This window comes from Maribacter sp. PR66 (genome assembly GCF_028464205.1).
GTDB lineage: Bacteria > Bacteroidota > Bacteroidia > Flavobacteriales > Flavobacteriaceae > Maribacter > Maribacter flavus.
The window spans coordinates 1-57,671 of sequence record NZ_JAQPCH010000011.1; the positions used below are offsets into that span (position 1 = coordinate 1).

Annotated in this window: 57 protein-coding genes (1 of these 57 running past the window's edge); 24 read left to right on the plus strand and 33 right to left on the minus strand. The window is 41.8% G+C overall.

The genetic code is table 11. The features are described 5' to 3' along the window. Positions 1 to 2,860 (minus strand): beta strand repeat-containing protein (locus PP181_RS15840; protein ID WP_272637809.1); only part of this gene is annotated, 2,860 nt, incomplete at its 3' end. Between the two features lie 390 nt (positions 2,861 to 3,250). On the opposite strand from PP181_RS15840, the gene PP181_RS15845 reads away from it, so the two are divergent. The 6 genes from PP181_RS15845 to PP181_RS15870 all read left to right on the plus strand — a co-directional run bounded on the left by PP181_RS15845 (position 3,251) and on the right by PP181_RS15870 (position 8,774). Next, positions 3,251 to 3,994 carry a carboxypeptidase-like regulatory domain-containing protein gene (locus tag PP181_RS15845; RefSeq protein WP_154920683.1) on the plus strand — a complete coding sequence of 248 codons (744 nt, stop codon included), beginning with the start codon at positions 3,251 to 3,253 and terminating at the stop codon, positions 3,992 to 3,994. Next, the gene (locus PP181_RS15850; protein ID WP_272637810.1) at positions 3,984 to 4,757 is read left to right on the plus strand and encodes a hypothetical protein; all 774 of its coding nucleotides are present in this window, start codon (positions 3,984 to 3,986) and stop codon (positions 4,755 to 4,757) included. The genes PP181_RS15845 and PP181_RS15850 overlap by 11 nt, the downstream gene beginning before the upstream one ends. 140 nt (positions 4,758 to 4,897) lie before the next feature. Beyond that, positions 4,898 to 5,404, plus strand: a complete 507-nt coding sequence (locus PP181_RS15855) for a DUF6702 family protein (protein ID WP_154920685.1) — start codon at positions 4,898 to 4,900, stop codon at positions 5,402 to 5,404. Between the two features lie 60 nt (positions 5,405 to 5,464). Continuing rightward, positions 5,465 to 7,774 carry a M1 family metallopeptidase gene (locus PP181_RS15860; RefSeq protein ID WP_272637811.1) on the plus strand — a complete coding sequence of 770 codons (2,310 nt, stop codon included), beginning with the start codon at positions 5,465 to 5,467 and terminating at the stop codon, positions 7,772 to 7,774. An 80-nt stretch (positions 7,775 to 7,854) separates the two neighbouring features. Continuing rightward, a complete protein-coding gene (locus PP181_RS15865) occupies positions 7,855 to 8,193 on the plus strand; it encodes a Sec-independent protein translocase subunit TatA/TatB (protein ID WP_154920687.1) in 339 nt (112 codons plus the stop codon). 8 nt (positions 8,194 to 8,201) lie between these two features. Next, a complete protein-coding gene (locus tag PP181_RS15870) occupies positions 8,202 to 8,774 on the plus strand; it encodes a phosphatase PAP2 family protein (RefSeq protein ID WP_154920688.1) in 573 nt (190 codons plus the stop codon). Here PP181_RS15870 and PP181_RS15875 read toward each other — a convergent pair. Beyond that, positions 8,740 to 9,381 carry an O-methyltransferase gene (locus tag PP181_RS15875; RefSeq protein WP_272637812.1) on the minus strand — a complete coding sequence of 214 codons (642 nt, stop codon included), beginning with the start codon at positions 9,379 to 9,381 and terminating at the stop codon, positions 8,740 to 8,742. The two genes, PP181_RS15870 and PP181_RS15875, sit on opposite strands and share 35 nt — an antisense overlap. Positions 9,382 to 9,442: 61 nt before the next feature. Here PP181_RS15875 and PP181_RS15880 point away from each other — a divergent pair, with 61 nt between their 5' ends. The 3 genes from PP181_RS15880 to PP181_RS15890 all read left to right on the plus strand — a co-directional run bounded on the left by PP181_RS15880 (position 9,443) and on the right by PP181_RS15890 (position 12,521). Continuing rightward, entirely contained in the window at positions 9,443 to 9,919 is a 477-nt protein-coding gene (locus tag PP181_RS15880; protein ID WP_272637813.1) for a GNAT family N-acetyltransferase, read from the plus strand. 173 nt (positions 9,920 to 10,092) lie between these two features. After that, entirely contained in the window at positions 10,093 to 11,367 is a 1,275-nt protein-coding gene (gene kynU, locus PP181_RS15885) for a kynureninase (RefSeq protein WP_272637814.1), read from the plus strand. Between the two features lie 5 nt (positions 11,368 to 11,372). Beyond that, entirely contained in the window at positions 11,373 to 12,521 is a 1,149-nt protein-coding gene (locus PP181_RS15890) for an MFS transporter (RefSeq protein WP_272637815.1), read from the plus strand. Between the two features lie 26 nt (positions 12,522 to 12,547). On the opposite strand, the gene PP181_RS15895 is transcribed toward PP181_RS15890, so the two are convergent. Continuing rightward, complete coding sequence (locus tag PP181_RS15895) at positions 12,548 to 13,714, minus strand: hypothetical protein (RefSeq protein WP_272637816.1); 1,167 nt, start codon at positions 13,712 to 13,714, stop codon at positions 12,548 to 12,550. Positions 13,715 to 13,742: 28 nt separating this feature from the next. Next, positions 13,743 to 14,417: a hypothetical protein gene (locus PP181_RS15900; protein ID WP_272637817.1), complete on the minus strand. Its 675-nt coding sequence runs from the start codon at positions 14,415 to 14,417 to the stop codon at positions 13,743 to 13,745. 58 nt (positions 14,418 to 14,475) lie between these two features. On the opposite strand from PP181_RS15900, the gene PP181_RS15905 reads away from it, so the two are divergent. From PP181_RS15905 to PP181_RS15920, 4 genes are all read left to right on the plus strand, one after another. Next, positions 14,476 to 15,126, plus strand: coding sequence for an RNA polymerase sigma factor (locus tag PP181_RS15905; RefSeq protein WP_240042771.1), 651 nt, complete (start codon positions 14,476 to 14,478; stop codon positions 15,124 to 15,126). Next, positions 15,126 to 15,314: a hypothetical protein gene (locus PP181_RS15910; protein ID WP_138259486.1), complete on the plus strand. Its 189-nt coding sequence runs from the start codon at positions 15,126 to 15,128 to the stop codon at positions 15,312 to 15,314. Before PP181_RS15905 ends, PP181_RS15910 begins: the two co-directional genes overlap by 1 nt. A gap of 7 nt (positions 15,315 to 15,321) precedes the next feature. Then, positions 15,322 to 16,149, plus strand: a complete 828-nt coding sequence (locus PP181_RS15915) for a mechanosensitive ion channel family protein (protein WP_154920695.1) — start codon at positions 15,322 to 15,324, stop codon at positions 16,147 to 16,149. Positions 16,150 to 16,223: 74 nt separating this feature from the next. Continuing rightward, positions 16,224 to 16,772, plus strand: coding sequence for a ClpP family protease (locus PP181_RS15920; RefSeq protein ID WP_272637818.1), 549 nt, complete (start codon positions 16,224 to 16,226; stop codon positions 16,770 to 16,772). A gap of 89 nt (positions 16,773 to 16,861) precedes the next feature. On the opposite strand, the gene PP181_RS15925 is transcribed toward PP181_RS15920, so the two are convergent. From PP181_RS15925 to PP181_RS15950, 6 genes are all read right to left on the minus strand, one after another. Further along, complete coding sequence (locus PP181_RS15925; protein WP_272637819.1) at positions 16,862 to 17,767, minus strand: PorP/SprF family type IX secretion system membrane protein; 906 nt, start codon at positions 17,765 to 17,767, stop codon at positions 16,862 to 16,864. Positions 17,768 to 17,938: 171 nt separating this feature from the next. Next, positions 17,939 to 20,599 carry a gliding motility-associated C-terminal domain-containing protein gene (locus PP181_RS15930; RefSeq protein ID WP_272637821.1) on the minus strand — a complete coding sequence of 887 codons (2,661 nt, stop codon included), beginning with the start codon at positions 20,597 to 20,599 and terminating at the stop codon, positions 17,939 to 17,941. A 453-nt stretch (positions 20,600 to 21,052) separates the two neighbouring features. Beyond that, positions 21,053 to 22,624 (minus strand): cryptochrome/photolyase family protein, encoded by a 1,572-nt coding sequence (locus PP181_RS15935; RefSeq protein WP_272637822.1) that lies wholly within the window; start codon positions 22,622 to 22,624, stop codon positions 21,053 to 21,055. 116 nt (positions 22,625 to 22,740) lie between these two features. Further along, positions 22,741 to 24,042 (minus strand): DASH family cryptochrome, encoded by a 1,302-nt coding sequence (locus PP181_RS15940; protein ID WP_272637823.1) that lies wholly within the window; start codon positions 24,040 to 24,042, stop codon positions 22,741 to 22,743. Continuing rightward, positions 24,039 to 24,185, minus strand: coding sequence for a DUF2256 domain-containing protein (locus PP181_RS15945; RefSeq protein ID WP_154920701.1), 147 nt, complete (start codon positions 24,183 to 24,185; stop codon positions 24,039 to 24,041). The genes PP181_RS15940 and PP181_RS15945 overlap by 4 nt, the downstream gene beginning before the upstream one ends. Then, entirely contained in the window at positions 24,186 to 24,815 is a 630-nt protein-coding gene (locus PP181_RS15950; protein ID WP_154920702.1) for a flavin reductase family protein, read from the minus strand. A 129-nt stretch (positions 24,816 to 24,944) separates the two neighbouring features. Between PP181_RS15950 and PP181_RS15955 the strand changes: the two genes are divergently transcribed. Further along, positions 24,945 to 26,300: an FAD-dependent oxidoreductase gene (locus tag PP181_RS15955; protein ID WP_272637824.1), complete on the plus strand. Its 1,356-nt coding sequence runs from the start codon at positions 24,945 to 24,947 to the stop codon at positions 26,298 to 26,300. On the opposite strand, the gene PP181_RS15960 is transcribed toward PP181_RS15955, so the two are convergent. From PP181_RS15960 to PP181_RS15970, 3 genes are all read right to left on the minus strand, one after another. After that, complete coding sequence (locus PP181_RS15960; protein ID WP_154920704.1) at positions 26,294 to 26,701, minus strand: DUF4174 domain-containing protein; 408 nt, start codon at positions 26,699 to 26,701, stop codon at positions 26,294 to 26,296. The genes PP181_RS15955 and PP181_RS15960 overlap by 7 nt on opposite strands. 68 nt (positions 26,702 to 26,769) lie before the next feature. Then, positions 26,770 to 27,549, minus strand: coding sequence for a zinc ribbon domain-containing protein (locus tag PP181_RS15965; RefSeq protein WP_138259497.1), 780 nt, complete (start codon positions 27,547 to 27,549; stop codon positions 26,770 to 26,772). A gap of 2 nt (positions 27,550 to 27,551) precedes the next feature. Then, the gene (locus PP181_RS15970) at positions 27,552 to 28,646 is read right to left on the minus strand and encodes a Nif3-like dinuclear metal center hexameric protein (protein WP_272637825.1); all 1,095 of its coding nucleotides are present in this window, start codon (positions 28,644 to 28,646) and stop codon (positions 27,552 to 27,554) included. Positions 28,647 to 28,697: 51 nt separating this feature from the next. Between PP181_RS15970 and lpxK the strand changes: the two genes are divergently transcribed. Beyond that, positions 28,698 to 29,705, plus strand: a complete 1,008-nt coding sequence (gene lpxK, locus PP181_RS15975) for a tetraacyldisaccharide 4'-kinase (RefSeq protein ID WP_272637826.1) — start codon at positions 28,698 to 28,700, stop codon at positions 29,703 to 29,705. Here lpxK and PP181_RS15980 read toward each other — a convergent pair. The 9 genes from PP181_RS15980 to PP181_RS16020 all read right to left on the minus strand — a co-directional run bounded on the left by PP181_RS15980 (position 29,686) and on the right by PP181_RS16020 (position 38,997). Beyond that, positions 29,686 to 31,905 (minus strand): hybrid sensor histidine kinase/response regulator, encoded by a 2,220-nt coding sequence (locus PP181_RS15980; RefSeq protein WP_272637827.1) that lies wholly within the window; start codon positions 31,903 to 31,905, stop codon positions 29,686 to 29,688. The two genes, lpxK and PP181_RS15980, sit on opposite strands and share 20 nt — an antisense overlap. Further along, complete coding sequence (gap, locus tag PP181_RS15985; protein WP_272637828.1) at positions 31,902 to 32,912, minus strand: type I glyceraldehyde-3-phosphate dehydrogenase; 1,011 nt, start codon at positions 32,910 to 32,912, stop codon at positions 31,902 to 31,904. Before gap ends, PP181_RS15980 begins: the two co-directional genes overlap by 4 nt. Before the next feature lie 57 nt (positions 32,913 to 32,969). Further along, positions 32,970 to 33,845, minus strand: coding sequence for a lipoyl synthase (gene lipA, locus PP181_RS15990; protein ID WP_272637829.1), 876 nt, complete (start codon positions 33,843 to 33,845; stop codon positions 32,970 to 32,972). A 398-nt stretch (positions 33,846 to 34,243) separates the two neighbouring features. Further along, positions 34,244 to 34,795 carry an RNA polymerase sigma factor gene (locus PP181_RS15995; protein ID WP_394347776.1) on the minus strand — a complete coding sequence of 184 codons (552 nt, stop codon included), beginning with the start codon at positions 34,793 to 34,795 and terminating at the stop codon, positions 34,244 to 34,246. Between the two features lie 26 nt (positions 34,796 to 34,821). Beyond that, on the minus strand, positions 34,822 to 35,025 hold the full coding sequence (locus tag PP181_RS16000; RefSeq protein WP_138259503.1) for a membrane or secreted protein: 204 nt from the start codon (positions 35,023 to 35,025) through the stop codon (positions 34,822 to 34,824). A 147-nt stretch (positions 35,026 to 35,172) separates the two neighbouring features. Continuing rightward, a complete protein-coding gene (locus PP181_RS16005) occupies positions 35,173 to 35,931 on the minus strand; it encodes an anti-sigma factor (RefSeq protein WP_272637830.1) in 759 nt (252 codons plus the stop codon). A gap of 2 nt (positions 35,932 to 35,933) precedes the next feature. Beyond that, positions 35,934 to 36,494, minus strand: a complete 561-nt coding sequence (locus tag PP181_RS16010) for an RNA polymerase sigma factor (protein ID WP_138259505.1) — start codon at positions 36,492 to 36,494, stop codon at positions 35,934 to 35,936. 204 nt (positions 36,495 to 36,698) lie between these two features. Next, the gene (gene murB, locus PP181_RS16015; protein WP_272637832.1) at positions 36,699 to 37,715 is read right to left on the minus strand and encodes a UDP-N-acetylmuramate dehydrogenase; all 1,017 of its coding nucleotides are present in this window, start codon (positions 37,713 to 37,715) and stop codon (positions 36,699 to 36,701) included. Positions 37,716 to 37,806: 91 nt separating this feature from the next. Next, complete coding sequence (locus PP181_RS16020; RefSeq protein ID WP_154920710.1) at positions 37,807 to 38,997, minus strand: pyridoxal phosphate-dependent aminotransferase; 1,191 nt, start codon at positions 38,995 to 38,997, stop codon at positions 37,807 to 37,809. A gap of 309 nt (positions 38,998 to 39,306) precedes the next feature. Between PP181_RS16020 and PP181_RS16025 the strand changes: the two genes are divergently transcribed. Beyond that, a complete protein-coding gene (locus PP181_RS16025) occupies positions 39,307 to 40,599 on the plus strand; it encodes an aspartyl protease family protein (RefSeq protein ID WP_272637833.1) in 1,293 nt (430 codons plus the stop codon). A 305-nt stretch (positions 40,600 to 40,904) separates the two neighbouring features. Here the strand turns inward: PP181_RS16025 and PP181_RS16030 are convergent, their stop codons facing one another. Further along, on the minus strand, positions 40,905 to 41,297 hold the full coding sequence (locus tag PP181_RS16030) for a DUF1573 domain-containing protein (RefSeq protein WP_138259508.1): 393 nt from the start codon (positions 41,295 to 41,297) through the stop codon (positions 40,905 to 40,907). 180 nt (positions 41,298 to 41,477) lie between these two features. Between PP181_RS16030 and PP181_RS16035 the strand changes: the two genes are divergently transcribed. From PP181_RS16035 to PP181_RS16045, 3 genes are all read left to right on the plus strand, one after another. Further along, positions 41,478 to 44,108, plus strand: a complete 2,631-nt coding sequence (locus PP181_RS16035) for a valine--tRNA ligase (RefSeq protein WP_272637834.1) — start codon at positions 41,478 to 41,480, stop codon at positions 44,106 to 44,108. A gap of 104 nt (positions 44,109 to 44,212) precedes the next feature. Continuing rightward, a complete protein-coding gene (locus PP181_RS16040; RefSeq protein WP_154920713.1) occupies positions 44,213 to 44,380 on the plus strand; it encodes a lmo0937 family membrane protein in 168 nt (55 codons plus the stop codon). Between the two features lie 202 nt (positions 44,381 to 44,582). Further along, on the plus strand, positions 44,583 to 45,098 hold the full coding sequence (locus tag PP181_RS16045; RefSeq protein WP_246160929.1) for a hypothetical protein: 516 nt from the start codon (positions 44,583 to 44,585) through the stop codon (positions 45,096 to 45,098). Here the strand turns inward: PP181_RS16045 and PP181_RS16050 are convergent, their stop codons facing one another. Further along, positions 45,099 to 45,587, minus strand: coding sequence for a hypothetical protein (locus PP181_RS16050; protein WP_211361186.1), 489 nt, complete (start codon positions 45,585 to 45,587; stop codon positions 45,099 to 45,101). A 20-nt stretch (positions 45,588 to 45,607) separates the two neighbouring features. Then, positions 45,608 to 46,741, minus strand: coding sequence for a hypothetical protein (locus PP181_RS16055; protein ID WP_272637835.1), 1,134 nt, complete (start codon positions 46,739 to 46,741; stop codon positions 45,608 to 45,610). Positions 46,742 to 47,136: 395 nt separating this feature from the next. On the opposite strand from PP181_RS16055, the gene PP181_RS16060 reads away from it, so the two are divergent. The 4 genes from PP181_RS16060 (at position 47,137) to PP181_RS16075 (ending at position 51,151) form a co-directional block, all read left to right on the plus strand. Continuing rightward, the gene (locus PP181_RS16060) at positions 47,137 to 48,273 is read left to right on the plus strand and encodes a sensor histidine kinase (protein WP_272637836.1); all 1,137 of its coding nucleotides are present in this window, start codon (positions 47,137 to 47,139) and stop codon (positions 48,271 to 48,273) included. Next, entirely contained in the window at positions 48,270 to 48,971 is a 702-nt protein-coding gene (locus PP181_RS16065) for a response regulator transcription factor (protein WP_240042773.1), read from the plus strand. The genes PP181_RS16060 and PP181_RS16065 overlap by 4 nt, the downstream gene beginning before the upstream one ends. 64 nt (positions 48,972 to 49,035) lie before the next feature. Beyond that, complete coding sequence (locus PP181_RS16070; RefSeq protein ID WP_272637837.1) at positions 49,036 to 50,277, plus strand: sterol desaturase family protein; 1,242 nt, start codon at positions 49,036 to 49,038, stop codon at positions 50,275 to 50,277. Positions 50,278 to 50,386: 109 nt separating this feature from the next. After that, positions 50,387 to 51,151, plus strand: a complete 765-nt coding sequence (locus PP181_RS16075) for a creatininase family protein (RefSeq protein ID WP_272637838.1) — start codon at positions 50,387 to 50,389, stop codon at positions 51,149 to 51,151. An 18-nt stretch (positions 51,152 to 51,169) separates the two neighbouring features. Here PP181_RS16075 and PP181_RS16080 read toward each other — a convergent pair whose 3' ends face one another. The 6 genes from PP181_RS16080 to rsfS form a co-directional block, all read right to left on the minus strand. Then, complete coding sequence (locus PP181_RS16080) at positions 51,170 to 51,439, minus strand: acyl-CoA-binding protein (RefSeq protein ID WP_154920718.1); 270 nt, start codon at positions 51,437 to 51,439, stop codon at positions 51,170 to 51,172. Further along, positions 51,414 to 52,097, minus strand: coding sequence for a phosphatidylserine decarboxylase family protein (locus tag PP181_RS16085; protein ID WP_272637839.1), 684 nt, complete (start codon positions 52,095 to 52,097; stop codon positions 51,414 to 51,416). The genes PP181_RS16080 and PP181_RS16085 overlap by 26 nt, the downstream gene beginning before the upstream one ends. Further along, complete coding sequence (locus PP181_RS16090; protein ID WP_272637840.1) at positions 52,087 to 52,890, minus strand: phosphatidate cytidylyltransferase; 804 nt, start codon at positions 52,888 to 52,890, stop codon at positions 52,087 to 52,089. Before PP181_RS16090 ends, PP181_RS16085 begins: the two co-directional genes overlap by 11 nt. A 93-nt stretch (positions 52,891 to 52,983) precedes the next feature. After that, on the minus strand, positions 52,984 to 53,595 hold the full coding sequence (locus tag PP181_RS16095; RefSeq protein ID WP_272637841.1) for an LUD domain-containing protein: 612 nt from the start codon (positions 53,593 to 53,595) through the stop codon (positions 52,984 to 52,986). A gap of 63 nt (positions 53,596 to 53,658) precedes the next feature. Then, positions 53,659 to 55,662 (minus strand): ATP-dependent zinc metalloprotease FtsH, encoded by a 2,004-nt coding sequence (ftsH, locus tag PP181_RS16100; protein ID WP_272637843.1) that lies wholly within the window; start codon positions 55,660 to 55,662, stop codon positions 53,659 to 53,661. A gap of 9 nt (positions 55,663 to 55,671) precedes the next feature. Further along, positions 55,672 to 56,049 (minus strand): ribosome silencing factor, encoded by a 378-nt coding sequence (gene rsfS / locus PP181_RS16105; RefSeq protein ID WP_272637844.1) that lies wholly within the window; start codon positions 56,047 to 56,049, stop codon positions 55,672 to 55,674. Positions 56,050 to 56,143: 94 nt separating this feature from the next. On the opposite strand from rsfS, the gene PP181_RS16110 reads away from it, so the two are divergent. Next, positions 56,144 to 56,875: a biotin--[acetyl-CoA-carboxylase] ligase gene (locus tag PP181_RS16110; RefSeq protein ID WP_272637845.1), complete on the plus strand. Its 732-nt coding sequence runs from the start codon at positions 56,144 to 56,146 to the stop codon at positions 56,873 to 56,875. Here PP181_RS16110 and PP181_RS16115 read toward each other — a convergent pair. Together PP181_RS16115 and pyrE are read right to left on the minus strand one after the other, a co-directional pair. Then, positions 56,872 to 57,264 carry an SRPBCC family protein gene (locus tag PP181_RS16115; protein ID WP_154920721.1) on the minus strand — a complete coding sequence of 131 codons (393 nt, stop codon included), beginning with the start codon at positions 57,262 to 57,264 and terminating at the stop codon, positions 56,872 to 56,874. The two genes, PP181_RS16110 and PP181_RS16115, sit on opposite strands and share 4 nt — an antisense overlap. A 4-nt stretch (positions 57,265 to 57,268) precedes the next feature. Then, positions 57,269 to 57,671, minus strand: partial view of an orotate phosphoribosyltransferase gene (gene pyrE, locus PP181_RS16120; RefSeq protein WP_154920722.1) — the 3' portion only. It continues 239 nt past the right edge of the window; 403 of the gene's 642 nt are visible here — the last part of the coding sequence; its start codon lies off the right edge, out of view — the gene reads right to left on this strand; the stop codon is at positions 57,269 to 57,271.

Sequence of the window (57,671 nt, forward strand, 5' to 3'; positions counted from 1 at the left end):
CGGCGGTCAGATAACCGTTGTTCGCGACAAATCCGTCCACTGCGGCCTCGTCAAGAACGTCATCCGTATCGTCGGCAAACCCTGCTGGTATTCCTGTCAAAGTTGACCAATCGGCCGCTCCAACTGCCGGAGCATCAATCCAGTCCGTTTCAGTACCTGTTGAAGATAATATTTGGCCCGGAGTTCCGGCATCACCATCTTTATCCAAAAGTAGGTTGTCCAAGGTTAGACTTTGAAATATAGTAACGTTCGTATTGCCTCCCTCTTCCTCTATTCTTAGGGCTTCCTCTCCACCAACTGAAAAGCCAATTTCATCTGCGGCTGGTCTAAACATACCCGTATTGGCATCATCTCCTGTACTAAAACTATATGCTGGTTCTGCTTCTGTTCCTCCTGTTGAAGAAAATTGATTACCTCTAATTTCACCTTCTACATCAAGTTTTCTGTCGGGGGTATTTGTCCCAACTCCAAGATAATTGTTCGCAGTGTCCCAAAACAATTGTACATTATTCTCAGTAGGCGCACCAGTTGCATCGGCAAAAAATATTGATCCGGTAATACCTGTTAAACTTCCGGGTACATCCTGCCATGCCACCCCGGTTCCGGTAGAGGTCAAAACTTGCCCATTTGTTCCAATGGCATTTGTATTATCGGCTACCAATCCACCCAGTTGTAGACGTTCGGGAACCAAAACATTCGTGGTTCCGGCTGTATTTGTAACAGTCAAAGCCCTTATATTTCCAGCCGTAAGACTTACCAAATCCGGGGTAAATTCATCAAAATGTAGTCCCGTATCCAAATCGCCATTAAGATAAAAACCTAGGGGACTAGCTGTTGCGAAACCATTGCTCAAAGTAGTTCCATCTACATGTAATGCTGCGGAGGCATTAAAAGCAGGGTTCTGTGAAATCCCAATTGTTCCTGTTCCAATAAAAGTTAGGGCATTGGCACCAAAATTGTAAATGCGATCTTCATTGTCTTGGGTAAGATCGTCAGTTGCCAAATTAGAAATTGTTAAGGTATTGTCAGCCCAGATAACATCAGTGCCATCGGTTGTAAGGATTTGTCCATCCAATCCTTCAGCTATTTTTTCTATGGTTACGCTATTATCTGCCAAGTCTTCCGTAGCAATGGACAAATCAGCGATTTCTGCTGAAGTAACGGCGTCTACTGCAATGGTTGCCAAACCGGTATTGTCCATGGAAATATCACCGTTTAATACTCTTTCTTGTGGTAAGTCCGTGACATCACCTATCAATATGGTGCCATTTGTTAATGCCGGAATACCGGTACCATCAGTTCTATCATCGGCTGTAATCCAACCTCCTATACCTGCATTGGCCGTAGCATCCCATTTAATTATTTGACCGTCTGCTGCCCCATTTTGATTGATATCTTCCAATAAAATAGTGCCATTGGTAATTTGAGCTGAACCAATAGTACCTACTGTAAATTCATTTCCTAAAGTTCCATCTCCCGTAATTGTAATTTGATCGGCTAATTCAGTAGAACCCCCACCACCTGCAAGGGCTGCGTCGATTCCGGCCAAGTGCGCCTCAACGTCTGGAGTTCCTGCAGTGTAGTTAGTTGGCGTTGCTGTTACCTCCACTCCGCTTGCATTCTGATCGTCAGTATTGTCAAGGTACGGGCTGAGGTCAATCGGAGTCGCCGCCGCGTTGTTTGTAATCGTAAGTATGTCGGTGGTAAGTTCCAGGTCCTGAATCTCGTTGGTCGAATCATTATCTGGGTCAGCATAAAATGCACCGGCATTATTTACGATTAGGTTACCTGGTTGCGTACTTACAATATTTCCTCCAACTCCCGTTATTGCACCATCCACATAAGCTTTGGTTACAGCATCTTGGTCATCCACTGGTGTACCTATGTTTTTGATTAATAAGCCACCCGCATCGTTCCCGTCCGCTAAAACTTCATTGATATTTTGAAGTTCGTTATCGGGTTCGGCATCCGCATCGTTAACGTTTAAGGTAATTTCATTGCCATTCAGAATTGCAATATTTCCAGGGGTATCGTCCGTTGAAATTGTTTGGTTGTCCGTACCGGCATTGTTAAAAAAACTCAAATCGATTTCATTACCATTTTCGATCTGCAAACGGTTGTCTGGCGTTAGTGTTAAGGTTTGATCATCTGACCCTACCAAAGCCTCCAAATTGATACTATTGCTCCCTAAGCCCGTCGCCGGCACAATGGCCAAGGTATTGGTGTCCTTATCAAAACTCAGTTCGTAAACGTCGTTCTGGTCCTGCCACAATACAGTCCCGTTGATATCGGTAGCGAGCACGTGGTTGGGAAGGCTTGACCCAATATCACGGGGCAAAATGGTTCCGTCTATGATGGCATCGGAATCCACGGATTCCGTTGCCAGTTCATCCGGGCCTACGGCCGCATCCCCCAGTTTGTTCCTTCCAATGGAGTTATCCTGTATATCCACGCCATTAATACCACCATCGGCAATTTGTTCCGTACGTATACTGTTGGTTGCCACTTCTAGGTTATAGTTGCCCTGGGTCTGGGTAATGGCAATGGTACTTCTAAGGTTTTCAATGGGGTCGTTCGTAATGGTAAAGCTTACGGCATCGCATAGGTTTACCCATTGGGCACCATTGAAATAATGGACGCATTCCGTATCCGTATTGTAGACCATACCCCCGCGCTGTGGGGCAATGGCCTCCATCTGGGCCGTGCTTAACTTGGAAATGACCAACACTCTGGAATTGCTTTCCAGTTCCAATAAGGAGCTCGGGTCTAGGGTCTGTGGATTGTCGCCAATTTTTATCTGTGCCATGGCTACGGAAGCAACCATTGACAAAACAAGGGATAGGATACTGAGACGTTTCATATAGCGCTATTTGACTTGAAAATAGTGGAAAAACAAAAATAGGATTATCTCTAGGCCAAACCTTTTTTTATAGTTAAAAAGATAGCCCGTACGGATAAAAGGTACATTAATTCGGTTAAAGCGAACTTATTTATATAGTATGCATGGGCAGAGCGGTTTGGATGTTTTCCAAGGAAACCCAGGTAAACTTTCTTGGAAAAAGCCCGTAAAATATGTTAACGAAAGATATTTGTCATAACATGGCGGACTTCGGCACATGGAATCCCTCCTACGACCCAATAAATTAACAAAAGTTTATTTGCTGGATTTTTTTTAAAATGTGCACATGTACGTAATTTATGAACACTAAACAGGACTTGTTTATCTTTGACAAGTTCATACCTATATATTATGGCCAAGAGTTTACTTGCAGCGCTTTTGTTCTTTTCCACCTTTTTCTCGTATGCCCAAGACGACGGTAGAAGAATTATTTACGGACACGTTTTGTATAAAAATGTGGACGTGCCCAACGAATATGTAATCAATTCTACCAGTGAGGAGGCGACGGAAACGGACGAGGACGGCGAGTTCGCCATTCGGGTGAAGGAAGGTGACGAGTTGGTATTTACGGCAGTAAACTACCAGTACCAGATTGTAAAGATTACGCCGGAGATTCTGGAAAAAAATAGAATCATCGTGACCGTAAACGAAAAAATTACGGAACTGGACGAGGTGGTTGTCACCCCCGAAGACGAGGAGCGCTTTTTGCAATTGCGGAACGAGGAGTTCAAAGAGGTGGAATATGAAATTGATAGGGGCACGGAAGTTGAAAATATCGCCCTTTCCCAAACGGACCGTGGCATGCAGGACGGACTTAACTTTGTAAACATCTTTAAGGCCATCTTCAAGGCCAAGGCAGATGCGCCCGATGAAGGTCCGCAGGTAGCGGTGAGCGATGTGCTACGCAGGATCTATGACAATCGTTTTTTTATGGAGGACCTGCAACTGCAACAGAGTCAGATCGAACCCTTTTTGACCTATTGTGACCAAAAATTACCCGCACGGTCCCTCTTGCGCAAGGAGAACGAATTTCAATTGATCGATTCCCTGGTGAATCTCAGTAAATCTTTCCGAGAGACCTCGAATGAGGAGTGAGTTCCTTTTAGTGTTCATTTTTCCCGTTCTCGTTTTTTCACAAACCGGGGAAACCAAAAATTTGGAAGGTAGGGTTACCAGTAGGGATGGTGATGTCGCCGCCACGCACGTGTTGAACATCAGCACACAAAAGGCCAGTATCACGGATATAAATGGGTTTTTTAGCATCCCGGTGCGTGTGAACGATACCTTGGTTTTTTCGGCCGTCCAGTTCAAGAAAAAACAAATTGTAATCACACCCGCTATTTTTGGCAGTTCCACTATAGAAGTGCCCTTGAACGAGGCCTTGGAAGAATTGGACGAGGTGGTCGTTACCCCGTATAACCTATCCGGGGATATTTCCAAGGACCTGAAAATTTTGAATACGGAGCCCGTAGTAACTGCTTCCACCTTGGGCCTGCCAAATGCTTTTGTAAAAGTTCCTACCAAGGCGGAGCGGGAATTGTACGAGGCCACCTCGGGAAGCATAGGTATACCTTTGAACCCTATTTTGAATGGAATTTCCGGAAGGACCAAAATGCTTAAAAAACGTGTAGCGCGTGATAATCTGTACAGCCGTACCGGTCGGGTTCGGGAATTTTATGCGGATTCCCTCTACCAAACGGAACTGAAGATTCCCAAGGATCGAACGGATGACTTTTTTTATTTTTGTGAAGTGGATTCCGCTTTTCAAACCATAGTGGATAGCCATGACCTGATTCGGATTTGGGAATATCTTGAGCGAAGAAGTTTGGTCTACCGAAAGAACAATGATCTGGATTAGCGCCTTTTTGGCATGTCCTTTGCTCAAATGCAATAAAAATGTGAAACCCTCATCGAGGGATTTGTTATGGTAAGTCCAATACCACTACAGAAGGAAATGTTTAAGAATAAAGCTATTGACCTAATAAAAAAGCAAGAAAAGTGAAGAACCTTAAAGAAGGACTGTTTCTTTTTATCCTACCCTTACTGGCCTTTACGGCTGCCCATAAATTTTACATTAGCGTAACCAATGTGGGGTATTCCGAAAAGGACGATGCCCTTCAGGTCATTACCCGTGTTTTTTTGGACGATATGAACGCTGTTCTAAAGGAGCGTTATGGTATCGATACACAGTTGGGCACGGCAGCTGAATCCGAGATGGACCGGGAGTATTTGGAGAAGTACCTTCGCTCCAAATTCATTGTTGAAATTGACGGCAAAAAGGTGGAGTATACCTTTCTGGGCAAGAAATACGATACGGATATGGTCATCTGTTACATAGAGGTACCCAAAATAAACCTTCCCAAAGTCACCAGCATTGCCATCACCAATGAAGTCCTTACGGATTTGTTCGACGATCAACAGAACGTGGTCCATTTCAAGATCAACGGTCAAAAGAAGAGTTTCGTCCTCATAAAATCCGATACTAAAGGAATGTTAAATTTGTAACGTATGTTAAGAAATTCTTTAAAAAACTTTAATTTCCCGCGCATTAAAATGAACACTAAAATGAGACTATTCAAGTACACTTTTGCCTCGCTTTTGTTTTTGGTAGGCGCCGTTTCCTTCGCACAGGAAACCGAGAAACAGAAAAGGGAGCCAGGCCATTACAACCAGAGCAAGTTCAAGCAACTGTATGAGGAATTTGCAACCCCAAATAACTATCGTTCGGCTTCAGGTGCTCCGGGTCCAGATTACTATCAGCAACAGGCGGATTATGTAATGGACATTACCTTGGACGATAAAAACGCCAAAATCTATGGTGAAGAGACCATCACCTATACCAACAACTCCCCAGATGACCTTGAGTACCTTTGGTTACAATTGGATCAGAACGTGCGTGCCAAGGATTCCAAGGCACCTTTGCGAAACGGCGGGGGAGTTCCCTTGGCGGAACAGCCCAGCTCTTTCGCTTCCCAATATATGGGAGAACCCTTTGACGGTGGCTTCAATATCGATTATGTGAAGGACGCGTCGGGAAAGGCCTTGCCCTATACTATCAATTTTACCATGATGCGCGTGGATATTCCAACACCTTTAAAAAGTGGTGAGCAATATACCTTTTCCGTAAAATGGAACTACAACATTCCCGATCATACCGTAAACCGTGCGCGTTCCGGCTATGAATATTTTCCTAAGGATGGCAACCGCGCCTATGTCATAGCCCAGTTCTTCCCTAGAATGGCCGTATACAGTGATGTAGAGGGATGGCAGAACCATCAGTTCTGGGGTAGTGGTGAATTCGCCCTAACTTTCGGAAATTACGAGGTGGATATTACCGTGCCCGCGGACCATATTCTGGACGGTACAGGAGTACTTCAAAATCGCAAGGAGGTCTATACCAAGGAAATGATGCAGCGATACGAGAAGGCTACCAAATCCTATGATAAGCCCGTAATCATCGTAACCCAAGAAGAGATAGAGGCCGCTGAAAAGGGATTTTCAAATAAAACAAAGACTTGGAAATTAAAGGCCGAAAACGTTCGTGACTTTGCATTTGCCACCTCCCGAAAGTTCATTTTGGACATGCAGGCGGTAAAGATTGGAAATAGGGACGTGATGGCGGTATCCATGTACCCCAAGGAAGGGAACCCATTGTGGGAGGAATACTCCACCAAGGTAGTTGCCCATACCTTAAGGTCCTATTCCGCACATACCTTTGATTATCCATATCCCAAGGCCATATCCGTTCACGCAAAGAATCAGGGAATGGAATACCCCATGATTTGTTGGAACTATGGTAGGCCCAATGAGGACGGAACGTACTCGGATAGGGTAAAATACGGAATGATGAGCGTGATTATCCATGAGGTAGGTCATAATTTCTTCCCCATGATCGTTAATTCCGATGAACGCCAGTGGGGCTGGATGGACGAAGGTCTGGATACCTTTATGCAGTACATGGCGGAGCAGGAATTTGGGGAAGCCTACCCCGAAGCCATTGCCCCCAACGATAAATATCCATCCAGAAGGGGCGACCCTGCCAAGATAGTTCCCTATATGAGCGGGGACCAAAGTACCATTTCGCCTATCATGTCCAATCCGGAAAACGTCTACCAGTTGGGTCCAAATGCCTATGCCAAACCGGCGACGGCTTTGAATATTCTAAGGGAAACCGTGATGGGAAGGGAATTGTTCGACCATGCTTTCAAGACCTACGCCCAAAGATGGATGTTCAAGCACCCAACCCCAGAGGATTTCTTTAGGACCATGGAAGATGCCTCCGCCGTGGACTTGGATTACTTTTGGAGAGGTTGGTTCTATACCACTGATTATGTGGATATTGGAGTAAAAGGTATCAAGAAGTACTATGTGACGGACAAGCCCACCAAGAAAATGCAGGAATATATGGCGGCCCGTAACATGACCGAAGCCGATCTCCCACCCTTGGTATATCTGGCCGAAGAGGATAGCGAGGATTTTGACCCCAATCTGAAAGGAAAATCACCTTCAGAAAGTTCCCAGACCCTAAAGGAGTTTATGATGGACAATATGACCGCCGAAGAAAGGGCTGCCGTAAAGGAGCCAAAATATTTCTATGAGATCACGTATGATAAGCCGGGAGGAATCCCCATGCCGCTGATCGTAGAGTATACTTATGCAGACGGGACTACGAAAAATATTACCTATCCGGCGGAAATCTGGAGAAAGAACGATGACGAGGTGAGCATAGTTGTCTCTTCTTCCACCGAACTGACAGGTATCGTGGTAGACCCAAAAATGGAAACGGCGGATATCGATACCTCTAACAATTCCTGGCCGAAAAAAGAAGAACAAAACGACTTTGATCAGTTCAAGGAAAATATCAAGGGAAAATAATCCACTATAATTTTGAAAAAAAGCCCTGTTCTTTAACAGGGCTTTTTTATTGCGCATCCAAACTTGATTATATTTGTAGTATGATTTCAACGTATTTTTTATTCATTAGTGGTGCCGAAATATTCTTCATCCTATTTATTGTGGTGATGGTTTTTGGAGCCGATAAGATTCCGGGCATTGCCAAGGGATTGGGCAAGGGTATGCGACAGCTTAGGGACGCCACGGATGATATCAAAAGGGAGATCCAACGCAGTGCGGATAAACAAGGAATAGATACCAACGTCATTACGGATATCCAAAAGGATATTAACGATGTCAAAAAAAGTATCGACACTGGCATTACCAAGGACATTAAAAAGGAGTTTGGTGAGGTCGGTAAGAAAATAGGCGACGTTTCTGGAACCGTTAAAAGAAAGTAGCCGCGTCTATGTGGGACCAATTGCTGCAATGGGACCAAGAAATACTGATATTCCTCAATAATTTAGGGTCAACCTCCTTTGATGGTTTTTGGCGGATCATCACAAAATATCCAACCTGGATACCTCTTTTTATCCTTTTTCTTTTCCTGATTTTCAAGTCAAGACCTTGGAAGGAAGCCTTGGTGCTGTTATTGATGCTGGGAATTTTGGTCTTTTTTGTGGAGACCTGTACCAACCTTACCAAAGTAGTTGTGGAACGGCTACGCCCCAATAATGATGCATACTTAAAACCATGGATCCGGGTATTGGCAAATCCCTCGAGCTATAGCTTTTTTTCGGCCCATTCCGCCATATCCTTTTCCGTAACCACCTTTGTATATGCTATCCTTAGAGTACGTTTTAGGTGGAGTTACCTTTTTTATCTTTGGCCTATTTTATTCCTTTCCAGCCGTATCTACCTGGGCGTGCATTATCCATCGGATGTTCTTGCAGGGGCTTTCTTCGGAATACTATCGGCGTTACTTTTTCACAAATTGTACTTGCTGCTTATTTCACCCTACTTAGCGTTAGGCCGTCCCTGACGGGCAATAATACCGTATCCAATTTTGGGTGATTGCTCAGTTTTGCGTTGTAGTCCAATAGAACCTTGGTGGTCTTGTCCCATTTTTTAAGGGGTTCCACAACTTTGCCGGACCAAAGTACATTATCGGATAAAATGACACTGCCGGATCTTGTTTTGGGCAACACCACTTCCAAATAGTTGTCGTATTGTTTTTTCTCGGCATCAATGAATATCAGGTCGAAGGTAATGTCCAACTTGGGAATGATCTCCAAGGCATTGCCCATATGAGGGTAAATACGTTCTCCAAAACCGCTTTTATTGAAATAAGTGCGCTGCATTTCCTCAAGTTCAGGATTAATGTCTATGGTATGTAACTCGCCGTTCTCCCGCAGACCTTCGGCCAGACATAGGGCGGAATATCCTGTATAGGTGCCTATTTCTAGAATATATTTGGGATTAATAATTTTGGAAAGCACGCTTAGCACCCTTCCCTGAAAGCGGCCCGTCAACATTCTGGGTTGTATGACCTTGAGGTGGGTCTCACGGGTCAGTTCTTGTAGGATTTCGGGTTCTTCCTGGGAGTGTTCGGTCAAGTAATCTTCCAGGACCTGCGATAAAAAATGCATGGTTTTCTTTTTACAAAAATAGCCTTTTAAGCATTATTTTTAAACCTTGTAAATCGGTAACATGGATAACGGAATTGAAATTCGCGAAGCGGTAATTGAGGATCTGCCCATACTTTTGAAATTCGAACAGGAAATCATTTTGGCGGAACGTCCCATGGATCCAACCATACGAAAGGGCAAGGTCAATTATTACGATCTTGCAGAACTGATAACTTCCGATAATGCCCAAGTGCTTGTCGCCTGTTTCGGATTACAAGTAGTTGCCAGTGGATATGCCCTTATCAAAGAGGCCCGACATTATTTGGACCATACGCATTATGGTTATTTGGGTTTTATGTACACGCTTCCCGAATTTAGGGGCAAAGGTATCAACGGAAAAATCATCGAGGGACTTAAAAGCTGGGTATTGTCCAAGGGCCTTACCGAAATTAGGTTAACCGTCTACGACGATAACGAACCGGCCTTGTCGGCCTATGAAAAAGTGGGTTTCAAAAGACACATCATAGAAATGCGATTTGTTACGGAGGCCAAAACCTGAAATCGGACCTAAACCATAGTTTTTCTTTGTTCGTATATCCCTATTTTTACTCGATAATCGAGATCAATTACTAAGGTGCTTGCGTTGAAACCTAAAAATGTTGTTTCTCTTAATGAAGTGGTTTAATGCCTTGTGGGCTTGCCCCGAGGTAGTTCATCGGATAAAATTGAAGTATGGAATTTCAAAATACCTTGGGGTTTGCCCAGGAATTGGATAAAAAGGATGTGTTGGCGAAGTACCGTAAGGAGTTCGTTTACCCAAAAGTAAATGGGGAAGAGGTTATTTATTTTACCGGCAATTCACTTGGGCTTCAGCCTAAACGGGCAAAAGCTTTTGTGGACGAAATAATGACGGATTGGGCCGAGTTGGGAGTGGAGGGCCATTTTTATGCCGATAAACCTTGGTGGGACTATCACGAACGTTTGATTCCGCCGTTGGCAAAAGTTGTAGGCGCCAAGCCCGAAGAGATCACGGTTATGAACACCTTGAGCGTAAACCTACACTTTCTCATGGTATCGTTCTACACCCCAACAAAAAACCGATTTAAAATACTCTGTGAGGAAAAGGCTTTCCCCAGCGACCAATACATGCTTCAAAGTCAGGTGCGTTTTCACGGTTTTGATACCGAGGATGCCATTGTTGAGGTAAAAAAACGGGATGGTGAGCATTTTTGGCGGACCGAGGATATTCTGGCCAAGATTGAAGAAATAGGGGACGAGCTGGCCTTGGTGCTCATTGGAGGGGTGAACTATTACAACGGGCAGGTGATGGATATGGAATCTATTACCAAGGCAGGAAGAAGAGTAGGTGCCAATGTTGGCTGGGATTTGGCGCATGCCGTTGGAAATGTGGCGCTTAAATTACATGATTGGAATACCGATTTTGCCGCGTGGTGCAGTTATAAGTATATGAACAGCGGTCCGGGAAATGCATCGGGCGTATTTGTACATGAACGTCATTTGGACAAAAAGGATATCCCCAGGTTCGAGGGCTGGTGGGGAACCAAAAAAGAAGAACGCTTCTTAATGAAGCCCCACTTTGAACCTATGCCCAATGCGGATGCATGGCAAGTGAGCAATCCTCCCGTACTGTCCATGGCACCCTACTTGGCCTCATTGGAACTTTTTGAGGAGGTAGGAATGCCCGCCCTCATTGAAAAACAGAAAACCCTTACAGGTTATTTGGAATTCGTGTTGAAGGAAATCGATGCCGAAGTAGACAGTAGTTTTGAAATCATCACCCCAAAGGATAGGGGCTGTCAACTTTCCGTTTTCTTGCACGGCCAAGGAAGGGCCTTGTTTGATTATCTGATGCAAAATGGTGTAATCGTGGATTGGCGTGAGCCCAATGTAATTCGTTTGGCACCGGCACCATTTTATTGTTCGTATGAGGATATGTACCGATTTGGACAGATACTTAAGGAGGGTATATTAAAAAACACTCGATAAGTTAGATGAAATCGCTCGGATTGATTTTTTCCAATGCCCGATATTTTGGACCCTCATGGGTTTTTGCAAGTATCAACATCCTTTTTGGGACATGGGCCATTTATATTCCAACCGTAAAGGAAAATCTTGGGATTGACAAGTCCCAGTTGGGAATCGCCATTTTTTGCCTGTCCTTAGGCGTATTTATCGTATTTCCTTTTGCTTCCTCCATTATTAATCGGATTGGGGTAGGGAAGGCCACTTGGTATGGGGTGCTGATCAGTTGTTGCACGGCCATCCTTCCGATTCTGAGCCCAAGTTATTACACGTTGATGGGCAGTCTATTCTTGTTTGGGGCTTCCAACGGGTTTACGGATATTTCCATGAATACCTTAGTGACCGAACTGGAGAAAAAAGATAACGCCAAATTCATGTCGGCCTCCCACGGTTTTTTTAGTCTGGGCGGCGTCTTGGCCGGATTGGGCAGCTTTTTGATAGGTCCCTTGGACAATCCTGTATTGCATATGGGAATGGCCATTGCGTTAGTTTTCATCGTTAATTTCACATTCTACAAAAACTTCGTCAACGAGGTTGCGGCGACTATTGAAAAGGAGACATTTAGCCTGAAACTTTTTAAACCGTTGCTTTTGTTAGGGCTTATTTCCTTTATTGCCATGGGAAGCGAGGGTGCCATTGTGGATTGGAGCGGGCTCTACCTAAAGGAAGTCAGTTTGGCTCCCGAGGCCTTGTGGGGTGCCGGATTTTTAGGTTTTCAGGTGACGATGACCTTAGGTCGGTTTTTGGGTGACGGGATCAGCGCGAGTATCGGTTCCGTAAAAATGGTGGCCTTGGGTACGTTGTTAAGTATTATCGGTTATGTACTGGTACTGACAACATCCACCTATTTGGCCATCGTAGGATTTGCTATTTGTGGGCTGGGCTTTTCCGCAATGGTTCCGGAGCTCTTTCGAATCGGTGGAAACGTCAAAGGTGTGGATTCCTCCAAGGGAGTTTCGTTTATCGCCGGGGCCGGCTATTCCGGGTTTCTATGTGCGCCCCCTATTTTGGGTTTTCTTGCGGACAATTATTCCCTCAAAACAAGTTTTATCGTGTTGTTGGGCGTGGCTATGTTTATATTGGGTGCGACGGCAATCCTTAGAAAGAGGCGGGGGTAGGGGAAAATTTGGTTGGTCCTATAGCCTTAGTTCATGTTGCCTTTCGTCTTTAGCCCCGAAGTTCCCTTTCCAATAGTTTGTATAAACTCCTTGATTTCCTCCGTTACCGGAAGCCAGGACTGTTCTTGCCAATAGGCTTCATTATACGGATGTTTTAACATAAAAATGTCCTTATGCTCGTTGACATTGCTTTTCACCTTTTCATTGCCAAAACTATCCGGGGTGTATAAGGTAATTTCTATTTCGTAAACATCCGGTGCGGGATGTTTTTCCGTTTTCACTTCTAAGGAGAAGGTTCGTTTTGCCCTGTGCAGATAATAAAGCCCTTTTTCCACATCTTCCTTAAAATACATGGAGGAACTTCCTTTAAGGAAATGGGAATATTTGTCCAACGACGGTTTAGTATTACTTATGGCTTTTTGGTTATTAACCTCAAAGGATAAAATGGCATTGTCCTTTCCGTTTATAATATAGTGGCCTTTGGTAATTATTCTATCTTCGGAAGGAAGCGAATTAAATTCTACCCGTATCTCCTCACTATTCTCATAGGGCTTTTCAATTACGTCGAATTCCGGACCCATGGCGTTCAGCCGCATGAATTCTCCGAAAATGTTGTACAGCGAGGGAAGCTCAAAGTATACGCCGTAAACGTCCCTAATGATTCCCAATTGCCGCATTTCCGCCAGTTCTACTTGGTAATCCTTTTTTTCCATTTCCAGACCATTGCCGTAAATGGAGGTTTTACGCAGTAGCGTACCTGTCATATCCTGTAGCCGAACCAAAGTGTCGTTTTTACGGAGCAAGGCCCGGATGAAAAACGTTTCCGTATGTGGTGTCAATAAATAATTGGAATTGATGGAATCCTTGATCTTCTGAAGAATAGTCTTGGCATTGGTCACCACCACTTCGTCCAAGGCCACTACCTTCTTTTCTAGGTAAATAGTATCCTTAAGGGCCTTTAATGAAAGCGCTTTTTTTTCGTATCCGTTTCTAAAGAATAGGACCGTATCCAGTGAAGTTTTCAATAGGAACCTGCCATCCGTATTGCTAATGGTGCTATGCTTCCTGTTAAATACATGCACGAATTCCAAGGGAACTTTTTCATCGGCATCCATTATGATACCACCAAATTCCGTTTGGCCCAACACAAGTCCCCCATATAAACAAAAAGTTAACCGTAGGTACCTTCGCATGTTCCCCATAATTCATTGGAAATTGTGCTTACTCCACTTCAATACCCGTGAAGTACAACTGGAAATTGCCTTCCCCCATTTTGTGCATGGTGGCGATGTTGAGTCCATCAATATTTTTGTAGTCCTCCCAACTGGTTATCATATTGGGTTCCTCTTGGTTACCTCTTCTAAAGACCCATTCCTTGATGATATAATCGTCCCCAAAATAAAAGTCATAGGCATCCCCGGGGGTGTAGCCACCTTCGTTTCCGTACACAATGGTCAATTTTTGCATGATATCCTTGCTCATGGGCGCCTGTACAGAGTCGGTATGTGTGTATTGAAAACTATTCCGGTCCCAGACCAATTGGTAAGGGGCAAGCATCCAATATTTGTCGTTGATGAAACCGGCATCGGTTTTGGCAATTACGCTGTCCATTTTCGTACGGTTGTAACGAAGCGTATCCTCATGGGTCATAAAAACGACATCGTTGGTTTTTGGATGCCATTGCCACGTGCGTTCAAAATGGGACGAATCCCTATCCACATTGAACGTGAATTTGATGCGCTCTATATTTTTCCAATTTTCGTAGCCATTGACATCGGCTATTTTCTCCAATACTGTACTTTCTTTATCAATGGTTTCTTTCTGCTTTTTCTCGTCGTTTTTGCAACTTCCAAATAAAACCAAAAAGAGCACCGGCACAAATAAGTATTTTTTCATGGTGGGTATCATTTAGGTTACAAGGTACTAATAACAGTAACTTTAACCTATTTTTGTATTGCATAATAATTTTCTGAAGGTGACCTTCTTACGCAAACTGTGTCTAATCATTGTGGGCAATCAATTCAATAAGGAATTGGGTGCCAATGATCCATACAAGGACATCACCGATGAAGATCTGGTGAAGGAAATAGTGGCGAAGAAGGATTCCATGATGTTCGGGGTCCTTTATGATCGTTATGCCAAAATGGTGTTCAATAAGTGTTATGGATTTGCAAAATCACAAAAGGAGGCAGAAGACCTAACACAGGACGTATTTTTGATGGTATTCGTAAAGTTGGCCTCCTTCAAGGGGAACTCAAAATTTTCAACCTGGCTGTATTCTTTCACGTACAATTTTTGCGTTAATTATGTGAACAGGGATAAGGGAAGGAAAATAAGCGATCGCTCCAATGATATTGGTGATGAGGAATATAGATTGTCCCAAGAAGTAACGGACGAGCATTTATTGGAGTTGCAGGTGGAGAAATTGAAAAAGGCATTGGAAATGATACCCGGTGAGGACAAGACCATCCTGATGCTTAAATATCAGGACGGTGTTTCCATCAAAGAATTGGAATCCACCCTGGAACTGGGTACGAGTGCCGTAAAAATGAGATTAAAGAGAGCCAAGGCCAAAGTAATAGAAGCATATAATGCATTGCCCTAATGTTTGAACAGGATCAAAATCCGTTTAAGAGAATGCAGGGAGACCTTAAGGATGTCCCTCCAGAGCTACGTCAAAAAGTCATGAACGATGTGGCCATGGCCAAACTTATCATGGAAATGGCCACTCTGTTCACATCCAACTATGGCAGTCTTATAGAAAGCTTATTAAAAACCAAGAAAACTAAATAACTGAACTATGAAAACACTTACTGAACTCAAAGATACTTTGTCGGACAGTTTTGGTAGTTTACTGGAGTCCGCCGCTGAAATGATACCGCAAATCGTAGTGGGAATTATAGGCTTGATCGTCGCTTGGTTGATTATAAAAATCATTCTTTTCATCCTGAAACGGGTTCTTAAAGCGGCCAAGATAGATGTGCTATCCCAGCGCGTCGCCGATGCCAAATTATTTGGGGACAGACAACTTAAAATAGATTTGCTCAAGGTAACCCTGTCCGCCACCAAGATCCTTCTCATTTTAATGTTTACGGTGGTACTTGCCCAAATGTTGAAATTGAATGCCATTTCCGATGCCATTTATTCGTTATTAGGCTATTTGCCAACATTTATCAGTGCCCTGTTGATCCTTATAGGAGGGCTTTATTTGGCCACGGTCGTTAAACAAGCCACGCTAAAGCTATTCGATTCTATGGGCGTGGGCGGATCTAAAATGGTGAGTGGCACCCTTTTTTATTTGATCGTATTTTTCGTTTCTATTACGGCTTTGAATCAAGCGGGCGTTGAAACCCAAATCATTACGAGTAATTTCACTTTGGTACTCGGTGCCTTTTTGTTGGCCTTCGCCTTGGCTTTGGGTCTTGGCGCCAGGGAAGTAGTGGGCGATCTTTTACGGACCTTTTACTCAAGAAAAATCTATGAGGTGGGTGATCAAGTGAAAATTGGGAAGATTGAGGGCAAGGTGGAGGCTATCGATAATATCTCCATGATCGTAAAGACCAAATCCGGTAAATTGGTAGTGCCCATCAAGAAAATTGTGGACAGTACCGTTGAGGTGAGCGACTGAATTTTTGCAGGAATCAAAATAAGAAGGAATCATAATTTATTCCTTAATTTTGGGTTTGATTAAAAAACATACATATGAGTTCTAAAAAGGGAAAAATACAGGAAACTATCGACGAAAAAATGTTGGCCGAAAGAAAGGTCTTTCTTTGGGGACAGGTAGATGACGATTCCGCCAAACATGTTATCGATAGGTTACTGTATTTGGATATGCAAAACCATAAGGAAATACAATTGTACATCAATAGCCCTGGCGGTTATGTAACTTCTGGTTTTGCCATGTACGATACCATAAAATCTTTAAAAAGTCCGGTTTCCACCATATGTACCGGTTTGGCGGCCTCCATGGGCTCTATTTTGTTATCCGTTGGAAAAAAGGGAAGACGATTCATACAGCCCCATGCACAGGTTATGATCCATCAGCCCAGTGGTGGTGCTAGGGGACAGGCTTCCAATATAGAAATCCAAGCCCGGGAAATTATCAAGACCAAGGAATTGAGCGCAAAAATTTTGGCCGATAACTGTGGCCAGTCTTATGAAAGGGTATTGAGGGACTTTGATAGGGATTACTGGATGAACGCCGAAGAGTCCATTGAATATGGTATTGTGGACGGGATTCTGGAATAACATTATGTTATCTTTGCAAAAAGTCCTTATAGATTCCTATCGGGACTTTTTAGTTATCACATATTGTCAAGGTTGAAATTTAAGTGGGCTTAAAAGTATCTGGGTGATTTAATACCCCCCACTTTACGTTTAAACATTTCATAGATTAAAATAATCTCATGGGTTCCTCCAGTATAAGGTTTAACCCTTGAAGTAGGTAAATCGTAGGCATATCCCAATCTAAAATCTCGCGTTACCTGATAATCGACCATCCCACCAAAATTTGAGGCATCGTTGAAGCGATAGGATGCTCCTAACCAGAGTTTTTCATTGAACAAAAAGTTAGCCGTTAAATCATAGGTCGCCGGGGCTCCATTTGTAATTTTAGCTATAACCGTCGGTTTAAACTTCAAGTTATAGGACAAATCCATCACTACCCCTCCAATTGCATAATAACTATTTCTTTCCAAAGCTTTAAACTCTCCCTGATTTAAATCCGTATTTGCAATTCTAGGTGAGGAGACACCTATATACCATAAATTTGAACCCATGAATATACCTGCGCCAAAATTGGGTTTCCAACTATTAAAATTGGCATTGAAAAAAGGATCATTACTGTCAGGATTCTCCAAGTTGTAATTTGTAAACCCCGCTTTAAGTCCAAAGGACATTTTAACTTCTTGGGTCAAGGGCACCGTATATGAAAAATCTCCATATATGTAATTGGTACTTTCAAAACCCAATCTATCATTTATGTAGGACAGACCTAGGCCAATACGTTCGTTTCTTAACGGGCTATGGATGGAAAAAGTGTTTGTTCTCGGGTTTCCTTCTAGGCCTGCCCATTGGTTTCTATGTAGCAACGTTATGTTCAAAGTTTCCCTGCTTCCGGCATACGCTGGATTTACGGAAATGGTGTTGTACATATATTGTGTAAATTGTGGTAGCTGTTGGGCACTAACGTAAGTGGCACACATCGTCATAGCCAATACAAGAATTCTCTTGTAAACGTTCATAGATCGGGGGGTTAAAACGTTATCTAATAAGTAGGTCATTTACGTTTGGCAAATTTAAATCAGTAGCTTGCGGATATTTGTATAATACCGTTTAACTACTTTGATTATTCGTTTGTTGGCAATGGGTTTGATGAAAATATAGGTGCAAGCAATTAGTGTATCACGAAATGTTTATTCCGAACCTAAATAGATGTAACCATTGATCTGTTGAATCTGCTCTCCATTGACATTGATGATATAAAAATAGGTTCCGGTAGGTAAATATCCAGAGTTGCCTAGGGAATTATCGGGTGAGGTTCCACCCCAATCGTTCTGATAGTTTTTTGCTTCGAACACTTTGTTTCCCCATCTATTAAAAATCATCACGTCGAAAGTATTATCACAAAATTCGGTTCCTTTAATTTCGAAGAAATCATTGAAACCATCGGCGTTGGCCGTTACTGCCTTTGAGACCGTAAAATTATCTACGGAGCAAGGCACACATTTATTGTTCACAGCAATAGTAAAATCCACAAAGTAGTTGCACTCCCCAGATGTAGAGCTATACTCTACGACATATGTTTGTGTTTGATGCTGCATAGGGTCAAAAATACTTCCAGTCATCTGTGTTCCTTGTGTTATCGCTTTAAATGTCCCATCAGTTTCAAAACCTGATGGTAAATAATTTACTAGGTCTATTGCTTCATCCTCAATACAAAGTTCAATTGTCACTTCTTGAAGTTGAGGTTGCATTACGAATATAAACTGCTCAAAAAGTGCGGTGTTTCCACATGAATCTATTACATTCCAAGAGCGTACAATCATATAATCTTCCGAATCGTTAGCATTTTCTCGCTGCTCATTAAAATCAACGGAATAATTACCGCAACCTCCAGTAAAAGTTAGATTAGGTACTTCAGGTATTTCATCTCCACAAAGTATGGTGACTTGTTCCTCATAGGGACTTGCCATAATTGGTCCGTTAGGTATTACTGTTATCGTTTGGGTGTGGGTTTCCGTGTTCCCTGCACAATCACTGGCTATCCACATTCTTGTAATTTCATATCCTATAGCGCAATTACCATCATTTGATATGGTTTCGGTATAGTTTACCATGATATCACTTTCACAGGAATCTATAGCGGTTAGGGTCTCTGCAAATGGAATCTTATCACAGGTTACCGTTTCATTTTGAGGTAATGGTTCAACAAAAGTAGGAGCGGTTGTATCTACTATCGTAATCACCTGTTCATGGTTTATGATATTACCAACACAATCTGTAATGGTCCAATTTCTTGTAATTACATATTCCGTAGGACAATTGTCATTGTTGCCATTTATACTCTCGGTAAGAACAGTGTCTATGGGACAAGTGCCTGAGGATGGATTATAATCAGCAGCGGGAGTAGGGTTACAGGCTTCAACGGTAACATTTGAAGGGAGTTCTATAACCGTCAGTGTTACAGTGGCAGTATCTCTGGTTCCGTTGCCATCAATAATCGTATATGTAAAATCGTCTGAACCTATAAAATCGGTATTAGGAGTATACACGAAATAGTCGTCCGCTTTATCCAAAGGGGTGCCATTATTGCCTATTGCCAAAATTCCGTTACTTGGGGAACTGGTAATCTCTAAAGCAAGGTTTGCATTAGGTCCGTCCACTCCAAAAGTATCATTGTCCAAAATGGTTAATGCTATATCAGCCGTGTTCTGAACTATTAAAAAATGGTCATCTTGGGCATTGGGTTTGTTATCTTCCCTAACCTTAATAATTACTGTCGACGTTTCACAAACGTGCTCGTTGGGGTATGGAAGACAAACTTGAACCTCAAATTGATCCATTCCTTTGAAGTCATTATTTGGAGTGTACATAAATGTGCCGTCGGTTTCAACAGTAACGCTACCATATAAAGGTTGCATGTCGTTAAGCAAAGAATATGTAGAGAAATCCGGAAGGTTGTCATTGGTGGCGACATTGGCATTTAAACTTTCCTTGAAGTTTGTTTCAAAATAATCATCAACCGCATAGGTTTGCATCAAAAAGAACTTGCCATCTCCATTATCTGTAGTAGCTGCCAAATATTTTATTGAAGTTATAATGGAACCAACTGGAGCTAAGTCAGATAACTTAAAAAGGGCAATACCTATAATTTGACCATTATCGTTATTTCTTCCACTGGACCAATAATCGGAATTGGGTAACGGAGGTGATTGGGGTTTTATACCTGTTAAATTACCTTGACTTCTTACAAAGGTTGCACCTAGTAAAACTTCAGTAGAACTATTGGCAGGTATACCATATATTTCGAGATATTGACAATTGTTGCCACCACGTTCTGTTACTGCCAAGACACCATCTGGATTGGATGGAATACCAGGGTTGTATGATATAGTCTGTATTTGGGTATCCACGGATGCTGTGGCACCATAATTTTCACAAAAATTGACTCCATTGCTATTCGATTCAAAATAATGATTAAGGTTTAGGGATTGATAGGCATTTATGGCTTCTAAATCCCAATTATAATCATTACTACTGCCCATAAGCATGGCACCGTTTGACCAAATATGATTTTCTGAATGTCCACCTGGACCCACCCGGGTCATTTCGTAACTGGAAGGAACCACAAAAGTGTTATAGTTTTCACCATTAATATCAATCGACTCCAGAGTCGCCTGGTCCCAAATGTTTGTTTGGGTGTCTTGCCAATTAAAATTTACACCAGATGAAATACCTTGCCCATAGATTTTTGCAACTCCGATTGTAAAAAGAATAGTAACAAAAAGGCCTATTAAATTTAAAGATGGTAGTTTGGGTAAAAAATAGTTTGTTTGGGGGTAGTTTACATTCATGAATAGCTAGTAGGTAATGGAAACCGCTTTGAATTTTTTGGTTAAAGGTTTCCAAGTTTTTTTAATTGGTTTTAATATGTAAGAATTGGGTCAAATTCTATTTCAAAAATATTTATATATTCATTGAGTTTTTTAAGAATATAGTTTAAGGAGGTCAATTATTCGATGGAAGGATAGAACGTCGATTAAAAGATTTTAATCAAAGACGAATGGCGTAAAGAGGAATAGGTCATTTATCGATAAACTACCTATTTTATTGGATTTTCACCAACAATATGAGCAATAGATTGCTGTAAACATCCACGGTTGAATTCGTCCTTTACATAGAAAAAGGTCCTTCACAATAGTATTGTGAAGGACCTTTTTGGATATATATAGACGCTCAAGCGGGATAGTCCCTTAATATATGATTAAAGATACTTCATTGGATGTTTTTCCACCTTTAATTATTTGTTAAAACGTATCTGGATTTTTAATGATTTCGGCTGATTTTTCTCTGATGTATTCCATTTCCGAGGCACTTTTCTTTTCAAGCAGACTGAGCATCATGGTCATGCGTTGATTGTCCTTGAAATGTTCCTTTTTTGCATCCAAAAAATTCCAGTAGAGGAAATTGAAGGGACAGGCATTGTCCCCTTGTTTTTGGGTATGTTTGTAGTGGCAGGAACCGCAATAATCGCTCATTTTGTTGATATAATTGGAACTGCTCACGTAGGGTTTGGTGGCCACGATTCCCCCATCGGCAAATTGGCTCATGCCCCTGGTATTGGTGATTTCTACCCATTCAATGGCATCAATGTAAACACCAAGGTACCATTGGTCCACTTCATCCGGATGTAGTTGTGCCAACAGGGCAAAATTTCCAATGACCATCAACCGTTGAATATGGTGTGCATAGGCATCAGTAAGGCTTTGCCCAATGGCATGTTTCAAGCAGTTCATTTTGGTGTTGCCCGTCCAGAAAAACTCGGGTAGGGGGTTCTGATTTTCGAGTTTGTTCAGTTTGGCATAGTCCGGCATTTCCTTCCAATAAATGCCTCGCATATATTCACGCCATCCCACTATTTGCCGTACAAAGCCTTCAACCTGTGAAATATCGATATTTTCTTTGTTTTCATGATACTGTTCCAATACTTTGTCAATGACTTCCTTCGGACTTATAATTTTGGCGTTCATGGCGAAGGACAGTCGGGAATGGAAAAGGTATTTCTCTTCTGTATGCATGGCGTCTTGATAATCGCCAAAGTGAACCAACAGTTCCTTGCAAAAATAGTTCAGGACCGAAAGGCAATCCGCCCTACTTACGGGCCAATTGAACTTTTCCGGATCAATTTCCCCAAAGGTTTTTACACCGGCTTGCTCTATTTCCTTCAGTAAATCGGTAACGTCCTTTCTAAATCCGCGTTCGTGGGGAATTTCCGGTGTTCCCTTCCACTTTTTTCTGTTGCTCTGGTCGTAGTTCCATTTTCCGCCATCAGGTTGGCCATTTTCCACCATGATGCCATGCTTTTTGCGCATCATCCGGTAAAAGGATTCCATCAACAATTGCTTTTTCCCCGAAAAGAAATCTTTCAGTTCGTACCGACTCGTGTAGAAATGCTCCGTATCCACGGCATGGGTGTCGATTTTCAGGGATTTCGCAATTCGTTTTAACTGTACGTCCAAGCGGTATTCGTCCGGCAATTGGTATTCAAATCGTTCCGCACTTGTCGCATCGCAATACGCTTTTATAATCTTAGCCAGGTCCTGTGGATTGTTTGGGTCACCAATTTTAAGATAAATGAATCTGTGTCCCTTTTCGCTGAGTTCTTCCTTAAAGGTTCGCATGGCCAGGAAGAAGGCAACTACCTTTTGGATATGATGCTTCACATAGTCCGTCTCCTGCCGCATTTCTGCTATGAGATAAGTAACATTGTCATCTACCGAATCAAACCAATGGTGTTTTTGGTTGAGCTGATCGCCCAATATCAATCGCAACGTAGCTCCCTCCGACCTCTCCGAAGGAGAAGTGTTGTCCTTAGTCATCTTTTATTATTAATTTACTGAATGTCAATGTTTTATTATGCTTTTTTCCCTTTCTTTGGCGAATTTTACAATCCGTAGTTACGGATTTTCAAAGAGCGAAAACAATGTCTTATAGGTTATTGGTCAAACAAACTCCCTTGTAACCAATGTTTTTGAAATTTTCCATTGGGGTCATAGCGCTCTGCCTGTAATTTGGTGTTGAATTTTCGGTCCCTTGGGTCGTTGCCAACACCACTGTTATACATCCAGTTGCCCCAATTGCTGTGCACGTCATAATCGATGAGCATACTCTCAAAATAAGCGGCTCCAAAGCGCCAATCCTGCTCCAGTTCCTTGGCCCAATAACTGGCGACATTCTGTCTGCCCCTATTGCTCATCCATCCTGTTTTTTCCAGTTCCCTCATATTGGCATTGACAAAGGCATCGGGTGTATTTCCCTCTATCCATTGGTCCAGTTTTGACTGGTCCAGTTGCCAGTCGTACTGCTTGTCCAAAATTCCTTCAAGCCGAAAGATTTTGGGGCCATGTTTTAGAGATACATATTTGAAAAAATCCCGCCATATCAGCTCAAAAACCAACCAATAGGTATCCTGGTTTTTTTTGACCTCTTTCTCAAACTTCTTTACTTGCCAGTAAATCGAACGGGCAGAAATACTGCCATTTGCCAACCATGCAGAAAGTTTGGAGCTATAGTCCGTGCCCACCAAGCCGTTCCTGGTTTTTTTGTAATAGGCCAATTTTTTGGTTTCCCAGAAATAATGGGCAATGCGTCGTAAGGCCTGCGTTTCACCTCCCTGGAAAGGAAAAGCGGACCTATTGTCCGGTGTCGGTTCCGATAGTCCCAGATCTGTCAACGAAGGTAACTTCGTATGGTTTTCTACATTGTTTGATTCAGGAAAAACCCTTTCAAAGGTAACCTCAGGACGAACCTTACAGTATTTTTCGCACTTTTTCCTGAATTCGGTAAAAACCTTGGGAATGTCCTCAAACTTCGTGTATGGAATATCCTCCATATGAAAAAGAAACTGGTCGTAGGTTTCCTCAAACTGTACGGCTTCACCCACCTCCCTTTTTACCGAATCCGATATAAAAACCTCGTCGCGCGTCCACTCTTTCTGGAGATATATTTTATGGATCTGATGTTCTTTTGCCAGTTTTGGGATGTGTTGCGATGAATTCCCCACATAGACGAACAACGGGATATTGAATTTTTTGAGATTTTCCCGTAATTCCCGCACGGATTCTATTAGAAATTTGGCGCGAAACCGTTCCGTTTTTTTAAAACCGAAATCCCCTTTTTCAAAATAAAGGGTATCAAAGCAATAAACGCCCATTACCTTTTCGCCCTGACTTGCTTTTAGAAGTGAGGTGTTGTCCTGTACCCGTAAATCGTTCCTGAACCAGACTAAATTAGTCATGTAAATTGTTTTTTGTTTTTTCTACATTTTTCACTGCAATATCGTACCTCGTCCCAATGTCTTTCCCATTTTTTTCGCCAACTAAATGGAAGTCCGCAAATCGGACAGGTTTTTGAAGGTAAATGTTGTTTTTTATGGGCCATCTATTTTTCTTTTATTGCCTCATTTGGCCGCGCATAAGCGAATCTTTTCAGGAGTTTTGGAAGGGCATAGCCATCCAGACCAATATTGGCGATACTTTCCGCAAATTCTAGATTGATGCTGCCATCCTCGAACAGGGCTTCATCCGGAAGGTATATATGTTCTATGGCCCCAATAATCAGGACGCAGCCGTTTTCAGCGATTGTGTATTCATTTACGTAGGAACAGCCCAGTTTAATATGGCTTTCCTTTACATACGGTGCCTGAAATCCGTCGAGGTATTCCTCAGTCAAGCCAGTTTTTTCGAATTCCGACTCGTTATCCCCATATTTCGCCGAGGTTTGATGGCTTTGCTCCAATATGGACCCGTTTACATGGTTCACTGTAAAAACGCCCGTCGCCTTCATGTTACTATAGGTATCCCTCCGTACCGTAAACGGTCTTAGGATAAAACCAAGCAGGGCAGGGTCGCTCCCAATGTGCGAAATGGAATTGAATATGGCCAGATTTGTAACGCCCTCTGGCGATTTTGTGCCTAAAAGGTTGCTAGGTCTGTACCCTGTGGAACTATTGATTAAATTTGCCCTAAATCTATTGGGGAGGTTTTTTAAATCCGAAAGATTAAAATGCATTCCTTCTTTATTTATGTTTAATAAAATTAAATATTGGCTAAACAAAAACAGTTAATATTAAACTAAAACCTAAATTAATTTCTATTTTACCTTCCCGAATACCGTTAAAATAGACCAAGCATACCATTTATGACCCAGACTAAAAAGAATATTGCCATCATAGGATCAGGGCTAGTAGGCTCTTTATTAGCTATTTATCTTAAAAAGTATGGGCATACGATTACCGTTTTTGACCGAAGACCCGATATTCGTGAGGTGGAATTCTCCGGTAGGTCCATTAATCTTGCCATGAGCAATAGGGGTTGGAAGGCCCTAAGGGAAGTGGGGATAGAAGATGAAATACGTAAAATAGGGATACCCTTGGATAAAAGGGCCATGCATGTTATAGGTAAACCTGAATACTTCCAAAAGTATGGGAAGGAAGGGGAAGCGATTTGGTCCATTTCCAGAGGCGTGCTCAACAAAAAAATGATCGACTTGGCAGAGCAGGCCGGCGTGGAGTTCAGGTTTGAGGAAAAGGTCTGGGACGTGGATTTGCCCAATGCCCAAGTGTTTACCGGAGAAACGGAAAAAGGCGCATGGAAGGCCTATGATTTTGATTTGGTATTTGGCTGTGATGGGGCCTTCTCACGCGTGCGCCACAAAATGCAGAGACGGAGTCGGTTTGATTATTCCCAGGATTTTATCGATGTTGGCTATAAGGAGTTAACGATACCGCCCAATGAGGATGGTTCGCATAAACTGGACAAGAACTCCTTCCATATTTGGCCCAGGGGTCAGTTTATGTTCATTGCCATGCCCAATTTGGACGGTAGTTTTACCTGTACCTTGTTCATGCCATTTGAGGGGGAAGTTTCCTTTGAAAGCATAAAAACGAAGGAAGATGCCATTCAATTTTTCAGCACCTATTTTCCCAATGTACGTAAGGATATTGAAAATTTGACCCATGATTTTTTCAAGAACCCTACCAGTGCCATGGTAACCATGAAGTGCTTTCCATGGACCTATTGGGACAAGGTGGCGCTTGTAGGCGATTCTGCCCATGCCATTGTGCCTTTTTATGGACAGGGCATGAACGCCGGGTTTGAGGATATTTACGTGTTAAACGAACTCATACGTACACACGGGGACGATTGGGAGACCATTTTCAGGAACTATCAGGAAATGCGAAAGCCCAACGCCGATGCCATTGCAGAATTGAGTTACCGAAATTTTATGGAAATGAGCAGTAGGACGGCTGATCCTCTATTTTTACTGCAGAAGAAAATCGAAAAGCGTTTCGCTGAAAAGCATCCAGAGAAATGGATACCGGCATACAGCAGGGTTACTTTTTCAGACCGACCTTACGCCGAGGCCTTGGCCGAAGGTGATTTTCAGGAAAAAATCATGAAAGATATCATGGCAATGTCCAATATTGAGACGATTTGGGATAGCCAGGAAGTCGAGGACAAAATATTGGAAGCCCTAAAGGATTCTTCTCAATAGTCCTTATTACGAATTTCTGCCCTTCGCATAGGCATACCATCGATACGGTCAAAGACCTTTTCCAAATCAAGGGGATAATCTTCTTTCATTTTGATGCCTCCATCCTTGCCGATCAGCAGGTAGCCATTGAATTCAGTAGGAAGGCTGATTTTGTAGCTCATTTTTTGGCCATCTGGAGTTGTCAATTCATTGTTTCTAAGAAAGAGGACGATCACATCCCTTTCATCGCAAGCTTCCATTTGGTGAGTCACTTTTTTAAATGCGATGTTGGATAGGGTTTCCTCCTCAGTGGCATCGGAAAGGATTAACACCCTATTATTCCATTGATAATCGGAAAGGTTTTGGGTGTATACCGTGTTTATGGACATAAGTAGTGTAATTATGGCTGCTAAAATTTTCATCTACAGGAAGATACAAAAAAACCGTCCTTTTTGGGACGGCTTTCAAAACTTTTGTGACTATAACGCTGTTATAATTTAGCGAAGAGTTTTTGCATCTTTTCCTGTTCCTCGTCTGCCAAGGCAGGGTCTACCAAAATCCGACCACTGTGCTCATCTGTTATAATCTTTTTTCTGGAAGCGATTTCCACTTGAACCTGTGGAGGAATGGTGAAGAAAGAACCACCGGAAGCGCCCCTTTCAATAGGTACCACGGCCAATCCGTTCTTAACATTGCCCCTTATACGGGCGTAGGCTTTTACCAAACGTTCCTCAATCAAATCCTGATATTTCAAGGATTCTTCCAAAAGCGCTTTCTCCTCTTTTTCGGTCTCTGCCAAAATAGCGTCCAATTCGCCTTTTTTATGCTTTAAGTGCGCTTCACGCTCTGCCAACTTCTCTTTGGTATCGGCGATCACTTCTTTCTTCTGCTCAATCTGTGCCTTGAATTCCTTGATGTTTTTCTCAGCAAGCTGGATTTCCAACTCCTGAAATTCCAATTCCTTGCTTATGGAGTTGAATTCGCGGCTGTTCCTTACATTCTTTTGCTGCTCATTGTATTTTTTTATTAAGGCTTTTGCCTCCTCAATAATGTTTTTCTTGGCGCCAATTTCATAATTGATGGTTTCCAAATCGGTCTTAAGCTTATCCAACCTTGTTTTTAGGCCAAGCACATCATCCTCCAAATCTTCTACTTCCAAGGGTAGTTCTCCACGTACGTTCCTTATTTCATCTACTCTGGAATCAATCAATTGAAGGTCATACAACGCCCTTAACTTTGCTTCTACAGACGATTCTTCTTTTTTTGCCATATTTAAAAATACTTGATAGGATTTGTTATACTTTCCGATAAACGGATTGCAAAATTAGGAATTTTTTTCGTAAGATAATCAACTAAAAGGTTTTTTGTAAACTGCTCAGTTTCAAAGTGTCCAATGTCCGCAATGACCATTTTATTTTCTGCTTCGTAAAACTGATGGTATTTAACGTCGGCCGTAACGAAAACGTCGGCTCCCGCGGCTTTTGCGGCTCCTATGGCAAACGCCCCGCTTCCACCTAAAACCGCCACTTTTTTTACGGGTGAATCCCTCAAATTGGAATGTCTTACCACTTGGGCCTTCATCGTCTTCTTAAGGTGTTCCAAAAAGGATGTTTCCGACATGCCTTCCTCAAGTTCACCGATCATTCCCATGCCTATCTGTTGATTTCTGTTCTCCAAGGAATATACTTCATAGGCCACTTCCTCGTACGGGTGGTTTGTCATCAAAGCATCCAAAACATTTAGTTCAGAGGACCTTAGGTAGGTCACATGGACCATTGTTTCCCTTTCAGAATGCGTCTTTCCAATTTCTCCTATCGTTGGATTACTGTTTTCGCCCGCTTTATAACTTCCTGTTCCTTTAAGCGTAAAACTACAATGGCTGTAATTGCCGATATTTCCGGCACCCGCTTCAAAAAGTTTTTTCTTGAGCTTCTCTGCTTGGGCCGATGGAACATAGGTCGTGAGTTTACGGATCGTATCCTTTTTGGGTATCAGTATCTCATTATTGATAAGGCCCAAGACCTCACAGATTTTGGCATTCACACCGTTTATGGAATTATCAAGGGCCGTGTGGATGGCATAAATGGCGATGTTGTTCTGAATCGCCTTTAAAACGGTGCGCTCCACATAGTTTTTACCGGTTATCTTTTTTAATCCCCCAAAAATAATGGGATGAAAACTAACGATGAGGTTACAGTCCTTGGCAATTGCCTCGTCCACTACACACTCCAAGGTATCCAAGGTCACCAAAATTCCGTTTACCTCCATGGAACTGTCGCCTACCAAAAGACCGACATTATCAAAATCCTCCGCGTGATCCAAAGGAGCAAGTTCTTCCAGAATTTGGGCAACCGATCTAACCGTCATTTTCAATGAATTATAAGGTTTCCAAAGATAAAATATTATAATTTCGTTCTAATGCAACTCTTGAGAAAACTTCTGTTCCCATTTTCGTTCATTTATGCCCTCGTGGTCCATTTGCGGAACTTCCTGTACGATAAAGGTGTTTTCTCATCCCAAAAATTTGATGTCGCCATTGTTTGCATAGGGAATTTAAGTGTTGGCGGAACTGGAAAGACCCCAATGACGGAATTCCTTATCGTACTATTGAAACCTCATTATAAATTGGCCGTGCTGAGTAGGGGTTACAAGCGCAAATCGGATGGATTTTTATTGGCCGATGAACAAACCACCGTGGAGGCACTTGGCGATGAACCTTTTCAGATACATCAAAAATTCCCCGAGGTAGCCCTTGCCGTTGATGCCAATAGGAGGGAGGGAATCCGGTTATTGTCCGATGCCGTAAAACCTCAAATGATTATCCTTGACGACGCGTTTCAACATAGGAAGGTCAAGCCCCATTTTTCCTTTCTACTGACGCCGTATGGAGATTTGTATACGGATGATTGGTATCTGCCAACGGGTAATTTGAGGGATAGCAAAAAAGCGGCCCAACGTGCGGATATTATTGTTGTTACTAAGTGTCCTTCGAAAATAACAAAGACCGAGCAAGGTACAATTTTGGAGAAGCTAAAACCACATAAACATCAGGTCGTTCTTTTTAGTTTTTTGGATTATGACGATGCCTTTCACGGACTATCGGAAAAGATGAAAGTTGAGGCCCTGCACGGAAAGGAAATTACCTTGGTGACAGGGATTGCCAATCCTGCACCCTTGGTAGGTTATTTAAAATCAAAGGGTCTCACCTTTGAGCATTTGGAGTTCAAGGACCATCATTTTTTCACCCAAAAGGAAATCGATTTGCTGAACCGGAAACGGTTGATCATTACTACGGAAAAGGATTTTGTTCGGTTGCGAAATCACGTATCGAACCTGTATTATCTGCCTGTAATGCATCGGTTTATGGGCGACGGTCAGCATATTATCTATGATGCCCTTACCAAACTTATGAAAGGGAGGTCCTAACCTTTTTATCAAAGATGTTTTCCCCTATTTTCTGATAGAATATTTCTGGCTTAAAGGGCTTTGTTACCACATCGTTACACCCAGCGGCGTAAAAGCTCTCCACGCTATCGTCCAGAGAGATGGCCGTAAGTGCAATGATGGGGGTGGTTTGGTTGAATTTTCGAATTTGAATGGTCGCCTCTTCCCCACTAATGCCCGGCATGTGAATATCCATTAATATGGCATCATACTCATTTTCCTTGGCGAGTGCAACAGCCTCTTCTCCGCTTCCAGCAATATCGCAGCTGATTTCCTTTTTGTTGAGCATTTTCTTGGTAATCACCTGATTGATCTTGTTATCCTCCACCACCAAGATGTGTAGTCCCTTGAAATCATATTCGCCTTTGGTAATTTCAAAAGCAATTTCATCCTCCAGCTCTTCCTTACTTTTCATATCGATTTCAAAACTGAAGGAACTTCCTTCGCCCAAATTGCTCCGCAGCTCAATCTTACTCTCAAAAAGACCCAAAAGACTTTTTACAATGGTAAGTCCCAATCCGGTACCACCGTATTCCCTATTTATCTGAATGGATCCTTGCTCAAAGCCATCAAAAATACTTTGCTGTTTTTCTTTGGAAATACCAATTCCGTTGTCCTTTACTTCAAAATAAAGGGTGACATCCTCCCCATTTTTCTCCTTGAGTTTACAGATGACCTCCACAATACCCCCACGGGTAAATTTTATGGCATTGCCAATAAGGTTCATAAACACCTGGGAAAGCTTCAGCGGGTCGCTCATCAAATGATTTGGAATCTCACTATCATAATCCAAAATCAATTTTGTCTTGTTTTCCTTTGCACTCTGTTGCAGGGAATCCATCACTTCATTGATGACCTTTTTCAGATTGAACTCCATGTGTAAGGGCTCCAGTTTATTGGCATCGATTTTATTGATGTGAAGAATGTCATTGATAAAGTTCAAGAGATAATCCCCGGAAAACTTCAAGGCCTTTAAGTGCTCTTTTTGATGTTCGGCGGGGTTCTCTTCCAATAATAGATGGGTAAGCCCAGTTACAGCGTACAATGGTGTGCGCAATTCATGGCTAACCGTTGATAGAAAGTTGGTTTTGGCCTCCATGGCCTGTACGGCCCCATCCCTGGCTACTTGTAGTTCCCTATTTTTTGTCTGCAAAAGGTCGTTCGTCTTTAATTTGATCTGATTGTTTCTATAGAGGGAAACCGCCAATAAAGAGATTATAATAAGAAATGCAGAGGTTAAAATAGCCGTTAGCTCAGAACGGTTTTGGGATTCCTTCAATTCCTGTATGGTATTTTGTTGTCGCGCTATTTCTTCGGTTTTGTAATCGTCCCTAATTTTATCCGCTGTTTTTGCCTCGACACGAACTTTTTCTATTGTGAACAACGAATCTTGAATGTCCAGTAAGTTTGTGCTATTCGATAACGCCTTTTCATAAGCACCCAACTTTCCATAGACTTTTGCCAGCAGGGAATTAGACTGTCTAATTTCGGAAAAGAAACCATTGGTATTGGCAAGGGCCAGGGCCTCTTCACCATTTTTGGCACTCTCCTCAAAATTTTCGGTTTTATAATGTAACTCTGCCAGTCCTAAATAACCACGTGTAGACAGGTAGTCCTTTTCATAAATATCAGAGTTTACCACCAATGAATTCAGGTTTTTTGCGGCACTCTCATATTTTTCCAGCCTCAAGTAGACCAATGCTTCCGTCAGTAAAATATTGTTGAAGAAATTTCTGTCGTTATTGAGTTGTTTTGCCTCGTTCAACATAAACAATGCCTGATAGCTTTGATCCGCTCTAAAAAGTAAAATCGCTTCAATATATTTATGTATTGCATCACCATAGGGGTAAGCAATATCGGCTAATAAGACACTGGTTCTGTCCCAATAGAATTGGGTGTCCTTTTCTCTATCCAACTTTAAATAGAGAATTGCAAGCTCGTGGTAGCAATCGATCAACCCTTTTATATCTTCGTCCTTTTCGGCTTCTTCCGCTGCCTTGTCAAGCGTTTCAAGGGCCTGATCAATCTTGTTCTGATTCCGGAGTCTGCGCGCTTGGTCAAAATAAGGATCCATATCCCTAACTGGAACCGTATCTTGGGAACGAAGGGATAACCCCACTATTAACAAAGCAAAAAGTGGTAGTAGCTTTAAAAGTTTTTTATGAAAGTATGTCTTTCTCAAATGTACTTTTTCGTTACCATTAACCGTATGAGATCGATAATTCTACTACTGTACCCCGTTTCATTATCATACCAACCAATAATCTTGACCATTCTTCCAATTACGGAGGTCATTAGTGAATCAAACGTACAAGAATGAGAACTATTGTTTATATCAATGGAGACTATGGGGTCTTCCGTATAAAAAAGTATGTTCCTTAGTTCATTTTTCGACGCTTTTTCAAAAGTATCATTAATTTCCTTTATTGTGGTATTTCTTTTAACATTGAAGGTAATATCTGTCAATGAACCGTTTGGCACAGGAACTCGTATTCCACAGCCGCCAATTACATCTTCCAAATCTGGAAAGATGCTAGTCAAGGCTTTTGCCGCTCCCGTGGTCGTAGGAACGATGGATTGACCCGCCGCCCGTGCCCTTCTTAAATCCTTGTGGGGCTGGTCGTGCAAACTTTGGTCCGATGTGTAGGAGTGGATAGTAGTGATATATGCCTGCTCTATGCCACAAAGGTCATTGATGACTTTTATCATTGGGGCCGCATTGTTCGTAGTACAGGATGCGTTGGATATAATCTGGTCTTCCTTGGTTAATATCGATTCGTTTATACCATAGACCACCATCTTTATATCCTGATCTTCGGGTGGTACTGAAAGAATAACCTTTTTTGCGCCGTTTTTAATGTGATTATCTAAAGACTCCTTAGTCTTGAATTTCCCAGTACTTTCAACCACCAAATCTACTTGGAGCAAACCCCAGTCAATATCCTTTGGGTGTGATTTGTTCGTTAAGGCTATTTTGGTACCATTGACAATCAAGGTATTTTCTTCAAAAGCGACTTTGCCTTTAAATACACCGTGAATACTGTCGTATTTGAGTAAATGGGCGAGCGTTTCCGCGTTCGCAAGGTCGTTTATAGCAACGACCTGTAGGTCTGGATAGTTTTGAACGAGTCTGAGAAATGTTCGGCCAATTCTCCCGAAACCATTGATTCCTATTCTGATTTTTTTCATTGTTACCGCAATTAAACAGAAATCTTTACAGGTCTCAACGTCTCCAAGAATGTGCTATTAATGAATATGTTTATGCGCCTTGTACGAAGAACGAACCAAAGCCCCACTCTCTATATGTCTAAAACCCATTTCCAGTCCAATTTCCTCGTATTTTTTGAATTGGTCTGGGGTAATGAATTCTTTTACCGGAAGGTGTTTTTTGGAAGGCTGTAAATACTGTCCAATAGTTACCACATCTACATTCGCCTCCCTCAAATCCCGCATGGTTTGGATAACTTCTTCTTCCATTTCACCAAGACCCAACATAATGCCGGACTTTGTCCTGTTCACACCATTGGCACGCAAATATCTTAAGACTTCCAAACTACGTTCGTATTTAGCCTGTATCCGTACCTCGCGTGTCAACCGTTTTACCGTTTCCATATTATGCGAAACCACTTCGGGGGAAACCGCTATGATTCGGTCCAAGTGTTTTTCAATTCCCTGAAAATCGGGAATCAACGTTTCTAAGGTTGTTTGGGGATTCATTCGTCGAATTGCCTTAACGGTCTCCGCCCAAATGATGGAACCCATATCCTTGAGGTCGTCCCTGTCCACGGATGTGATAACGGCATGTTTTATGCCCATAATTTTAATGGAACGCGCTACTTTTTCGGGCTCTGCCCAGTCAACATTTTCCGGACGTCCCGTTTTAACCCCACAGAAGCCGCAGGACCTTGTACAAATATTGCCAAGAATCATAAAGGTCGCTGTACCCTCGCCCCAGCATTCGCCCATATTTGGGCAACTACCGGATGTGCAAATGGTGTGTAGATCATACTTGTCCACCAAACCTCTTAGCTGGGTATATTTCTTACCTGTGGGAAGTTTTACTCTTAACCACTTTGGTTTTCCTTTGGGAGGAGCCACATTTTCTTTAACTGCTACGGACATGCCTAATTTTTTTACAAATATACGAAGTAAATAGTCTAAAGTTCAATCTTGAAAGGGGTGTACCAAATTCTTGCTGAATGGCCCATTTTCTAATAATCCCAGATTATGTACTAGAAAAGCTTTTGTAGCAAAAAATCCCGGCCTAATTGGGTGGCAGGCAGGCAGGCCTTCAAAATAAAAAGCTACGCCGTATTTTCAATTTCACCATAGTGGTGCTATGCCAAAATTTCCAAACCACTTTTATTGGCACCGCCAAAGGGTTTAATACCCCGGCTTGCCTCGAAATCAAAAGTTCGTTTACAAAGAATGCCCCTTGGGCTTGCCCCGAGGTGGTTTACTTTATTGCGCTTTTTACCTTCACGATCCGCTCCTAATACCATGTGCCGGGATAAAAGGAACTATCTTCTGTTGCGTATGATTTCGGCTAGAAGCTTTTTGGCTCGAAGAATTTTCACCTTGATATTGTTGATGGGTTCGTTCAGCTTCTCTGCGATATCGGCATAACTAAGTTCATTGAAATAGCGAAGGTTGATAACCTCCTGATAATGGGGTTTCAAGCTTTTGATATCCCGAAGCAAATCGGCCAAATTCTGTTCTTGGATGAGTTGGTCCTCCATGGAAAGCGCATCGTCATGTACTCCTTTTATGGCATCATCGTTTCGTTGCGAATCCAGAAGACTTTTCTTCCGCTTCCTGACCAAATCAATATGAATGTTCTTTGATATAGTTATCAGCCAAGTTTTAAATGAGAATCGAGGGTCGTACGTATTAATTTTGTCAAAGGCCTTGGAAAATGTCTGTATGGTGATATCCTCGGCGTCATTTTCGTTTTCGGTGCGTTTTAGCTGAAAACCATAGACCTCATTCCAAAACCTATCCAGTAATCTACTGAATGCTATCTGATTACCTTCTTTGGCCTTGATGATAATGTCATGAACGTCCTCTGTCAATATGATGGTAAAAATTTAATGGGTACCTAGGAGGTCACGGCCTCCTTTTTGCAATCCTGTTCCTCTGGAAGTTTACCGCACATGCCACATGCTTGGCCATCCTTGTTTAAATAGGGACTTTGGCTAGCGCACGTTCCGGCGAACTTCCCGTCCTTCTTGGCCCATATTTTTATGGCTATGCCAGAGATAGCCAATGCTAAAAGTCCAACGGTAAGGAGTATAAGTTTCATGTATGTGCTTTTATTGTAGATTCTGATTTCTGACTGAAGAACCCTTGGATTCCAATAGTACAGGATCCTGATTTTTTAATCCGTTACAAAGGTAAAAAAATAAAGCCCCAATTTGGGGCTTTAAGACTACTTTATAATATGGGCACATCAGTATGCGATGTTCGCCACAATATTGTCCACCGTAGGGATTTCATTGCCACCCTTGGGCTCAATGGTGATGTAGCCCATCGCATTTTCAGCATATGGAAGTGCCAATAATTTCTGACTATCTCCTGCCTCTTCAATAATGCCCAGGTTCAACATTTCGCCATTCACCTCGGCCCACATTTGGAAACACTGGTTTTCCGGTAAATTAGGGAGGTTGCTTACATTGATATAGGACAATTTTTTAACAGGATTTATATATGCGACCGCCTTCAGTTCCTTCGCTTTTTTATTTCCGTTAACATTGAATTTTCTTGTACTTGGATTGTTTAGTACAATGAATTGGTTTCGAACATCTTCCAATTGTTGTTTCATATCCGCTTCCAACAATTTTATCTTGTTGCTTACCATGGAATTTTCTTCCTGTAAATTCTGGTTTTGGTCCCAGAAGAAAAAGGAAGATCCCGCGAAGATCATTGCCACGATACTGGCCGCGATCGCAAACCTGAAGAATTTTTTCCTTCCCACCCGTTCTGATTTTATGCGGGCGGTAATTTTTTCCTTCAACCCTTCAGGGGATTTGATGGCATGGAGCTTTGCAAAAATCTCCAAACTTTCCTGTAGTTCATTGTAAGCTTCCCTTACCTCAGGATACATGGCAATGTACTGCTCTACCTTTGAAGCCTCCAAATCTGTGGTAGTCCCAAGAAGATAGTTTTCCAGTAAATCCGTTTCCAAGAACTTTTTAATTTTATCCTTCATAACTATATCATATTAATGAGAAGCAAAAGCACTGCAGGGCCATAAACTTTCCTCAATTCGCGCAATCCGATTTTTAACCTGGATTTAATCGTTCCAAGGGGAATCCCCAATTCTTCACTGGCCTCTTGTTGGGTCATTCCCTGAAAAAACAAAGCGTCCAGGACGATTTGATACTTTTCCTCGATCTTGTCCAGATGTTCTTGAACATCCATGAATTCAGGTCTTGTACTTTCAATTCCTAAATTATATACGTCTGAAACGTCTATTTGGATTTCCTTATCGGTTTTTGTATTTAAACTTCTTAATTTATCAATGGCGGTATTTCTGGTTATCCTGAACAGCCAAGTAAAAAGTTTTGCTTTGGTGGGGTCGTAGGAATCGGCTTTTTTCCAAATTTTAACGAAGCTTTCCTGTAAGACATCCTGGGCCAACTCCTCGTTTCTAAGTACCTTATTGGCAACCCCCAAAAGTGTGTCCCCGTAATTGTCGTACAATAGGGAAATGGCCTTGTCATTCCGCTCCTGCAATAGCTCAACAATATGTTTTTCAAGTAGTATGCTCATAGCCTAGCGGGGATGCTTAATTTTTTTTTAGGTGCAAGATCCAAGGTAGGTTGTTCGTCCGTATATCCATAAACGCTAATTTATAAAATTGATTGCTAAAGCGGCGTTATCTAAAATATTATCTTATAAGTGAGCAGCTGGTAACTGCCACTTAGTTTTTGGTTAGTTTGGTTTGGTATAACCCCTGGGATTTTATTTCAGGGGTTATTTTATGAGATTGACTTCGGGCTCAATGGTAAAACCGAATTTAATTCGTACTTCCTCAATAATCATATGGGCCAAATTTAATATATCGTTTCCGGTCGCGCTTCCATAATTTACCAAAACCAAGGCCTGTTTCACGTGCACTCCCGCATCCCCAAAACGTTTCCCCTTGAAACCACTTTGTTCAATCAGCCATCCAGCCGGAATCTTATAGGCTTCTTCCGAAACTTTATAAAAGGGAGCCTCCGGGTATTTAGCGATGAACTCCTCAAACACTTCTTTGGATATTACGGGGTTCTTAAAAAAACTTCCGCTATTACCCAGTTCCTTGGGATTTGGTAATTTACTGTTTCTAATAGTTATAACGGCGTTGGAGATGTCCTTTATGGTAGGTGATTTACAATGGTTTCTTTCCAATTCCTCGTTTATGGCACCGTAACTGGTATTGATCGCATGGTTCTTTTTGGTAAGCCTTAGTATTATCGAAGTAATTACATATTTATCCTTGCCCTCATTTTTGAAAAATGAATCCCTATACCCAAACCGACAGTCTTCTTTTGAAAAATATACCAATTCTTGATCGGCCCTTCGTATGGCTTCGCACCCCACAAAAACATCCTTTAATTCAACCCCGTAGGCACCTATGTTCTGTACGGGCGCGGTTCCCGTATTTCCGGGGATCAACGACATATTTTCCAGCCCACCAAAATCCCGTTCCAAGGTCCATAAAACCATTTCATGCCAGTTTTCACCGGCCATCACTTTAAGTTCAACACGGGAATCATCTTCATTTTCGATAAAAATGCCCTTTATGTTGATATGGATGACCAAGGCATTGATATCCTGGGTTATCAACATATTGCTGCCTCCGCCCAAAATAAACTTGTTTGGATAGGAATTGTCGGCCAAAATCCGCTGAAGTTCCGCTACCGAATTTATTGCTACAAAGAACCTCGCCTTGGCATCGAGGCCAAAGGTATTGTAGTCCTTTAGGGAATAATTTTCGTGTATTTGCATGCTTTGTAATTTAGGTCAGCAATTGGCTTATTGAACACATCCTTATTACCAATGTGCGGATGGCAATAATGATTCTTCAAAGAAGGTTTCCCTAACCGATATAGGTTTTAAGGGCCTCGCCCAAGATATGAACCGCCCTTTTTAGGGAGGCCTGGTCCAGTACATAGGCTATCCTAATTTGGTTTCTGCCCAGTCCTTCCGTGGCATAAAAGCCTGCTGCCGGGGCAACCATGACGGTTTCGTTGTTTACCCTAAAGTCCTCCAATAACCATTGTGCGAAATCATCCGCGTCCTCAATGGGCAATTCCGCAATGCAATAGAAAGCGCCCTGTGGTTTGGCCACTTTTACTCCGTCCAATTTTTCAAGTTCGGAAATCAATAGATTTCTACGGGCAACATACTCGGTCTTAACTTCGTCAAAATAATTTTGAGGGGTTTCCAGGGCTGCCTCACTAGCTATTTGCGCATAGGTCGGCGGGGAAAGTCGCGCCTGCGCGAATTTTATGGCCGTTGAAATCACTTCCTTGTTCTTGGAAACCAAAAAACCTATTCTGGCCCCGCACATACTGTATCTCTTGGAAACGGAATCCACGATAATTCCGTGCTGCTCCAAAGAAGGTTCCTGCAAAATTGAATAATGGTCCTTGTCATCATATACAAATTCCCTGTACACCTCGTCGGCAATAAGGAATAAATCATGTTTGAGAACGATTTTGGCCAGTTTCCTAATTTCCTCCTCGCTGTAAAGATATCCCGTAGGATTCCCCGGATTACAGATGAGGATGGCCTTTGTTCTTGGGGTAATCAATTTCTCAAAATCCTCAATGGGAGGTAGCGCGAAATTGTTTTCCAATTTGGATACTACGGGAACGACCTTCACGCCACTTGCCGTGGCAAAACCGTTATAATTGGCGTAAAATGGTTCGGGGATTATGATTTCGTCATCGGCATCGGCAATGCTGCCCATGGCAAAGGCGAGCGCTTCGGAGCCCCCTGTGGTAACGATGATATCATCGGCAGTGACCGATATTTTATTTTTTTGGTAATAGGCCGCCACTTTTTCCCTGTAAGCTTCTGAGCCTTCGGTTCGGCTATATTCCAAAACATTCAGTTGGTTATTTTTTACGGCATCCAAGGCTATTTGTGGCGTTTTGATATCCGGTTGCCCTATGTTTAGGTGGATTACGTTGGCACCTTTTTTCTTGGCATTTTCCGCAAAGGGGACCAATTTTCTAATGGGGGATTGCGGCATCGCAAGCCCTTTTTGGGAAATTTTAGGCATGTCAAATACTTTTTGACAAAAGTGGCAAATGATTGGGGAATCTACAATATATGGGCTGTTTATTTATTGGTAATCATAATCGGTAAACAAATGCTAGGCTTCAATCACTATCCATTCATTATTGCCGATGGATTCTTCGTGGATTTGCCCCTGGGTAGATAACCCATTAAATCTTTCCTTTCCGAAGCTAGTAAGTTTTTGTGAAATGTTAAAATATACCGATGTGGTGAAAAATTCCGTATCTTACTATTGGTCAAACTATTGGAAACGAACATGTTAATAAGGCGCTTGAAATTTTTGTTGCTATTGATGGCACTGCCCATAATTGGTAGTGCACAAGGGTATTCGTTGCCCGAAGATCAAAAGTTCGAAAAAATTCGGTTCCAATTGATCAATAATTTGATCGTTGTCCCTATCGATGTCAATGGTACGGAATTATCGTTTGTACTAGATTCTGGGGTCAGTACACCTATTTTGTTCAATCTTTCCAATCAGGATTCCCTAGAGCTAAAGAATGTTTCCGAAATCACCATCAATGGGCTTGGCGAAGGGGAACCGATAAATGCCTTGAGTTCCCAAGGAAATTATTTTAAGTTGGGCAACGTCCGAAATTTTTCCCAAAAACTATATGTTGTGATGGACGCAGGTATCAATTTCTCCCCAAGCTTGGGCGTTCCCATTCATGGCATCATCGGTTACGATCTGTTCAGGGATTTTATTGTGGACATCAACTATTCTGCCAATACCATTAAATTTTATAACCCCGAAATTGATGCGCCAAAATTGGGAAATAGGTATGAGACCTTACAAGTTGAGGTTGTTAACAGAAAGGCCTATATGGATGCCACCGTTTCGCTGAAGGGTGTGAAAGCTATTCCTGTAAAAATGTTATTGGATACCGGTAGTAGTGACGCTATTTGGCTCTTTGAGGACGAACGTATCCAATTGCCCAAGGAATATTACGAGGATTATTTGGGAAAAGGTCTCGCCGGGGACATCTATGGAAAAAGAACCAAGGTGGAAGGAATCCAGATTGGGGGTTTCGAACTATACGATGCAAAGGCCGCATTCCCGGATATGCTGTCTTTTAGCACCATCAAGGACTTGGGCAATAGAAATGGTAGTTTGGGAGGGGAAATATTAAAGCGATTTAACATCGTATTCGATTATCCCAACGGAAAAATCAGTCTCAGGAAAAATTCGAATTTCAAAAAACCTTTTCATTATAACGTAAGCGGTATTGATTTGCAACATGTCGGAGTTCGTTATGTTTCAGAAAGGATTGCCGATGTTAACGGTATCGTTGTAAGTAGCGAAAGGACGTACGGAAACGTTCAGATTTTGTTGGAAGGCGCCACCCGATTGAGCCTTGTCCCAGAAATTGTGGTTTCCGGTATCAGGTCTGGAAGTCCGGCACATTCTGCTGGTTTACAGGAAGGGGATATTATTTTGGCCGTGAACGGCAAGCGAATCCATAGATATAAAATCCAGGAAATAATGGAGATGCTCAATGAAAAGGAAGGCAAGCGGGTGAAGGTGCTTGTGGAAAGGGCCAATAACAATTTGTTGTTCAGTTTTGTGCTCAAGGACCTTTTCAAGTAAACTACTTTAAGGAAAGTCTTTTAGGCTCTTGAAGTGAACGAAGGTTTCATTGCATATAATACCATTTCCAATTTAAAAATGAGCCAATTTACTTGTCCATTTTTCCTCTACCTTCATTGTGGAAATTGCGAAGAACTCAAGCTATTTGCAATCTCCACGGCTTCGGTACAGAAAAAAGCAACGGCGTAAATTTTGGCCCATTCTTAAACCAGAACTGGTATAAAGCTTTGGGGAATAAATCCTTAGGCAGTGCCAATAAAAAAGCCCTCCATTCGGGAGGGCCTTTAAAATCTTTTGGAAACGTATTACTTGGTTCCGCTAGGAGCTTTTACTTCTCCCTTAATTTTCAAAATCTTTGTTGGGGTCTCCGCATTTGACGTAACGGTTATCGCTTTTCTAATGGGGCCAACACGATTGGTGTCATATTTTACCTGGATTTCCCCAGTTTTTCCTGGCATGATGGGATCTTCCGGTTTTTTAGGGATGGTACATCCACAGCTTGAACGTACATCGCTAATGATCAAAGGCGAATTTCCTGTATTCGTGAATTCGAACACCCGGACACCGTCCGAACCCTTTTCGATTTCACCGTAATCCACGGTTTCCTCCTTAAACTCAATTTTTGCCGCGCTATCCTGGGCTTTTAGGCTCATTCCAAGCAATCCGACAAATAATACAAGTACAATTTTTTTCATCATTCTTAATTTAGGATGAATCTCAAAATTAATTCTTTTCAGAACAACTCCAAAATCCTTTTGTTATACTCTAACGTTACTTATTTTTGTTTCGTATTTTAATAGTGGAAAAACGGTACGGATCTTTGAAAATCCATTCCGTTTTATTTTTTCCACCCAATGTATTTCAAAAACTGTTCCAAAATGGAAATAGCCTCAAAGTATGAGCCGCATCAGGTTGAAAAGCGCTGGTATGACTATTGGATGAAACACAATTACTTTCATTCCACGCCAGATGACAGGGAACCCTATACCATCGTTATTCCGCCTCCAAACGTAACCGGGGTGCTGCATATGGGGCATATGCTCAATAATACCATACAAGACGTTTTGATACGACGTGCGCGTCTCAAAGGGCGCAATGCCTGTTGGGTACCGGGTACGGACCATGCATCCATAGCAACGGAAGCCAAGGTAGTGGCAAAACTTAAGGAACAGGGAATCCATAAGAACGAGATATCCAGGGAGGAATTCTTGGAACATGCCTGGGACTGGACCCATGAATACGGCGGGGTCATCCTGGAACAGTTAAAAAAACTGGGATGCTCCTGTGACTGGGACAGAACAGCCTTTACCATGGACAAGGAACGCCATGACAGTGTAATCAAGGTATTTATTGACCTTTTTAAAAAGGGACTCATCTATAGAGGTTACCGAATGGTCAATTGGGACCCGGAGGCCAAAACCACCCTCTCTGACGAGGAGGTAATCTATGAAGAAAAACAGGGGCTTTTGTACTATTTGGAGTACTCAATAGAAGACTCCGATGAAAAGGTGACCATTGCAACTACAAGACCTGAGACCATACTGGGCGATACCGCCGTTTGTATCAATCCCAATGATGAGCGTTATGCGCATTTAAGGGGCAAAAAGGCCATTGTACCGCTTTGCAATAGGGTAATTCCAATCATTGAGGATGAGTATGTTGACATAGAGTTTGGAACCGGATGTCTAAAAGTGACCCCGGCCCACGATATAAATGACAAAGCGCTGGGAGAAAAGCATCATTTGGAAACCGTTGATATTTTTAATGACGACGCAACGCTGAATTCCTATGGTCTGCATTATGAAGGCAAGGACAGATTTGTAGTACGGAAGGAAATCGCCAAGGAATTGGAAGAAAAGGGCTTTTTGGTCAAGACCGAACAGCATTTGAATAAAGTGGGAACTTCGGAGCGTACAAAGGCGGTCATAGAGCCCAGGCTGTCCGATCAGTGGTTCTTAAAAATGGAGGAATTGGTAAAACCTGCCATAAGGGCAGTTTTGGAGTCGGACGATATCAAGTTTTTCCCTAAAAGGTTTGACAATACCTATAGGCATTGGATGGAGAATATCCGTGATTGGAACATTTCCAGACAGCTTTGGTGGGGGCAACGCATTCCCGCCTACTATTTTGGGGATGGACAAGATGATTTTGTAGTGGCCTTTGATGCCGAAGTTGCATTGGATAGGGCCAGGGAAAAATCAGGGAATCCCAATTTGACCATGGCCGATTTAAAACAGGATGAAGACGTGCTGGATACTTGGTTTTCTTCCTGGTTATGGCCCATAAGCGTGTTTAATGGCATTCTTGACCCAGAGAATGAAGAGGTCAAATACTATTACCCCACCAATGATTTGGTTACGGGGCCGGACATTCTTTTCTTCTGGGTAGCCCGAATGATCATTGCAGGATATGAATACAGGGATACTAGGCCTTTTGAAAACGTCTATTTTACCGGCCTGGTCCGTGATAAGCAACGAAGAAAGATGTCCAAGTCCTTGGGCAACTCTCCCGATGCCCTAAAACTTATCGAGGAATATGGTGCAGATGGAGTGAGGGTCGGACTATTATTAAGCTCCGCCGCGGGCAACGATTTAATGTTCGATGAGGATCTATGCCAACAGGGAAAGAATTTTGCGAATAAAATCTGGAACGGATTCCGACTCCTAAAAGGTTGGGAAGTGGCCGATATTCCCCAGCCCGAAGCGTCCAAAATTGGCTTAGACTGGTACAGGGCGAGGTTCAACCAGACCTTGCGGGAAATTGAGGACCACTTTGGTAAATACAGAATCTCAGATGCTCTCATGGCCATTTACAAATTGGTTTGGGACGATTATAGTTCGTGGTTGCTCGAAATTATAAAGCCGGCCTACCAACAGCCGATCGATAAAAAAACCTTCGAGGCCGTTATCCAAATTTTTGAGCAAAACCTCAAATTATTGCACCCTTTCATGCCGTTTTTAACGGAGGAAGTCTGGCAGCATATTTCGGAGCGGGACCCTTCCCAAGCTTTGATCATCTCAAAATGGCCGGAAGCCTATACCGCTGATGAAGACCTTATTGGTCAATTTGATTTTGTTACGGAGGTAGTCGCCGGTATCCGAACCATACGCAAGGAGAAGAACATTCCCATGAAGGAAAGCTTGGAACTATCGGTTTTGAATGAAGAAAATTTGGTTCAGGATTGGGATTCCGTTATCGGGAAGTTGACAAATCTTTCTTCCATTTCCTATGTGGATAAAACGGTGGACGGAGCTTTGTCCTTCAGGGTGAAATCCAATGAATATTTTATTCCGATAAGCGGAGCCATTGATGTGGAGGCCGAAAAGGCCAAAATTGAGGACGAATTAAAGTATATAAAAGGATTTTTGACATCGGTACAGAAAAAACTTTCCAATGAGCGATTTGTAAACAACGCACCTGAGCAGGTGATCGAAATGGAACGTAAAAAACAAGCCGATGCCGAGGCCAAGATAGAAACCTTGGAAAAAAGCCTCGCCAGTTTGGGCTAAAAGTAGCTCGTTTGCCAACCAAATGGGTTAATAATCATAGTGTTAAAGGACGATAGTTGATTCATTATCAGCTAATTTCCATTCAAATCAAAAACACTAAAATTATGAAAAGTCTATTATGGTTAGTTGCAGTTATTTGTATTATCATTTGGTTGCTGGGTATGTTGGGCGTGGTACCTGGCTTGGCAACGGGTAGTTTACTTCATATATTGTTGGTTATTGCCGTGATTGTAGTACTGTACAATATTATTTCAGGTCGAAAACCTTTATAAGATTTCACTTAGAATTAAATTAAAACCAATCCTAGTTCTAGGATTGGTTTTTTGTTTTACACACTGGTGCTAGGCATAAACTTAAAATATATTATTTCGTATCTTGCTAGAAATAAACCCATTAAATATGAAGTACTCTTTATTTTTTCTTGTGCTTTTATCATTTACCTGTCTATACTCTCAGAGCGGAAAAAGAACTATTTTGTCTAAGGAAATTCAAATTAAGACGGCCATTTTACCTGTACCGGAAGGTAGCAGTACGGATACTATGGTCTATGGATACGATGCGAATGGGGATTTTGTAGTACTACGGGAGGGAACGAGTAATTTGGTTTGTTTGGCCGATGACCCCCATAAGGAAGGTATTAGTGTTTCCTGTTATTCCAAAAAACTCGAACCTTTTATGAAACGTGGACGAGAACTCAGGGCCGAAGGAAAGGAAATTATGGAAATCCGTGAAATTAGGGGCAAGGAGATTGCCAACGGTACATTGGATATGCCAAGGGAACCCAGTATGATGTATGTATATTATGGCACGGATGCCGATTATAATACCTCTACAGGGGAATTGGCGAACGGTCAATTTAGATATGTGATCTACATTCCCTATGCCACAACGGAATCCACGGGTCTGCCCGATAAACCCCATGCCAAAGGAATGCCCTGGTTGATGGACCCCGGTACCCACAGGGCCCACATCATGGTAGGACCCAATTAATTACCTGAATCTAAAAATACGTTTTAAGCTTACTTCTTCAGAACCTGTAAGTTCTTCCTTAATCTCTTTGGAAGCGGAAGCTTCCTGAGTCACTTCCATCCACAGGACACCCATGGCTCCTAGGATAATAAGGTTTTTAATGATATACTGACCTAACAAGGTGAGCGATAACAAGTTCTCATTGAAAATCAGTTCTGGGAAAAAAACCAGCGGTGTAAAGGTAAGTACCATATGTATAACGGCCACTTTTATGGTTGTCTTTTTTTGAAGGTTGAAAAGGAAAAATAGTCCCACGAGAACTTCCCAAAGGGCCAAGAGTAGTATTGAAATATTTGATGGTAACAATGAAAAGGTAAGCTCTCCAATGGTGTTTTTCGCAAGTTCCTCTGCCGGACTCAAATTGGGAAAGAACTTAAGGGTCCCAAACCATAGATATACCAGTCCAATGGATATTTGTAAATAGCGTCTTTTAATGTTTTGAAGATTCATTTGGTATGTATTTGAATTGGTTATTTGAAATTATTCTCAAGTTCCGGGGCAAGTCTTACCTTGTTATTGGCAAAGCGATAGGTAACGCCCAAGTTTATAACATAGTCGGAAAAGGCGGCATCCCCATTCCTTGGGGTACCTGTAAGCTGTTCGGTCTGCAAGTCAGTTATGCTTTGAGGCCGCTCCCTACGGACCGCGAAAGGTACGTTCAGGTTTATTACAAAATTACTCTTCATAAAACTTACTCCAGGGTCTATGGATAGTACATTTCCAGGTCGCCTGAACCCTTCATTTCCACCGATCAAATCCTTGACGGGCACGCAATCGAACCGGGCGCCAAGCGAAGATGATATTGTGGGCGAGATGTTATAACTAAGCCCTCCCCTGAGCGAATATTGGTCCGGTACCGCCATGATGGATTCATTTTGCAAAATTGGGCTCAAGGTCTCCCTAAAGGTCCTAACGCCATTCGTTTCCCTGGGGTTTATTAGATAAAATCCGCTGGCATAGCTAAAAACATCCGTGGTTATTTTTTGATAGAATTGAAAGTCGACCGTGACCCCAAATCCTCCGTCACCTGGTTGAATGGACTGGTCTACTGGTCTTGTCTGAGGCTCCCCGTTCGGTCCCACATTATAAAAAATATCCGATGCATTGTAGATACCCGTTGGCAGCTTTGCACCTAGTCCCAAGGCAAGGTTTCCGTTTGGGGATTTTTCCATATCGAACACCCAATAGCCAAACCCGAACCGTATATCGGCAAGTCCTCTTGAAAATGTTACATTTCTTTCATTGCGACCATGTTCATAGAGTGATGATCTTGTATTTATTACCGTTGGTATGGTGATGCTGGCATACAGTCTATCGTTTATTCCGTAAGTGGCAAAAAAATCCCACGCATGGGAATGATTGATTACCTCCGTATTGTTGGCGAGTCTATCCGGTTCTTCCTCCGTACCCCTAAAATGCCTAAAGGACTTAAAATACCGGTAATTGACTCCAATTTGAATATCTCCGGTGCTTAATAAATTGTTCTCTAAATTGCTGCCAACACAAGAAGAAAAATGCCGTATTGCTACACAACCTTGTGAATAAGTTGAGAATAATGGATAAAATAAACATAGAAGAATGATGAAGTACGGAATTCTTTGCATGATTGGGTTTGTATTTAGTTGGTCGTTGGGAATAGTAGCGGTATAAAAAGCCAACTCCACGCTACAAAGAGTTGGCTTATAAAACATTCTGTTATGAAACATGAACTTAACTCAAGATTAATTTATTAACATTGACAAACTTACTGTAATAAGGCATCCAGAAGCATTAAGGGTAGGGTAAAGAGGTTTAAGGAAAGTTTAATGCAATTAACGGAATATTAATTTTCATTAATAAACGCATTTATTTAAGTTATTTCGTAGGGATTTTGAAAAAGAGATATATCTACATAGGGGTGTTTTTGGTTTCAATTGTGGGGTTGGCAATTGTACAATACCAGTATTTACGTATAGGCCTAAGTTTGGCAAAAGTTCAGTTCGATTCTAAAATAGATAGAGTGGGTACTTTAGTGGCTAACAGTCTAAATGAAGAAAACAAACTCACGTATTTAATTGGTGAGGGCATTCGAAGGGATACCTCATTTTTTAAGGTCAGTGTTGATAGCCTGCAAAATGTGGGAAACATGTTTTTGGACGATTTTATTAGGGACCAACTTTTAAACCAAGGTATTGAATCTGATTTTACATATACCCTTTTTACCAAGGATAGTAGCTATGTACTGCATTCCACAAATACCTTTGAAGGGATGGACGATGTTGATTCTTATCCCATTGATTTGGAGGGTTATTTCCCCCAATTGTTGGGCAAACCGGTTGTGTTAGATCTTAAATTTGAAAATCTACACAATTATTTTTTAGCGAAACTAAACGGCCTTACATTTCCCAGCATATTGTTTTTGATAGGGATTTGTGCGACTATTTTTTGGGTATTGCGTACCTACTATTGGCAAAGTAATGTCATTACGACTACCAATGAATTTATCAACAATCTTACGCATGAGCTAAAGACCCCGGTATTTTCTATTGGATTGGCAACCAAAATCTTGGATGAATCCGCGAACGAAAAACAAAAACCGGTTTTGGGAATAATCAGACAACAGGTAGGACGTTTGTCCGGTCACATAGAAAAAGTCTTGGAGTTGGCCAGTCTGGAATCCGGTAAAAGCGTGATTACCTTGACCGAAGTAGATTTTAAACCATATTTGGAAAACCTGTGTGCCGAATTCAAGACACTGGTCGCCATAGAAAATGGTATTTTTAACTATGATTTGGCTGGGGAAAACTATATACTTAACGCGGAAGTCTTTCATTTGGAAAACGCCATCAATAATATTCTGGACAATGCAAAAAAATATTCCCCCGAGCCCGAAATCCATTTGAAGGCTTATAAAGATGGCCATAGGCTCATTGTGGAGGTGACCGATAATGGTATTGGGATTTCAAAGGAGGAGTCACAAAGGGTGTTCCGGAAATTTTACAGAGTTACAAATGGAGACCTTCATAGTGTGAAAGGGTATGGTTTGGGACTGAGTTACGTTAAAAAAGTAATCAAAAAGCATGGGGGCAAGGTTCAAATGAGCAGTGAGGAGAAAAAAGGCACAAAAGTTAGATTAACAATTCCTATAGTATCATGATGGAAGAAAAGAAAAGAATCCTTTTGGTAGAGGATGACGAGGCAGTTGGGTATTTATTATCAGAATACTTGAAAATGAAAAGCTTCGAGGTCATTTGGGCAAAAAACGGCAAGGAAGCTTTGGTGAAATTGGACCAAACTAAATTCGATTTGGCCGTATTGGACGTCATGATGCCGGAAATGGATGGGTTTACATTGGCAGAAAAAATAAATGAAAATTTTTCTGAACTCCCCTTTATTTTCCTAACCGCAAAGTCCTTGAAAGTAGACGTACTTAAAGGGTTTTATTTGGGTGCAGTGGATTACCTGAAAAAACCCATCGATGAGGAAGAGTTGGTCATTAGAATTGAGAACCTTCTTTCAAGACTGGAAAAACCCATCCCTAAAAAAGAGGAAGTCGAGTCATACATAATCGGTCTCTATCATTTTAACTCGCTTAACCAAGAATTGTTAGTTGGCGGACAAAAGATAAATCTAACGACGAAGGAGAGTGAGCTTTTAAAATATTTGGTCGAAAAAAAGAACCAATTGTGTCCCCACAAGGATATTCTCATCAAAATTTGGGGCAAAAATGATTATTTCAACAAGAAAAGTTTGAACGTATTCATTACCCGATTGCGAAAATTTTTGGAAAAGGATGCCTCTATTAAAATCGAAAATGTTCATGGCAAAGGCTATATCTTTCGATTTGAACCATAAGAATCAATATGCCTTTTGGGCATTCTTTAGGAGTTTGTATCTTTTAAGTGTTAAATAGAGAGTTTTGGAAACCTACGCAACCGCACTGTTATACGCCATACCTTTTTTTATTCTCTTATTAATCATGGAGATGGCCTATGGTCATTTTCTAAAGGACCAAAAATACACGGTGTTGGATACAGTTTCCAGCATAAGTTCCGGACTTACCAACATTATAAAAGACTCGCTAGGAATCGTCTTGGTACTGATATCCTACCCATTTTTGCTCGAACATTTGGCCATTACCAGTATTGAACCTACCTGGCTTACGTGGGTCATTGGTTTTATTGCCATAGATTTTGCGGGGTATTGGAACCACAGGTTAAGCCATAAGGTCAATTTTTTCTGGAACCAACATGTGATCCACCATAGTAGTGAGAAATTCAATTTGGCCTGTGCCTTACGACAATCGGTTTCCAACGTATTGGGTTATTTCCCGTTTTTGTTGCTACCTGCTGCCTTTTTGGGCGTTCCCAACGAGGTCATCGCTATTTTGGCTCCCATACAACTATTTGCCCAATTTTGGTATCACACACAACATATTGGAAAAATGGGATGGTTGGAATACATTATCGTAACGCCATCCCAGCATAGGGTACACCATGCCATTAATCCCGAGTACATTGATAAGAACTTGGGTCAGGTTTTCTGTATTTGGGATCGAATGTTCGGAACGTTTCAGGAAGAATTACCAGATGTTCCTCCACAATATGGAATTTTGAAACCTGCAAGAACCTGGAATCCTATAAGAATCAACTTTCAACATCTGTGGAGGTTGTCTTTAGATGCGTGGAGGACCAAAAATCTTTGGGATAAAATTAGGATTTGGTTTATGCCAACAGGTTGGCGGCCCAGTGATGTCAAGGACAAATATCCCACGGACGTTATAACCGATGTGTACAATTTTGAACGTTATGTCACACCAACGAGCAAGGCATTCAATGCATACTTGATTTTTCAATTGGTCATTTCACTACTATTATTGCTGTTCATGTTCGCAAATTTTGGAAACTTGGAGGTCAATCAGTTGTTGTGGTACGGAGGTTTGGTTTTTCTGGGAATTTATGGATACACTTCCTTAATGGATGGTGATACCTATGCCGTATGGATTGAAGTTTTCCGGGGGGTGCTGGGTTGTACGATTATTTTATCTACTGGGGATTGGTTCGGATTGAATTCCTATTTTACGGCAGGTAAAACGCTCATACTTCTTTACTTTTTGTCGACCATAATAGGAAGTATTTATTGGCACCGCCAAAGGGTTTAAACTCCAAGGCTTACCTCGAAAATAATAATTCGTTTTCGAAGTATGACTCGTAGGCTTGCCCAAAGATAGTTTACTTTATGAATCTGTTTAAAAAGAAAAGAATATTGGTATGATACGACCTTACATTTTGGCCGAAACTAATTGGAAACATCTAAAGGACGAACAATTTCAATTGGCCGTGTTACCTTGGGGCGCAACGGAGGCCCATAATTACCATCTTCCCTATGCGACGGACAACTTTCAAGCGGAAGCTATGGTCGCTGAGTCGGCAAGAATCGCATGGGAGCAAGGAAAAAAAGTGATTGTACTGCCCACCATTCCCTTTGGTGTCAATACGGGCCAGAAGGATATATACTTGGATATCAACCTAAATCCAAGCACCCAGTTTGCCATTTTAAAGGACATCATCACCGTGCTAAATAATCAAGGGCTTTATAAGTTGCTTATTTATAACGGACATGGAGGTAACGACTTTAAACCTATGATACGCGAGTTGGGACTACTCTTCCCTAAAATGTTCATCAGTTTTTGCTTCTTTCCACAGATGCTGGACAAGTACGAATATTTTGAAAAGGCAGGCGACCATGCCGATGAAATGGAAACGAGTCTCATGCTCTATTTAAGGGAAGATCTGGTACTTCCTAAGGAACATTGGGGTAGGGGACACCATAAAAAGTTCAAGATAAAGGCCTTTTCCCAAGGGGGTGTATGGGCAGAACGTGAATGGTCCAAAATAACGGAAGATACTGGAACCGGAAATCCGGAATTGGCCACCAATGAAAAGGGGGCACGGTTTTTTAGGGATGTTTGCCTGAAATTAAGTAACCTATTTGTGGACTTGTGTGATGCCGATTTGGAGGATCTTTACGAGTAGCCTACTTGTTGGATGAGTTTATTTACCGTCTGGTTTCAACTCTTTTTCTACCAAGTTTATATATTCTTTCATGGCATCTTCAATGCTGATATTTTGTGCCTGGATCAATGCGTTCGCCTTAAAGGCATTGATTAATGGAGTCTTACTTCCGGGATTGCTGAAATTTTTAGTGGCCACTTTATAATAGGCATAAAGTTTCAATAAAATATCCGCAGGAATGGGAAATTCATAATTGCTTACGAACGCTACCGCTTCTTGAAAATCAGTATGTAGATTCTTCTTGCTCATTTGGGTCAACATACGTTGCTATACACGTGACGGCTCCTTTTACCTTTTGTCCTAAGGAAACGTTTATTTGGCAATTTAGTGGAAGAAATACGTCAACCCTGGAGCCAAACTTGATAAATCCGGAATCTTCCCCTTGTTGCACGCTTTCACCCACTTCGGCGTAATTTACGATACGTCTTGCCATTGCCCCAGCTATCTGTCTGAAAAGGATATCCCCAAATTTTGGTGTTCCAATTACAACGGTCGTTCTTTCGTTCTCCTCACTGGATTTTGGATGCCAGGCCACAAGATATTTGCCGGGATGGTATTTTGAATATTTTACCTTTCCGCTCGCGGGATACCGTGTTACATGTACGTTGATTGGAGACATAAAAATGGAAACCTGTTTGCGCTTCTCCTTAAAATATTCGGTTTCCTCAACTTCTTCTATAACTACAACTTTACCATCGACGGGGGCCAAAATTTCATTGAAAGATTTGTTGGATCTTCTTTTTGGGTTCCTAAAAAATTGGAGTATTAGGATAAGAATGACCAAAGCGGTAATTTGGATTGCCAGTTTTATCCAAGGTATATTCACAAAGAAGTGGGCCAGCAAAACTGCCAGTGCCGTTATAAAAAAGGTAATTAAGATTATTTTTTGACCTTCTCTATGAAACATAGGTAAAAATATTTAACGTTAAATAAGCAAATGGTGCGGCAAAAACCAAACTGTCCAATCTGTCCAGCATGCCACCGTGACCCGGCAATATGGCCCCACTGTCTTTTACACCTGCGGACCTTTTTAGTTTTGATTCGATCAAGTCACCCAAACTTCCAGTTACAACGATAACACTGGCTAGGAGCATCCATTGTATGGGGCCTATAATTTGTTCTTGGGTACCCATGATATACGCCGCACCAAGGGCAAATATATAACCTCCAACCGTTCCCTCCACAGTTTTTTTTGGGGAAACTTCCGGGAATAACTTGGTCCTTCCCATGGTCTTGCCAACGATATATGCGAAAGAGTCGTTTACCCAAATCAATATAAATATGCCCATTATCAATAGCTTGGCAAACGCATCGTTCTTATAGGGAATCATCGTTAGAAAGATACATCCACCACCTATGTAGAACAAACCAACCAAAAATTTAAACAACGATGTAAAACTTGATTGTTTTTTTGAAAAAAGATAGAATAATAAATATATATCGATAAAAATCGTGATAAACATTAAAATGTTAATCAAAATTTGGTCATGTATCAGATAAATATAGGCCCACCATAAGGAGAGGTAGGCCAAAAAAATATAATATCCCTTAAGTTTTACGAGTCTTTTATATTCATAGAGACAGGCAAGCCCAAATATCATAAAAAGAAAATCAAATGCATCCGAGCTTAGAAAAACGGCCGATAAAAGTAGAATAATATACACGGCGCCCGTAAGCGATCTTCTTAGAACCTCTTTCATCTGAAATTATTTAATGTATTTAATAAGTCAGATGTAATGCGCCAATAAAAATGGACAGTGTGATTAAAATATTCTACTAATGGGAATTTCATACTATAAATCTTCCAGCAATAAAAGATAAAGATTTTTAGTACTACTGCCATAGGTAAGAAAATCATCTGAATTTTCCTCAGTGGCCTTAAAGTGTTTTAATGTGGTAATATTTGCCGGAATGGCGGGGCCATATTTCTTTTTTATGGCCTTAAGACCTTCCCCAATGGATTCCACCAATTGACTTGTGGTGGCATAAACGATTACGTTGCTTGGAAGTTCATTTATTTTTTTCTCCATCAGCTGGTTGGAGCATACCAAAATACTTCCGTTTTGGGCGATCAAGTGTTCGCAAGTCGTCAGGAACACCTCGCTTTCCGATATTTTTACGGTAAAGGAGATTTGCTCTTTGGAGAACTTTTTGACCAACTGGGGATTCATTGCAAAGAACGGATGGTCTTCCCAGCCATTTTCTTCGATAATGTTTTGAATGGCCTTCAGTACTTCTTGGTCAGATATGCAATAAATGAATTTGCCGCCGTTCTTTTTGAAGTGGATGGTAAATTTTTCATCTACCGGGAGGGTTAAATCTGGCATGTGCTCACCGCGCGTTTCCGCAGTTTCCTTGGAAATTTTCCTTTTCCCCCCACCAAATAAAATATCTAAAAGCCCCATGTAATTTTTTAATCTACCAAATAGTCCAAAAGTTCATTTGCGATACAAAATCGAATTACATAATTAACTATTTTCTGCTACTTTCTCGTCTTCTTCCGCATCTTTTTTGGACTCGGAGGTCTCCAACTTTTGACGTTCCTCTTCCTTTAGGTCTTTGTCAAATGTTCGTTTTCCAAATATTTTTTCCAAATCTTCTTTAAAGATAACCTCTTTTTCCAAAAGCCTTTGGGCCAAGGTTGTAAGTTTGTCCTTATTATCGGTAAGGACTTTAATGGCTCTTTGATATTGTTCCTCTATAATCTTTGAAATCTCCTCGTCTATTTTCCTTGCAGTTTCCTCGCTATACGGTTTGGAGAATCCGTAGGAATCCTGACCAGAGGAATCGTAATAGGTAAGATTACCGATCGTATCGTTCAATCCATAAATAGTAACCATGGCCTTGGCCTGTTTCGTGACTTTTTCCAAGTCGCTCAAGGCGCCTGTTGAAATTTTGTCGAAAATTACTTTCTCTGCCGCTCTACCGCCCATCGTGGCGCACATCTCGTCCAACATCTGGTCTGGCCTAACAATCAGTCTTTCTTCTGGCAGGTACCATGCGGCACCAAGGGATTGTCCTCTTGGAACTATGGTCACCTTTACCAAGGGGGCGGCATGTTCCAGCATCCAACTTACCGTAGCATGACCGGCCTCATGATAGGCGATTGTCTCCTTCTCTCCCGGAGTTATGATTTTATTTTTCTTTTCAAGACCTCCAACGATCCTATCCACGGCATCCAAGAAATCTTGTCTGCTAACGGCCTTTTGTTCCTTTCTGGCAGCTATTAATGCTGCTTCGTTACAAACATTGGCAATATCCGCACCCGAAAAACCTGGAGTTTGTCTGGCAAGGAAATCCAAATCTAAGGTTTCGGCCGTTTTAATCGGTCTTAAGTGAACCTCAAATATTTCCTTTCGTTCCCTAATATCCGGAAGGTCCACATAAATCTGCCTATCGAACCTACCGGCACGCATCAAGGCTTTGTCCAATACATCGGCTCGGTTGGTAGCTGCCAAGACGATGACATTGGTGTTGGTGCCAAAACCGTCCATCTCCGTTAACAACTGGTTCAACGTATTTTCCCTTTCGTCGTTGGAACCCGTAAAGTTGTTCTTACCCCGTGCCCTACCAATGGCATCGATTTCATCGATGAATATAATTGCGGGGGATTTGTCCTTTGCCTGTTTGAATAGATTTCTTACCCTGGATGCACCAACACCTACAAACATTTCCACAAAATCCGAACCGGATAGTGAAAAGAAAGGTACTTTGGCTTCCCCGGCTACGGCCTTTGCCAAGAGGGTCTTACCGGTACCTGGAGGTCCAACCAACAAGGCTCCCTTTGGGATTTTACCACCAAGTGACGTATACTTATCCGGATTTCTCAGGAACTCCACAATTTCCTCAACTTCCTCCTTGGCCCCTTCCAATCCGGCTACATCCTTAAAAGAAGTTCGAGTATCCGTTTTCTCATCGAACAATTTGGCCTTGGATTTTCCAATGTTGAAAATTTGTCCTCCGGCACCACCGCCTCCACCACCGGACATTCTTCTCATTAGGTATATCCAAATACCAATAATCAGCACAAATGGCAACAGGGATAGCAAAAAGTCCAAAATTGCCGTGGATTCCTTTCCAAATTCAATGATCGTATCCAGGTTGTTGTCCTTCTTTATTTCGGTAATCTCGTTCTGGAAAATCTGTAAATCCCCATAATCCAACGTGTATTGCGGTACACTTCCCGATGTTGGCAAAAAGGATTTTTCGGAAACGTCTTTATGGACTTCCTTGGTCATTGCTTCGTCCGTCAGAAATACCTTTGCCTGATTGGTATTGGTAATTATCAATATTTTCTGAACATCCCCATTTCTTAGATATTCCTGTAATTCTGAAGTGGTGGTTTTTTTGGTACTTGCCAAATCATCACTACTGAACAATTGAAACCCTATAAGCAATACCGCTACCAATCCATATATCCACCAAGAGCTGAATTTTGGTTTTTTGGGACTCGTATTATTCTCTTTTGCCATTCTATTTTATTAATTATTAACGCTACTTTCTATGGTAGTGAATTTTGCATCACCCCATAGCCCTTCTATATCGTAAAATTCCCTGATGTGCTTTTGGAAGACATGGACCACAATATTTACATAGTCCATTAAAACCCATTCGGCATTTTCCGTACCTTCTACATGCCAAGGTTTGTCCTTACTTGCCTTACTGACCGTTTTTTGGATAGAACCTACGATTGCGTTTACATGCGTGTTGGAGGTACCATTACAAATAATAAAGTAGTCACAAACGGTATTTTCGATTTCCCTTAGGTCGAGTAAATTTATATTTTGTCCTTTTACTTCTTCTATTCCCTGTAAAATCAATGTAATTAGCTCATCTGCACTAGTTTTCCTTTTCTGCATTCAAAAGTTTTAGTTTTTACAAAGTTATTGTTTTTTTGCTCTTTTAGGCTTAGTTTTTAACAATAGATTAAAGATAGGCCCTTAGCAAATATATATGCGATTAATCAAACTTGATGCCACGGCATCTACCAATACCTTTTTAAAGGAATTGGCCAAAAGCGGCTACCTAGATGATTTTACGGTCGTTTGGGCCAAAAACCAGACAAGGGGTAGGGGGCAAATGGATGGAAATTGGTGTACCGAACCTGGTAAAAACCTAACATTCAGTGTCTTGAAGAAAATGGAGGGATTCCAACTTAATAAACATTTTGAGCTCAACATGGCCGTTTCCTTGGCCGTATTTAGGACTTTGGACTTATTGAAAATCCCTAGGATTGCCGTAAAATGGCCGAACGACATTATGTCAGGTTCCCACAAAATTTGCGGGATTTTAATAGAGAACAGTATTGTGGGTATCTCGTTAAAATCGGTAATTATTGGAATTGGGTTGAATGTGAACCAGTCCCATTTTCCTGGGAACCCCAAAGCATCCTCCTTATACAACAAAACGGGTATCGTCTATGATTTGGAGGAATTATTGCAAAGTTTGATTAAAAATTTAAAGCTAGCCTTGTCAATTCTCCAAATGGGTGAAGGGGAAACCATTCTTCACGAATATCATTCAAATCTTTTCAGAAAAGGCGTTGCGAGCACCTTTAAATCTGGAGATGGACCAATCTTCAACGGCATTATATTAGGAGTTGGGAACGAGGGAAAGTTAAGGGTACGGTTGGAGGACGATAGCCTTGAGGAATATGATATAAAGGAAATTACCCTGCTTTACTAAATTTTCTCCAAATTGGTCGCCAAGGTGTTCATGAAGTTGGTAATTGGCGATTTTATCATCATGGCCATCATGGCATTAAATTCTCCGGAGAAGCTTAGCGTTACTTCACTTTTGGACGCTTCCAGCTCTTGGATATCCGCAGTCAAGGTGAAAGGCAATTTATCGCTGGCCGCGCCCAAAACAAGTTTGGAATAGGGTTCTTGATTCTTTTTTTCAAGAACGATTTCCGGCATTCCCTTTAGGGAGAATAGAAATCTGTTTTCGTTCAGTACCTCGAACTTGTCGATATTGTCGGGCATCAATTTTTCAAAATTGGCCAGGTCGTTCAAAAATTTGAAAGTTTCTTCCTTACTCTTGGATACTCTTGATTTGGGTGATTCTATAAACATACTTCTATTGTAACCATTTGGAGGGATTTTTCCTCCATTCCATTAATGTGTTCAGTTGTTCTTCCTTTATATAGTTGGTTTCAGATGCCTGCTCGATCAAATACTCATAATTGCTCAAAGTGTAGAGTTCCACTTTTCGTTCCGCAAAATTTAAGGTGGCAGTTTCAAAACCATAGGTAAATATGGCCAACATTCCTTTTACATTTGCACCGTAGGATTCCAAGGCCTCTACGGCATTTAAGCTACTTTTTCCGGTGCTTATCAAATCCTCGATTACCACAACAGTTTGGTGTGGTTCCAAGTACCCTTCAATTTGGTTTTGCCTACCGTGAGATTTGGGTTCCGGTCGAACATAAATAAAAGGAAGGCCAAGGGCATCCGCTACCAATGCACCCATTCCTATGGCC

Excerpts from the sequence above, each read along its gene's own strand:
- PP181_RS16030 (WP_138259508.1), bottom strand. The coding sequence starts at position 41,297 with ATGATGAAAAAAATTGTACTTGTATTATTTGTCGGATTGCTTGGAATG.
- PP181_RS16085 (WP_272637839.1), bottom strand. The coding sequence starts at position 52,097 with ATGTTTCATAGAGAAGGTCAAAAAATAATCTTAATTACCTTTTTTATA.
- PP181_RS15930 (WP_272637821.1), bottom strand. The coding sequence starts at position 20,599 with ATGAATGTAAACTACCCCCAAACAAACTATTTTTTACCCAAACTACCA.
- PP181_RS16020 (WP_154920710.1), bottom strand. The coding sequence starts at position 38,997 with ATGCCTAAAATTTCCCAAAAAGGGCTTGCGATGCCGCAATCCCCCATT.
- PP181_RS15850 (WP_272637810.1), top strand. The coding sequence starts at position 3,984 with ATGAGGAGTGAGTTCCTTTTAGTGTTCATTTTTCCCGTTCTCGTTTTT.
- PP181_RS15870 (WP_154920688.1), top strand. The coding sequence starts at position 8,202 with ATGTGGGACCAATTGCTGCAATGGGACCAAGAAATACTGATATTCCTC.
- PP181_RS15955 (WP_272637824.1), top strand. The coding sequence starts at position 24,945 with ATGACCCAGACTAAAAAGAATATTGCCATCATAGGATCAGGGCTAGTA.
- PP181_RS16035 (WP_272637834.1), top strand. The coding sequence starts at position 41,478 with ATGGAAATAGCCTCAAAGTATGAGCCGCATCAGGTTGAAAAGCGCTGG.
- PP181_RS15910 (WP_138259486.1), top strand. The coding sequence starts at position 15,126 with ATGTTTGAACAGGATCAAAATCCGTTTAAGAGAATGCAGGGAGACCTT.
- PP181_RS15895 (WP_272637816.1), bottom strand. The coding sequence starts at position 13,714 with ATGCGAAGGTACCTACGGTTAACTTTTTGTTTATATGGGGGACTTGTG.
- PP181_RS16115 (WP_154920721.1), bottom strand. The coding sequence starts at position 57,264 with ATGTTTATAGAATCACCCAAATCAAGAGTATCCAAGAGTAAGGAAGAA.
- PP181_RS15865 (WP_154920687.1), top strand. The coding sequence starts at position 7,855 with ATGATTTCAACGTATTTTTTATTCATTAGTGGTGCCGAAATATTCTTC.
- PP181_RS15945 (WP_154920701.1), bottom strand. The coding sequence starts at position 24,185 with ATGGCCCATAAAAAACAACATTTACCTTCAAAAACCTGTCCGATTTGC.
- PP181_RS15875 (WP_272637812.1), bottom strand. The coding sequence starts at position 9,381 with ATGCATTTTTTATCGCAGGTCCTGGAAGATTACTTGACCGAACACTCC.
- PP181_RS15880 (WP_272637813.1), top strand. The coding sequence starts at position 9,443 with ATGGATAACGGAATTGAAATTCGCGAAGCGGTAATTGAGGATCTGCCC.
- PP181_RS15860 (WP_272637811.1), top strand. The coding sequence starts at position 5,465 with ATGAGACTATTCAAGTACACTTTTGCCTCGCTTTTGTTTTTGGTAGGC.
- lpxK (WP_272637826.1), top strand. The coding sequence starts at position 28,698 with ATGCAACTCTTGAGAAAACTTCTGTTCCCATTTTCGTTCATTTATGCC.
- PP181_RS16025 (WP_272637833.1), top strand. The coding sequence starts at position 39,307 with ATGGCACTGCCCATAATTGGTAGTGCACAAGGGTATTCGTTGCCCGAA.
- PP181_RS15960 (WP_154920704.1), bottom strand. The coding sequence starts at position 26,701 with ATGAAAATTTTAGCAGCCATAATTACACTACTTATGTCCATAAACACG.
- PP181_RS15890 (WP_272637815.1), top strand. The coding sequence starts at position 11,373 with ATGAAATCGCTCGGATTGATTTTTTCCAATGCCCGATATTTTGGACCC.
- PP181_RS16075 (WP_272637838.1), top strand. The coding sequence starts at position 50,387 with ATGATACGACCTTACATTTTGGCCGAAACTAATTGGAAACATCTAAAG.
- kynU (WP_272637814.1), top strand. The coding sequence starts at position 10,093 with ATGGAATTTCAAAATACCTTGGGGTTTGCCCAGGAATTGGATAAAAAG.
- PP181_RS16040 (WP_154920713.1), top strand. The coding sequence starts at position 44,213 with ATGAAAAGTCTATTATGGTTAGTTGCAGTTATTTGTATTATCATTTGG.
- gap (WP_272637828.1), bottom strand. The coding sequence starts at position 32,912 with ATGAAAAAAATCAGAATAGGAATCAATGGTTTCGGGAGAATTGGCCGA.
- PP181_RS16010 (WP_138259505.1), bottom strand. The coding sequence starts at position 36,494 with ATGAGCATACTACTTGAAAAACATATTGTTGAGCTATTGCAGGAGCGG.
- murB (WP_272637832.1), bottom strand. The coding sequence starts at position 37,715 with ATGCAAATACACGAAAATTATTCCCTAAAGGACTACAATACCTTTGGC.
- PP181_RS16110 (WP_272637845.1), top strand. The coding sequence starts at position 56,144 with ATGCGATTAATCAAACTTGATGCCACGGCATCTACCAATACCTTTTTA.
- PP181_RS16000 (WP_138259503.1), bottom strand. The coding sequence starts at position 35,025 with ATGAAACTTATACTCCTTACCGTTGGACTTTTAGCATTGGCTATCTCT.
- PP181_RS16050 (WP_211361186.1), bottom strand. The coding sequence starts at position 45,587 with ATGAATCTTCAAAACATTAAAAGACGCTATTTACAAATATCCATTGGA.
- PP181_RS16095 (WP_272637841.1), bottom strand. The coding sequence starts at position 53,595 with ATGGGGCTTTTAGATATTTTATTTGGTGGGGGGAAAAGGAAAATTTCC.
- PP181_RS16055 (WP_272637835.1), bottom strand. The coding sequence starts at position 46,741 with ATGCAAAGAATTCCGTACTTCATCATTCTTCTATGTTTATTTTATCCA.
- PP181_RS16005 (WP_272637830.1), bottom strand. The coding sequence starts at position 35,931 with ATGAAGGATAAAATTAAAAAGTTCTTGGAAACGGATTTACTGGAAAAC.
- PP181_RS16080 (WP_154920718.1), bottom strand. The coding sequence starts at position 51,439 with ATGAGCAAGAAGAATCTACATACTGATTTTCAAGAAGCGGTAGCGTTC.
- PP181_RS15900 (WP_272637817.1), bottom strand. The coding sequence starts at position 14,417 with ATGAAAAAATACTTATTTGTGCCGGTGCTCTTTTTGGTTTTATTTGGA.
- PP181_RS15935 (WP_272637822.1), bottom strand. The coding sequence starts at position 22,624 with ATGACTAAGGACAACACTTCTCCTTCGGAGAGGTCGGAGGGAGCTACG.
- ftsH (WP_272637843.1), bottom strand. The coding sequence starts at position 55,662 with ATGGCAAAAGAGAATAATACGAGTCCCAAAAAACCAAAATTCAGCTCT.
- PP181_RS15950 (WP_154920702.1), bottom strand. The coding sequence starts at position 24,815 with ATGCATTTTAATCTTTCGGATTTAAAAAACCTCCCCAATAGATTTAGG.
- PP181_RS15970 (WP_272637825.1), bottom strand. The coding sequence starts at position 28,646 with ATGACGGTTAGATCGGTTGCCCAAATTCTGGAAGAACTTGCTCCTTTG.
- lipA (WP_272637829.1), bottom strand. The coding sequence starts at position 33,845 with ATGTCCGTAGCAGTTAAAGAAAATGTGGCTCCTCCCAAAGGAAAACCA.
- PP181_RS16065 (WP_240042773.1), top strand. The coding sequence starts at position 48,270 with ATGATGGAAGAAAAGAAAAGAATCCTTTTGGTAGAGGATGACGAGGCA.
- PP181_RS15920 (WP_272637818.1), top strand. The coding sequence starts at position 16,224 with ATGAGTTCTAAAAAGGGAAAAATACAGGAAACTATCGACGAAAAAATG.
- PP181_RS15915 (WP_154920695.1), top strand. The coding sequence starts at position 15,322 with ATGAAAACACTTACTGAACTCAAAGATACTTTGTCGGACAGTTTTGGT.
- PP181_RS15965 (WP_138259497.1), bottom strand. The coding sequence starts at position 27,549 with ATGGCAAAAAAAGAAGAATCGTCTGTAGAAGCAAAGTTAAGGGCGTTG.
- PP181_RS16090 (WP_272637840.1), bottom strand. The coding sequence starts at position 52,890 with ATGAAAGAGGTTCTAAGAAGATCGCTTACGGGCGCCGTGTATATTATT.
- rsfS (WP_272637844.1), bottom strand. The coding sequence starts at position 56,049 with ATGCAGAAAAGGAAAACTAGTGCAGATGAGCTAATTACATTGATTTTA.
- PP181_RS15940 (WP_272637823.1), bottom strand. The coding sequence starts at position 24,042 with ATGACTAATTTAGTCTGGTTCAGGAACGATTTACGGGTACAGGACAAC.
- PP181_RS15925 (WP_272637819.1), bottom strand. The coding sequence starts at position 17,767 with ATGAACGTTTACAAGAGAATTCTTGTATTGGCTATGACGATGTGTGCC.
- PP181_RS15845 (WP_154920683.1), top strand. The coding sequence starts at position 3,251 with ATGGCCAAGAGTTTACTTGCAGCGCTTTTGTTCTTTTCCACCTTTTTC.